Origin of the sequence: Agromyces sp. Soil535 (genome assembly GCF_001428255.1) — a bacterium.
Lineage (GTDB): Bacteria > Actinomycetota > Actinomycetes > Actinomycetales > Microbacteriaceae > Agromyces.
In genome coordinates this window covers 223,243-279,221 of record NZ_LMRW01000003.1, presented here as the reverse complement: position 1 = coordinate 279,221, position 55,979 = coordinate 223,243, and the positions used below count along the sequence as shown (strand labels likewise).

Genomic DNA, 55,979 nt, shown 5'->3' with positions numbered 1-55,979 from the left:
CCACACCCGCACGATCTTGAGCGCGTTCTCGCGATAGACGCGCTCGCCGGTGAAGAGGTACATGAGGGCCTGCGTGTAGGCGCCGAGCGAATCGGGGATGAACCGTGCGTTGATGCCCCTGCTGTCGAAGGCGTCCGAGGCGGGCACTCCGTCGCCGGACCCCTGGTTCCGGGAGGTGAGCGTCGTGGCGGCGTAGCTCGTCATCGCCATCGCGTCGAAGTAGCTCGCCCAGGGTTCGACACCGGCCGCGACCTGCTCCTGCGTGTGTCGCAGATTGTCGGCGGTCACCCCCACGCCCGGGTGTTGGAACCCCTCGGGCCCGGTGGTCGAGGTCACAGTCACGTCCGCGGACGGGCCGGATGCCGCGACGGCGCGTGGCGCGGGCGCGAACATCGACATGCTCATCACGAGCGCCACCGCCACGCCGATCGCCGCGAGCGTCGCGCTGCGTCCTGCTCGAGCTGCGTGCATTCGTCTCTCCTCCATTGCAGATCCGGGCGGAGCGGCGAGCTCGGGGTGAGCTTGATTCGGATAGCGCTATCCACTCCGGGAGGCAGTCTGGCATGCGTCACGGCGTTTCAACAAGGGCGAGTTCTGTCGGCGGCGTCGGGGTCGCCCGGCTCGCCTCGAGCGCGACCCACGCGGATCGGGCGCGGTGAGTGCGGCTACGGCGTCAGGATCTCGACGTCGTTCTGCTTGAGGGCCTCTTCGAGATCGGCCGGCGGCGCAGCATCCGTGATGAGGTAGTCGGCGCGACCGAGTTCGGCGACCTGGGCGAACAACCGACGCCCGAACTTCGACGAGTCGGCGAGCACCGCCACCTTCGTGGCACGCGACATCATCTCCGCCATCATCGCCGCATCGGCCAGGTTGCTGGTGGAGTAACCACCAGTGGGGGATACCGCTCCGACCGCGATGAGGGCGAGGTCGCACTGCAGGTCGATCTCGCCGCCGCTCGCGCTCACCTTGAAGCTGATCGGACCGGTCGTCGCCTGCGTGATCGAGCGCACGGAGCCGCCGAACACGTACAGGTCGCGGAACACCTTCGGCGAGATCTCCGCCGGGATGCGCAGGTTGTTCGTGGCGATCGTGAGCTCGCGATGGTTGCGCAGGTGTCGCGCCACCGCGAGCGTGGTGGTTCCCGCATTGAGCATGATGACCGCACCATCGGGGATGAGTGCGGCAGCGAGCTCGGCGATGCGCTCCTTCTCCTCGGCCTGCATGTGCAGTCGCACATCGAGGCCCCGGTCTGTGCGCGGCGTGGTGGTGGCGCTCACCGCACCTCCATGGGTGCGAACGAGGATGCCCTCGGCGTCGAGCTGGTCGAGGTCGCGGCGGATCGTGTCGATCGACACGCCGTAGCGCTCGGCCAGCGTGGCCACCGTCACCTGGCCGCTGGCGGAGACGAAGTCGGCGAGATCGGCGCGCCGGCCCGCGGGCAGATGTCGCAGTCGTTCCCCTGATGAATCGCGTGGTGACGCTCCCATACGCAACTTCTAGCACAGTTGCGGCCCCAGATGACCGTCTCAGGGCGAATAGACGCAGTACCGAGCATGAAACAGCAGCATGTTCCGCGGGCTGCGCATCGCCGGACCGTGAATTCCCTGCTATTCGGTGCAGCTGCACCGCGCTTGACCGGGCATTCGAAGTGGACTACCATCCGAGATGTCGCATCAACGCGCAAATAACAGCGCAATACTGCAAATTCCAGAATGAGGAGAATCATGAGCAAAGAGGCTCACGGCCGGCGGCGGACCCTTCGGGTCCTCGGAGCGTCGGCTGCAGCGGTGGCACTGTTCGCGACTGCGGGATGCAGCGCGAGCAGCGACAGCGGATCGGGCGATGGCGGAGACGTGACGCTCGAGTTCGCACAGTGGTGGGAGCCCGAGCTTCCCGACGGGGCGTTCCGCGAGCTGATGGACGAGTTCGAGGCTGAGAACCCGGGCATCAAGGTCGAACTCCTCAGCGGTCCCTACGCCTCGACGAAGGAACAGCTCTTCGCCGGCGCGGCCGCAGGCACGATGTCCGACGTCGTCGGCCTCGACGGCGCGTGGGTGAGCGACTTCGCCAACCAGGGCGCGATCGCCGACCTCACGGCGCTCATGGCCGAGAGCGACTACGACGACAGCGAGCTCGCGAGCCAGATCCAGGTCGATGGCGCCACCTACATGATCCCGGTCGTGAACTTCGTGTATCCGATGTTCACCAACGACGACCTGCTCGCCCAGGCCGGCGTTGCCGCTCCTCCCGCCGATCGCAGTGAGTTCGCGGCCGCCGCGAACGCGGTCGCCGGTCTCGGCGACAACACGAGCGGATGGATCCTGCCGCTGTCGCTCGAGGCGCCGAACGGCATCCAGAACGACGTGATGTCGTGGGTGTGGGCGACCGGGGGATCGATGCTCGACGGCGGCCAGCCCGACGTCACCAACGACGAGGTCACGAGCGCAGTCGAGTACATCAAGGGCCTGTGGGACGAGGGCGCGATCGCGCCGGGCGCCTTCACCATGAAGGAGCAGGACAAGGTCGAGGAGTTCACCAACGGTCGAGTCGGCATGATGATCGACTCGCTCGCGCACATCAACCTGATCCGCGAGACGAACCCCGACCTGAAGTTCAGCATCTCGGCGCTGCCCGCTGAAGACGGGTTCGACGGCGAGCGGGGCATCCCGTACGCCTCGTGGGGCATCGGCGTGGCCGAGAGCTCGGAGCATCCGGCCGAGGCGTGGAAGCTCGTCGACTTCCTCATGAGCGAGGAGACGAACGCGAAGCTGTCGTCGATCGCGAACGCGTTCCCCGGCAACACCGAGTCCGTTCCCGACTTCGTCGCCGAGGACGAGCTCTTCGCGACGGCGTTCGAGATCTACCAGAACGGATACCCCGCCAACGAGTTCACCGGGCTACCTGTGGCCGAGCAGCTCATGAGGCTCTTCGACGAGCAGTTCCAGGTGCTGCTGGACGGCGGCCAATCGGTCGACGAGATGCTCCAGAAGACCCAGGAAGCATGGCTCGCCGAATTCTGATCCGCGCTAGGCGCGAGGCCGCGTCACGGTCGTACACCCGTGACGCGGCCTCCCCGCAGGAGGCCGACCCGATGATCATCACACCCATCGACAGCACCGCTCCACCGGAGCCCACGCCCACGCCGACACGCACGCCGACGCCCCCTGCGTCGAGCGCGTCGGTCCGCCGCAGTCGCCTCGGGCGAACCCTCGAGCCCTTCGGGTTCATCGCCCCGACCGCGCTGCTCATGCTCGTCCTGATGATCGTGCCCATCGTGCTCGTCATCGGGTACTCGTTCACGGACAACGTCATCCTGAACAAGAACCCGGAATTCGTCGGCATCGAGAACTTCGTGACGGTGCTGACCGACGGGGTCTTCGCGACGGCGATCGGAAACACGCTCGTCTTCACCGTCGTGAGCGTGATCGCCCACCTGCTGATCGGGCTCGCCTTCGCGATGCTGCTCAACAGCCCGCTCGTCAGCAACGCCAGCAGGGCGGTGTTCCGGGTGATCTACATCCTGCCGTGGCTGTTCACCGCAGCCGTGATCGCCGTGCTCTGGCGGATGCTCCTGAGCCCCAACGGCGTCGTCAACTACCTGCTCTCCAGTGATCTCGAGTGGCTCTCGTCACCTGCGCTCGCGCTCGGCGCGGTGACGTTCATCAACATCTGGGCGGGCTATCCGTTCTTCATGGTCAGCCTGCTCGCGGGCCTGCAGGGCATCCCCGCCGACCTCTACGAAGCCGCCACGGTCGATGGCGCCAACGGCGTGCAGCGCTTCTTCAACGTCACGCTGCCGCAGCTGCGCCCGATCATCATCAGCATGACCCTGCTCGACCTCATCTGGACGTCGCAGCAGTTCGCACTCATCTGGCTGACGACCGGTGGCGGCCCCATCAACGTCACCGAGATGCTGAGCACCTTCACGTACAAGCTCGCGTTCAGCCGCTACGAGTTCGCCCTCGCCTCGACGAGCGCGGTGCTCATCCTGCTGTTCTCGATGGTGCTCGCCTTCTTCTACGTACGACACCAGCGAGCGAGGGACTGAGCCCATGACGACCACCATCATGCGCAGGCGACGGATGACGCTGAAGATCGCCGTGCTCGCCGGCCTGTTCGCCGGCGCGGCGTTCGCTGGCCTCCCGGTGCTCTGGATGCTCTCCAGCTCGTTCAAGTCGAACACCGAGATCTTCGAGTACCCGCCCCGCCTCGTCACCGAGAGCTTCTCGTTCGACGCCTACGTGACGATCCTGACCGACCCCGAGAAGGTGCGGTTCTTCGTCAACAGCTACGTGGTGTCCCTCTCGGTCACGGCGCTCACCCTCCTGGTGGCGATCCTCGCCGCCTATGCGTTCAGCCGCTTCGAGTTCCGCGGCAAGCGCCCGCTCAACATGATCATCGTGAGCGTGCAGGCGGTGCCGCCGATCACCCTGCTCATCCCGTACTTCGGGCTCATCGTGACGCTCGGGATGTACAACACCTATCCGGGCCTCATCTTCACGTACATGGTCTTCACGCTGCCCTACGCGATCATCATGATGACCGGGTACTTCAACACCCTGCCGCGCGAGCTCGACGAGGCCGTGCGGGTCGACGGGGCCGGCTCGATGACGGCGCTCTGGCGCATCCTCGTGCCCATCTCGGTGCCGGGCATCGTGTCGGTCGGGGTGTACACGTTCATGATCGCGTGGAACGAGTACCTCTTCGCGCTCACGCTCACGAAGACGCAGGACATGCGCACGGTGCCCATCGGCATCCAGCTCCTCATGGGCCAGCACTCGTACGAGTGGAACGAGATGATGGCGATGAGCATCCTCGGTTCCATTCCGGTGCTGGTCCTCTTCCTCTTCTTCCAGCGCTACTTCATCGCCGGGCTGACCTCCGGGTCGGTCAAGAGCTGACCCGCGCCCGACGACCACGACCATCGAAAACAAGGAGAACCCAGCAGTGCTCATCAACGGCAACGACCTTCTCAGCGTCGCGAACGCGAACCACTTCGCCGTACCCGCGTTCAACATCAGCGACTACGCGATGTTCAACGGCGTCATCGACATCAGCGAGGAGAAGAACTCACCGCTCATCGTCGCGATCCACCCCGACGAGGTGAGCCACGTCGGGGTGGACATGATCCAAGCGGTTCGCGCGCGGGCACACCGCTCGTCGGTGCCCGTCGTCATCCACTGGGACCACGGCGGAAGCTACGAGCAGATCCTCACCGCGATCCAGAGCGGGTTCACCTCGGTGATGATCGACAAGTCGATGCTGCCGTTCGACGAGAACGTCGCGATGACCAAGCGCGTCGTCGAGGCGGCGCACGTCGTGGGCCTCTCGGTCGAGGGCGAGCTCGGCACCATCGGCAAGACCGACAACGAGGCCGAAGACGGTGCGGCCGACATCATCTACACCGATCCGGATGACGCGGTGCGATTCGTCGAGCAGACGGGGGTCGACAGTCTCGCAATCGCGATCGGTACGTCGCACGGCATCTACCCGGCGAGCATGAAGCCCGCGCTGAAGCTCGACCTCCTTCGCGAGATCAAGGCCGCGGTGGGAATCCCCCTCGTGCTCCACGGCGGTTCGAACAACCCCGACGACGAGATCGGCCGTTCGGTGAAGCTCGGCATCAACAAGATCAACATCTCCAGCGACATCAAAGTGGCCTACCACGACAAGATGCGCGAGGTACTGGCCGACACGTCGCTGCGCGAGCCGAACTCCATCCAGCCGCCGTGCATCGCGGCGATGAAGGTCGTCGCGGCCCAGAAGATCGACCTGTTCGACGCGGCCGGCAAGGCTGCGCTCTACTAGACGGACGAGGACGGCACGACGAGACATCCGGAGCGGAGGGGAATGAGCGAGCGGGTACTCGGACTCGGCGGCACCGTCGACTACGAGATCGCGTGGGACAGCGCGGTGATCGAGGACCTCATCGACGACTACGCGATCCGCGCCGACGAGCTCGACGCCCGCATCCCGGTGGTCGATGAGCGCAGCCTGGTCGTGACGTTGCTCGCCTTCCTGCGCGACGGTGTCGGGGGAGAGCGCTTCGTCGCCTCCTCCGACATCGTCGAGACGTTCGCGGCTCGCTTCGACACCCGCATCACCCTCGGCGGCACCTGCGTGCGCGCCGCGATCGCCATGCGGAGCCTCGGCGTGACGAGCCTCGTGCACCTCGTGAGCATCGACGACCACGTTCGGGCCCTGCTGCCCGAGGGCATCGAGCACATCTGCAGTGCGAGCGGCGACTCCACCGATCCGCACCTCATCGTGCAGTTCGCTGCGGGCGCCGCCGTGCGCCGCGGTGGGCTCGAGCTCGTGGCGCCGCATCCGAATCGCATCATCTACACGAACGATCCGCCGAACCGCGACCTCGTGCTGAGCGACGATCTGGGCACGGTGCTCCGCGACGCCCAGGTGTTCCTGGTGTCGGGCTTCAACACGATCCAGGATGCCGCGGTGCTCGACGAGCGCGTCGAGCAGATCCGCCGCCACCTCGCCGCACTGTCCACCGGCACCGTGGCGATCTACGAGGACGCGGGCTTTCACGAGCCCGCATTCAGCCGTCGCGTGCGCGATGCTCTCGTCGACGCGGTCGACGTGTACAGCCTCAACGAGGACGAGCTCTTCGCGTACCTGGGTCGCACCGTCGACCTGCTGGATGCCGACGCGATCGCGGCCGCGCTCGCCGAAGCCGGCGACCTGATCCCCGCCGCGTGCCTCGTCATCCACACCAAGCACTGGTCGCTCGCGCTCGGCGAGCGAGCGGCCGACTACGCCGACGCGCTGCGGGGCGGCATCGTGATGGCGAGCACCCGCTACCTCATCGGCGACGGGCACACCGCTGCCGACTACGCCCGCACGGCCGCGCTGCCTGAGAAGCCCGAGGGCGCTGCCGTCGCCGGGGCGCTCGAGGCACGCTTCCCGGGCCGCCTCGTCTGCCGTGGCGCGCTCGTGCTCGAGACCGACCAGCCCGCCACCATCGGACTCGGCGACACCTTCATCGGAGGTTTCATCGCCGCACTCGTCCCCGTGGGAGTATCCGCGTGAACGTCGTCGTCCTGCCCTCGAACCGCCCGCCCAAGCGTTTCTACCGGGGCGGCCGGCGCATCACGGACTTCCGCGGCGAGACTCCCGCCGGGGAGCGCGAGCCGGAGGACTGGGTCGCCTCGGTCACGACCGTGGCCGGGGAGCCGAGTGTCGGACGCAGCACGCTGCCCGATGGGCGCCTGCTCGCCGAAGCCCTCGCCGCCGACCCGGTGGGATGGCTCGGGCAGGCGCACGTCGAGCGTTGGGGCGCCGATCCGCTCCTCCTCGTGAAACTGCTCGACGCCGGTCAGCGACTGCCCGTGCATGCGCACCCGGCCGGCGACTTCGCGCATCGGCACCTGGGGCGAGCGCACGGCAAGGCCGAGGCGTGGTACATCCTGCAGGGTGGCGAGGTGCAGCTGGGTCTCATCCGCAGCGTCGGCGTGATCGAACTGTTCGGGCTGGTGGAGCAGCGTGATGCCGACAGGATGCTGGGTCTCCTGCATCGTGTCACCGTGTCGCCGGGCGACGTCGTCTACGTGCCGCCCGGCGTACTGCACGCCATCGGCGAGGGAGTGCTGCTCGTCGAGGTGCAGGAGCCCGAGGACCTGTCGATCCTGGTGGAGTGGGCGGGCTTCGAACTCGACGGCCCGCGCGACGGCCACCTGGGCGTCGGCTACCCGCTCGCGCTGGAAGCCGTGGAGCGGCGCGCCCGCAGCCTCGAGGAGATCGCGCGGCTCGCGCGGCCGGCGGGCGCGGGCGCATCCGTGCTACCGGCCGAGGCCGACCGTTACTTCCGGCTGGAGCGAGCGGTGATCGACGGTGCGGTCGAGTTGGAACCCGGGTTCGCCGTGCTCGTGGTCACCGATGGCGCGCTAACGCTCGAGACCGCGGCGGGCGAGCTCGACCTGCCGCGCGGCACGACGGCCGTGGCTCCGCACTCGGCGGGCCCGCTGCGCGTCTCAGGGCACGGCGACCTGCTCGCATGCCGACCACCTCTGGCACGCGGCGCGTAGCCGGGCCTCAGAGCAGACCGGATGCCGCGGCATCCGGTGCCCGCCTACTGCAGTCGCAGTAGGCGCTTCGATCCCCGTGGACGACGTGCATCTTCGCGCCGCATCGCAGCATGGCAGTACGCCCTGAACGCGCAGCGACGAGGAGATGGTCACGATGACCCACGAGGCCCGCCGGCCCACTCTCGATCACGCCCGTCGAACGAATCGAGGTCACGAATCCGCGCTCGTGGCGTTGATCATCGTCGTGGCGCTCGCGGCTGCACCCAGCCTGATCAGCATCGCCGTCATCGGCTCGATCCTCCGGCTCCTGGGTTGAGCAGACTGGGAGCCGGGCCGTCGCAAACGCCTAGACGACGAGCAGACCCGTCACGAACATGAACCCGATTCCGGCGATGATTCCGCCCGCGGTGAGCGGGGTGAGGATCCGGCCGGTGCCGTCCTTCAGCAGCGGCAGCAGTTTCACGGCGACCTGGCCGACGGCTCCCGCACCGACGCCGAAGAGGAGCGCGGCGAGCGCGGGCTGGTTCACGGTCACCCCGATCATGGCGCCGAGGATCGCCGGAGCGCCGGCGATGAGGCCGAGGAGGGCGAGTCGGCTCAGCCGGGGGCGTTGCCCGGCGAGTGGCGTGACGATCGCGAGGCCCTCGGTGGTGTTGTGGATGGCGAAGCCGATGACGAGGAACGCGCCCAGGGCGAGCGACCCCACTGCGTACGCGGAGCCGATCGCGAGCCCCTCGCCGAGGTTGTGCAAGCCGATTCCGATGGCGATGAGGAGTGCGAGCATCTGCGGAGAGAGCTGCCTTCGGTCGCCCGCCGCTCGCTTGCGCATGACGGCCCCTTCGACGCCTTCGAGCGTGAGGTATGCGATGACCGCCCCGAGGAAGACGACGAGGCTCCCCCCGAACGCGCCGGTGTCCGCGACGAGTTCGAGACCCTCGAGGGTGGCCTCGATGGTGAGGTACACGAGCAAGCCGACAGTGAACGCGATGAGCCCCTGCATCCAGGCTCGCGAGGAGCGCCGCACGAACGGCATCCACAGCATTCCAAGGCCGATCGGGATGACGCCGACATACACGCCGAGGAGGATCATCAGGCCCATCAATGAGGCACCCTGCTCAGGGCTCGGCGCGGCGGCATCGATGTCGGCCGAGATCTTTCCCCCGGCAGAGGTGATCAGGGCGATCTCGTAGGGGTCACCGGCGACCCAGTTGTAGCTCACCGTGATCGTGTTCGCCTGGAGCGGCGCCATTTCCGCCGTGGTCTGAGTGAACTGTGCGAAGTAGTCCGACACATTCACCTGGGCGATCGTCACAGGGTCGACGCCTTCGTTCCGGACGAACAGGATGATCTCGCCGGGTTCGAGTCGGATGCTCTCGACCGCCACGGCTTCCTCGGGGACGCGGTCGCCGGTGCCGGTGACGCCTGGAGCGTTCAGCAGCGCGAAGAGCCCGATGAGCAGGGCGATGAGCGCGAGCGGTCCCGCTCCGAGCAGCCACCGAGGCATCCGCTGAGCACCCGATTCGACGCCGTGCTCGGGCGTCGTCGTATCCCGGGATGCGGTCATTCGCTCACCTCGAAGAAGCCCATCCAGCCGAGTTCGGCGAACTCGGTCTTGTGCGCGTGGAACATGTACTTGCCCGTGTAGGGGAAGCGGATGTCGACGATGCCGCGCTGGCCTTGCACCTGCGAGACGGTGTCGGTGTATTCGCTCGGGGTGAGCATGGTGCCGGTCGGGTAGTAGTGGAAGAAATTGCCGTGCACGTGGAAGGAGTTGACCGGGTCGTACTCGAGGACGTTGATCAGGTGGATCCGCACCAGCGCGTTCTTCTTCACCTGCACGGGATGGTCCATGAAGTGGAACGGCAGGCCGTTGACCGAATAGAACTCGTTGTCGTCACCGCCGTCGGTGTTGTACCCGTTCATGACCATCACCATCTCGTCATCGGCCGGCTCCCGGCCGCTCTTCGGCTCGATGATGAACCCGCCGTACAGGCCCTTGGCGATATGCGGCGCCAACGGCGACTGGTGGCAGTGATAGAGGTGCGTGCCGAACGGGACGGCGTCGAATTCGTAGGTGAACGTCGCGCCCGGAGCGATCGACCCGGCTCCGATTCCGGGCGTGCCATCCATCTCAGCGGTGTGGAGCCCGTGGAAATGCATCGTGTGCGGGTGCGAACCGGCGTTCGTGAAGTGGATCCGCAACGCGTCGCCCTCTCGGCACCACAGCGTCGGCCCGGGGACGCGCCCATTGTAGGTCCACGCGGGGAAGGTCACCCCGGGAGCGATCTCGAATTCCACGTCGATCGCCGTGATCTCCCACTCACGCAGCACCTGTCCGTTCGGCAGGGTGCTCACCGTGCCGGTGTCGAAATCGCGGAGGATCGCCGTCGGGTCGATCCCGGCACGTGCGGGAGGCACCGAGCCCGTCGGGAACCCCGCGTGCCCGACATGACTCGTCGCGCTCGTCTTCGTCGAGCCGGTCATGTCCATCGGCCCGTGACCGGAACCGTTACCGTCGTGGTCGCCACCGTCCTGCGCCCGTGCGCCGCCTGCCGCACCCAGTGCCGCCATCGGGATGGCCGCGGCCGCACCCAACAGCACGCTTCGACGGCTGGGAAGCTCCGCCGATCCTCTCGGCGTGCTGCCTTCGCTGAGCCTCACTCGGGTGGGCACTGAGTTGTCCATGACGTTCCACCATCCCTCGGGAACAGTATATTTCGGTATACCTAAATCTTCCACCGAGCGATGGACCGATTGCTCACTCGCCCGACGAACACCGATCAGCCGACTGGAACCAACGTCCTGATCGGAGGTGCTCACAGACCCTGCCACGCGGTGCGCGGCCGCAATACCGTGTGATCAGGGTTCCCCGGACGCGTGGCGAGGGTGCCCCCCGAAGAAGGAGGCACGGATGCTGGGACTCGAACTCGTGGTCGTCCTCGCTGTTGCGCTCATCGCCTGCTCGGTGCTCGCGCGGCGGCTGCGCATCGCACCGGCGGTGCTGCTGCTCGTGACCGGCATCCTGCTCGGACTGCTTCCGGCGCTGCACGAGGTGCGCCTGCCGCCCGAGGTGGTGCTGCTGCTGTTCCTTCCGGCGCTCCTGTTCTGGGAGAGCCTCACCACGTCGCTCCAGGGCATTCGCCGCGACCTTCGCGGCATCATCCTGACGAGCACCGTGCTCGTGGTGCTCACCGCCGCGGCGGTCGCCGCGGTCGCGCATGCCTTCGGCGTGCCATGGGGCGTCGCGTGGGTGCTCGGCGCTGCGCTCGCACCGACGGATGCCACGGCCGTCGCCGCGTTCGCCCGTTCCATGCCGCGCCGCAATGTCACCATCCTCAAGGCCGAGAGCCTCATCAACGACGGCACGGCGCTTGTGATCTACGGGATCGCGGTGGGCGTCACCGTCGGCGAGCAGGAGGTGACCGCGCTCGGCATCACGGGGGAGTTCCTGCTCTCCTACCTCGGCGGCGCTGCCGCCGGTGCGGTGATCGCCGCGGCCGGGTTGTTCGTGCTGCGCCGGCTCGACGACCCGATCCTCAAGAACGTGGCGCTCATCCTCATCCCGTTCGGCTCGTACCTGCTGGCGGAGCTCGTGCGCGCGTCGGGCGTGCTCGCGGTCGTCGTGGCGGGCCTCATCACGACCCAGGTCGGGCCCCGCGTGAGCTCGGCGACCTCGCGGCGCCAGAGCGAGTCGTTCTGGTCGCTCGCCACGTTCATCCTGAACGGATCGCTGTTCGTGCTCGTCGGCCTCGAGGTCAGCACCGCCGTGCGCAGCCTCCCGCCCGCGGAGATCGGGATCGCGCTCGTCATGGCCGTGGTGGTGTGGCTCGTGATCCTCGCCGTGGGGTACGCGTTCCTCTTCGGGGCCGTCGCCCTGATCCGGCTGCTCGACCGCCGGCCCTCCCAGCGAGCCCGCCGCATGGGCTATCGCACCCGGATCGTCGGCGGGATGGCCGGGTTCCGTGGCGCGGTGTCGCTCGCGGCTGCGCTCGCGGTGCCGCGACGCTGTCCTCGGGCGATGCCTTCCCCGACCGGAACCTCATCATCTTCGTGACGGCGGGGGTGATCGTGCTCACGCTCGTCGTGCAGGGAGTGCTGCTGCCGCCCCTCGTTCGCTGGGCGCGGTTCCCCGCCGACTCCGGTCCGGAAGACGAACGCCGGCTCGCCGAGACCGTGGCGTCCGAGGAGGCGCTCGCCGCGATCCCCGAGGTCGCCGAGGAGCTCGACGTGGATGCCGACATTCGCGAGCGCGTGACCCGCGAGGTCTCGGAGCATCTCGCGGTCCTGCGCGCCGAACCGGGCGACTCCGACGACGGGGTGACCCTCGCGCACAGCGACCAGTACCGGGCGATTCGACTGGCGCTGATCGCCCGGAAGCGGGTCGCCGTCCTCGCGCTGCGTGACGAGCAGCGCATCGACGACACCGTGCTGCGCCGGGTGCAAGCGCTCCTCGATGTGGAGGAGGTCAGGCTGCTGCGGCCAGCGCCCGAGGAGTGAACCCGCGAGCCGCGCCGGGTGCTCAACCCGATGACGGGTCGACCCAGCGCAGCACGCGGAGGGCGCGGAGGGTGTTCCACCGGCTGGGCTCGCCCTCGGGGGCGTCGACGGCGAAGTGCACCTCGCCGTGCCAGGGCACGCCGGCGGCCCAGCGGCCGTCGCCGGCGCGCTCGGCGAGCACCAGGTCGACCGCGTCGGCGATGCGAGGGTCGGGCCGATCGCCGGCCCCGCGGAAGTAGTCGAGCGCCCGGAGCACGTCGTACAGCCAGTACGGCGGGAACATGAGGTTCGCATACCGGGCGAGCACGATCTCGCCCGTCGAGCGACGGCGGAACAGACTGCGCTCGAGCAGGTACTCCTCACCGCGACGGCGGGCCTCCGTGACCTCCGGTGGCGCGTCGTCGGCCGCGCGCTCGTACTCGAGCAGCCCCTCGAGTACGCACAGCGTCGTGTCGAACGACGACCGCTGCGACTCGGGCGCATCGCAATTCCATCCGCCGTCGTCGAGCTGCTCGTGCAGCAGCCGCCCGATGATGCGGTCGCTGCCCGCGCCGAGCACGCCGAAGTAGGCGCCGAGCGCGAGCACGCCGCCGTTGATGCAGGGTTCGACCTCGCCATGGAAGTAGGGGAGCGAGTCCCAGAACCGCCAGGTCACGCCGTCGCGAACGCGGGCCACGGCCGCGCGCACCTGCGGGGCATCCGGTTCGATGCCGAGGCGGCGCAGCAGGTGAAGCGTCCAGGTGACGCTCGTGCGCTCGCCGTGCATGCCGTACTCATCGCCGCCCCAATAGCCGTCGTCGGCTTGCAGGGCGAGCAGCCGAGCGCCCCACCCCTCGGTCGCGACGCGGGAGCGCTCGGCCGCCACCATGTCGGCGGGCTGGTCGAGCAGGTCGCGCATGACCTGCCAGCGGATGGAGGGGTCGGAGTCGAGCAGCCACTCGGTGACGTCCATGCGGCCATGGTCTCGGATACCGCCGACAGCGGAGACTACGTGGCACACGTGGTTCGAACCGCGGGTGCGTCGCGCGACGCTGAACGTCGAGGTGTCGAAGCCGGGACAACCGTCGCCGTCGCGTCATCTCCGTCACCGATCGAACGAGGAGAGCGAACCATGTCCAGCGCAACTCATCAGCGGCGCATCAGGCGCCCCATCCGCCTCGCACTCGCGCTCATGGGCGCGGCTGCGCTCGCCGCGGCATCCGTCGCCCTGCCGGCGAGCGCGGAAGACGCAGCACAGCAGCCGGCCGACCCGAAGCCCACCGTCGTGCTCGTGCACGGCGCGTTCGCGGACTCCTCGGGCTGGAATGACGTGACGGAACGGCTGCAGAAGCAGGGCTACACCGTGATCGCGGCGTCGAACCCGCTCCGCGGACTCACATCCGACGCCGAGTACGTGAAGACGATCCTGTCGACGCTGACCGGTCTGATCGTGCTCGTCGGCCATTCGTACGGCGGCGCTGTCATCACCAACGCCGCGACGGGCAACCCGAACGTGACGTCGCTCGTGTACGTCGCCGCCTACGCACTCGACGCGGGCGAGCGGTTGATCGACGCGAACGAGCTCGGTGGCGGCCACAGCGACCTCGCCGATCACCTCGTGATCCGTCCGTACCCGGGCGCACCCGAGGGCGACGCCGACGGGTACATCGATCCGGCCTTCTTCCGTGACCTGTTCGCGGGCGACCTTCCCAAGAAGCAGACGGCCGTGATGGCCGCGTCGCAGCGCCCGGCCGCCCTGTCGGCCCTCTTCACGCCGTCGGGCGAGCCGGCGTGGAAGACCATTCCGAGCTGGTACGTCGTGGCCTCGCAGGACCACACGATCCCGCCGGAGGCCGAGCGCGTGATGGCCGAGCGCGCGGGTGCCACCACGGTCGAGATCGACAGCTCGCACGTCGTGATGATGAGTCATCCGGATGAGGTGACCGAGGTCATCCTCGACGCCGCCGAGTGATGGGCACGGGAGGGCGTTCGAGGTTCGGTCGGGCGCCCTCCCTCGATCTCGGGCGAGGACACCGTGCCCGTTCGGCGCGAATCCGGGGAGATGCGTCAGGCCCTGACCGACGCGTCGCGGGGGAGCAGCAGGTCGAAGCGGCATCCGCCCGGCACGTTGCGCACGGTCACCTCGCCGCGGTGCGCGCTCATGATGCCCTTGACGATCGCGAGCCCGAGGCCCGCTCCAGCGGAGCTCCCGTCGTGCATCGACGGGGTTCGGGCCTGGGACCCACGCCACGCGGGCTCGAAGACGCGGTCGAGGTCGGCTTCGTCGATCCCACCGCCGCCGTCGATCACCGACACCACCGCGCGGTCGTCCACGAGGTCGACCGCGACCGTGATCGGCGCGCCCTCGGGCGTGTGCTGGATCGCGTTCATGAGGAGGTTGCCGATCGCCCGCGACAGCTCACGAGGATCGGCCGTGACCACGAGATCGTGGCCGAGTGGCGCCTCGACGCGGATGTCGCGGCCCCGCGACGCGGGCCGCAGGTCGGCGACCGTGTCGCTCACGATGTCGGGCAGCGAGACCTCTTTCAGCGCTAGGCGGAGCGTGTCGGAGTCGATCTTCGACAGTTCGAAGAGGTCGTCGACCATGCTCGAGAGCTGGTCGACCTGGATGCGCATCTGCCGGTGGTACCGCGCCGGATCTGGCGCGATGTCGTCTTCGAGGGCTTCCGCCATCGCTCGAATGCCGGCGAGGGGAGTGCGCAGGTCGTGCGAGATCCAGGCGACGAGTTCGCGCCGGGACGCCTCGATGCGATGCTCCCGCTCGCGGGACTCGGCGAGCTTCGCACTCGTCGCCACCAGTTCGTCGGCAAGTGCGTTGAGCTCGCGGTTCGAATATCGACCAGGTGATTCGAGGCGCTCGCCCGCGCCGATACGTCGTGCGGCAGCCGAGAGGCGACGCGAGTTGCGTGCGACGAACCAGCCGAGGACCGCGACGAGCACGAGCGACACGACGCCCGAGATCAGCGAGACCGCGATGGCCACGGTCAGGTCGTGCTCGGAGAGGTACATCGCGTTGGCCACGGCGACCATGCTGGCCGCGACCGATGCGATCGCTGCGAGCACGAGCACGCACACCTGTACGACGAGCGACGCACGGCGGAGCAGCAGCAGCGCGATCACGCCCACGCCTCCGACCACGGCCGAGGTCGCGAGCGCGACCCCGGCGACGGCGATCAGGTCAGACCATGGCATCGGCGCCACCACCCATCGTGAATCGGTAGCCGACCCCCCAGACGGTCGTCAGCATCGTGGGGGATCGGGGATCGAGCTCGATCTTCTCCCGCAGTCGGCGTACATGCACCGTGACCGTCGAGAGGTCGCCGTGCGTCCAGCCCCAGACCGTGCGCAGCAGGTCCTCCCTGCTGAAGACCTGGTTCGGATGCTTCAACAGGAACTCGAACAGGTCGAACTCCCGTACAGTCAGGGCCAGCTCGGCACCCGATCTGGTGACGATCCTGGCGGACGGGTCGAGCCGGAAGTCGCCGTACTCGAGCACCGACTCGGGCGTGAACTCGTCGATCGAACGGCGGAGCACCGACTGCACGCGGAGCACGAGCTCCCGCGGCGAGAACGGCTTCGCGAGGTAGTCGTCGGCGCCGGCCTCGAGGCCCGCGATGCGATCGTCCTCCGAGCCGAGCGCGGTCAGCATGATGACCGGCGTCGACGTGCGGGCCCGCAGCCGCCGGAACACCTCGAGCCCGTCGATGCCCGGCAGCATCCGGTCGAGCACGATCAGGTCGGGGCTGTACTGCTCGGCGGCGTGCAGGGCCGCGAAGCCGTCGCTCGCCTCCTCGACGACGAAGCCCGTGGCGCGCAGGTAGCTCGACGCGACCTCGGCGACGGTGGGGTCGTCGTCGACGAGCAGCACCCGCCGGCCCACGAGGTCCTCGTTGCCGATCGACGACGGAGCAGGAGACACCTTCACAGCGTACGTCTGCCGCTCTGACGCAAGACCGGGGCGCGGACATCCGTTCCCGTTCCGTAAGACTTGCCCGGCGCGCGACCTCCGCCGTAGCCGTCCCTGCTGGTTGAGGAGCGGCCGAAGGCCGCGTCTCGAAACCCGGTGCGCGAGTGGGTTTCGAGACGCCCGCTGCGCGGCTCCTCAACCCGCAGCCTCGTGCGCGAGCCACGCACGGATGACCGCCGCGCTCGCCGCCCGCTTCGCCTCGAGCTCGTCGGGGGGCGGCAGCTCGAGGCTCGCGCGGATGTCCGAGTGCCACGTCAGGAGGCCTGCCGGATCATCCGTGAACGTCGGCACGGCGCCCTTGTCTTCGGGGCGTTCGGTGCCGAAGTGCAGGATGAGTCGCACCGGGCCCCGGCCGGCGGCGTTGATCGTGAGGCGGTCGACGCCGTCGAGCGTGTAGTCCGGCGAGTTCCACTTGACGATCTCGGCCAGCTCGGGAGCGGCGTCTCGCACGAGGTCGCGGAGCGCCTCGACCTGCTCGCGGCGTTCGGGCGACTGGGCTGCGAGGTACTCGTCGACGGTGCGGTAGCGATCGGTGGCCATACCGCGGATGCTACGCGGTGGGTACGACGAGCGGCGTGACAGACTGACCGCGATGGATCTCACCACCGAACGGCTCATCGTGCACCCGATCACTCCGGCCGAAGCCGCGCGGATCATTGCGCGCGAGCCGGATGAGGGTGACGACTGGCACCATGAGTATCCGCTCGTCGATGAGCTGGACGTGCTGCGCGGCCTGGTGACCGCCGATGCCGAAGCGCTCGACCCGGACTTCCGGCTCTACATGATCCGCCGTCGCGCCGACGGCCTGGCGGTCGGCGGCATCGGCTTCTTCGGGGCGCCCGATCCCGACGGGGTGGCCGAGGTCGGCTACGGGCTCGTGTCGGCCGCGCGGGGCAGCGGGTATGCGACCGAAGCGCTCGAGGCAGCCGTGCGACTGGCGTTCGCGCGAGGAGCCACCGCCGTCATCGCGGACACCTCCGACGACAACGTCGCGTCGCAGCGGGTGCTCGAGAAGGCGGGGTTCCGCATCGAGTGGAACCGAGACGGCTCGGTCGGCTACCGCCTCGCGGCCCCGCCCCGACGCTGAGGCGACGAGCTCAGCCTCGAAGGATGACCACGAAGTCCTCAACGAGTTCTTGCGGCGTGGTCACGTGGTCGTCGAGTTCAGGTATCACGCGGAAGCGGACGGCACACGAGTGACCTGGACGTACTCGCTGCTTCCGACGCTCGGCGCCCTCAGTCCCTTCGTCGAGGCGTTCGCCGATTCGACGCTTGCGCCGATGATGCGTGCCACCCTCACCGCGATGCACGACGGGATCGAGCGCGACGCGACAGTGTGAGACGACAGCGAAGGGCGAGCGGATGCCGCATCCGCTCGCCCTTCTCGTCGCGAAGCGACGCGACGCCTACGCGTGCAGGTCGACGCCCTTCGTCTCCTTGACCAGCGAGACCCCGGCGAGCGAGATGAGCGCGGCGACGGCGATGTAGACGCCGATCGTCCACGACTGGCCGGTGGAGCCCATGAGGGCCTCGGCGATCATCGGGGCGAACGCGCCGCCGAGGATCGCGCCGAGCGCGTAGCCGATCGAGACACCCGAGTACCGCACGTTCGCCGGGAACATCTCGGCGTAGAGCGACGCCTGCGGGCCGTATGACAGGCCGAGGCCGAACGTCATGACGAACAGGGCCACGAAGTACCAGACGATGTTCCCCGTGTCGATGAGGAACCACATCGGCACGGCCCACAGCGCGAGGAACGCGTAGCCGATCTGGAAGGTGCGCACGCGTCCGAGCCGGTCAGAGACGCGGCCGCCCCAGAGCGTGAAGACGAGCCAGCCGAACGACGCGAGCGTCGTGGCGAGCAGCACCGTCGGACGGTCCATGCCGAGCACCGTCACGGCGTACGTGGCGAAGAACGCGATGAGGAGGTATCCGGCCGCGTTGTTGCCGATAAAGATGACGGCGGTGAGGATGACCGACTTCGTGTTGTGACGGAAGAGCTGGCGGAGCGGCGCTGCCGACTCCTTCTTGCGGCGCTGCAGGTCCTGGAAGATCGGGCTCTCCTCGACCGCGCGGCGGATGACGTAGCCGACGCCGATCAGCACGATGGACAGCAGGAACGGGATGCGCCAGCCCCACGCCAGGAACTGGTCGGGCGTGAGCAGTGACGTGATCACGAACAGCGTCGACGTCGCGAGGATCATGCCGACGGGCACGCCGATCTGCGGGAAGGCGCCGAAGAAGCCACGGCGCGCGGTCGGCGCGTGCTCGACGGCCATGAGCGCCGCGCCACCCCACTCGCCACCGGCCGAGAACCCCTGCAGGATGCGGAGCAGGATCAGCAGGATCGGGGCGGCGATGCCGATCGCGGCATACGTCGGGAGCAGGCCGATGAGGGCGGTCGACAGGCCCATCAGGATCAGCGTGAAGACGAGCATCTTCTTGCGGCCCATCCGGTCGCCGAGGTAGCCGGCCACGATCGCGCCGAGCGGGCGGAAGAGGAACGAGATGCCGATCGTCGCGAAGGCGAGCACCTGCGCGAGCCCGGGGCTCGCCTCGGCGACGGGCGCGAGGAAGAGCGGTGCGAGCACGAGGCCCGCGGCCTGCGCGTAGATGAAGAAGTCGTACCACTCGATCGAGGTGCCGACGAGCGTGCCGGCGAGGACCTTGCGCTCCTCCGCGGGCATCCGCCCGGTGGCCTGCGTTTCGGGGATTGTTGACGTCATGCGAACTCCGTTGTTCTGGGCGTGGTTGTTCGGGCGTTTCGTGCGTGCACGGATGGTGCGGGGGGAGCGCGAGGGTGGTGCACTTGGGTTTCCCGACCGATCGTTCAGTCAGGTAATCGAACATAGCGCATGCGCAGGCGCCGGCGGAAGTCCCCTGCGACGAATGGCACCCGCGCTGCGACGAGCGGCGACGCCGCGCCATTGACGCGGGGGATGTGTTTGTTGCAAAATCATTCCACGAGCGAGGAGGCGGTGTGCAGATCGGTGCCGGAGTCGGCGGTCCCGCGACCGTGCCGAGCCTGGAGCGCGCCGGCCTCCCCGACGAGGTCGACGTCGCACGACTCAGCGGACTCGTCCCGCCGCTGCGCCGAGGCCTGCTGCGTGCCGCGCGCACCGCCGAGCACCTGCCCGACATCCCCGACACGCAGATCGAGGTGCTCCGGGCGCTCCCAGTCGGAACGACGCGGAGCCCGGCCGAGATCGCCGAGGAACTCTCCCTCAGCCGTACCACGGTCAGCAATCTGCTTCGGACGATGGAGGCCGCGGGGCTCATCACCCGCGACACGGATCGCGACGATCGGCGTCGCGTGGAGGTGCGGGCTTCGGCCCGGGCGGTGAGCATCCTGCAGCGCTTCGACCAGGCGAGCGCGAACATCCTCGCCGAGGCGATCGCAGCACTGCCCGACGACGATCGAGTCGCGCTCGCCGCAGCCCTGCCGGCACTGGAGCGGCTCCGTGACGAGGCGCAGGCGATCTCCCGGTCGGGCCGCGGCTCGAGGCCGCGGTCGTGAAGGGCAGCACACCACCCAGCGACACGTCAAGGAGCAATGGATGTCACGACGCACCCTTTCCGACCGGATCGGCGCCGTGCTGATGCGCCGCACCTTGAAGGGCTTCGAGCCCGGAGACCGGCACATCGAGATCACGCGCGTCGAGACGCCGATGAGGGACGGCACGATCCTCGTCGGGGACCTGCTCATGCCCGATCGGATCGAGCCAGGAACTCCGACGATCGTCATCCGCACTCCCTACGGCCGCAGCGCGATGTTCCGGGCGCGGATGCCGCTGCCTCTGGCCAGCCGAGGGTTCCCCGTGCTGCTGCAGAGCGTGCGCGGCACCTTCGGCTCGGGCGGGACGTTCGTTCCACAGGTCCACGAGGCATCCGACGGACTCGACACGATGCGCTGGGTTCGCGCCCAGCCGTGGTTCACCGGCCGGCTCGCCACCGTCGGCGGAAGCTATCTCGGCTACACGCAATGGGCGGCCGGCGCGGGCGCTCTCTCGGCGGGCGAACCCGAGAACGCCGCCGAGGCGATGTCGCTGGCGGTGACCACGCCCGACTTCGGCGCGATCACGTGGGACCACGGCGCGCTCTCACTGCGGAACTCCCTCACGTGGAGTCGCATGATGACCGTCATCGAGTCCCCCACGGGCATGCTCACGATGATCGGCCCCGACCGCAAGCTGCAGCGGGCGCTCGACACGGTGCCGCTGTCGGAAGGCGACCGCACCGCCGTGGGTGAACCGATCCCGTGGTACCAGGACTGGGTGTCGCGCGAGGACCTCCGCGATCCGTATTGGGTGCAGCAGTCGCACACCGCCGCCGTCGCGCAGATGACCGTGCCGATGATCATGACGACGGGCTGGTACGACATCTTCCTGCCGTGGCAGATCGGCATGTACGAAGCCCTCGCAGCGCAGGGGCGCGCGCCGCGGCTCACGATCGGCCCCTGGTCCCACGAGTCGACCGAGAGTACGGTCGCGAACCTCGAGGAGACCATCGATTTCTTCGACGAGCACTTCCGCGCATCCCGAGCACCAGGAAGGCGCCGGTGCGCTTCTTCCTCACCGGTGCGGAGGAATGGCACGACGCCGAGACCTGGCCGCCGGGGCCGGTCTCCGACGTCGACTGGTTCCTCCAGCCGGGAGGCGGCATCGCCGCCCAGGCACCGGATGCCTCGTCCGAGCCGACCCGATACGCATACGACCCGGGCGACCCGACGCCGGCCACGGGCGGGCCGACCGTTCGTGGCGCGAGCGGCCCGGTCGACGACCGGGAGCACGAGCTCCGGAGCGATGTCGTCACGTTCACCGGCGACCCGCTCGCCGCCGACCTCGACGTCACCGGAACGCCGGTCGCCACGATCTGGCTGCGCAGCGACCGGCCGAGCGTCGACGTGTTCGTGCGCCTCACCGAGGTGCATCCCGACGGGCGCTCGCTCAGCGTGACCGACGGCATCCGCCGCGTCGGGTCGCCCGCCACGGCTCACACCGATCCGGAGCGGACCACGGATGGCGCGTGGCCGATCGAGGTGCCCCTCTGGCCGACCGCGCATCGGTTCGCCTCCGGCAATCGAGTGCGTGTACAGGTGAGTTCCGGCGCGCACCCACGCTACGCACGGAACCCGGGCATGGGCGGACTCTCCGGCAGCGAGACCGAACTGGCGCTCGCGCACCAGGAGGTGCTGCACGAGCCGGTACGCGCCTCGTCGGTGCGGCTCCCCGTATGGGGTCCGAACTGACGCCGAAACCGTTCGCCGGCGCCGCGGTTCACGCAGCTCTCCGCCGCATGGCGATCGCGTCCTTCGTGCCCAACGCGGCGGCGACCACGGCAAGCACACCGAAGATCGCGACGATGAACCACTCGAGTGCGCCGCTGCCGCGGTCAGGGTCGACCTTGAAGATCGCCTCGATCCACTCGGGATTCACGAGGGTCAGGATCGCGAGGACCACGAACACCGCGCCCAGAATGTACTCAATGATCATCCGACCCATCTGTCCGATCCCTTCCGATCTTCGCGTGTTCGTGGCGAGACTGCGCCGCTCATGAGAGGTCGGGAGCCGCGCCGGCTGAGGCTGATGAGTCGCCCGATAGGTCGGTCACTCCCGGCGGCACTTGGGACCCGGCCGCGAAGACGTCCGGCGCCGGTCCTGCGTCGAGTGGCGCGCCCATGTCGGAGGCAGGCGGTGACGCCGCCGGTGCCGCCGGCGTGCCCGAGAGGGTGACGCGCGACCGCTCCTCGCCGTCGTCGATCTCGATCGTGATGTGCATGTCGGCTCCTCAGTTCAGGACGGCGTATCGGCCCTCGAAGTCGACCGTCGCGTTCGTCAGGTTCTTGACCGTGATCCAGTAGGTGCACTGGGTCGCGGAGGCGCGCTCCACCTCGGTGTCCCAGTCGAGTTCCGGGGCCCCGTTCTGGGGCGTCGTCGGCACGACGTACCAGACGATTTGCCGATCCGCGGGCCAGTTGAAGGTGAACCACTTCTTGGTCTGGTTGGGGCCGAGAGTCCCGGTCCATTGGGTTCCCGTGTACATGGCGACCATCTCCTCAACGATCAGCGGTAGCTGAGGATCGCGTAGCGACCCTCGAAGGCGACGGGCGTGGCCGTCAGGTTTCGTACGGTGATCCAGTAGGTCACGTACCGCGCGTCGGCACGCTCGATCTGCACGTCGAACCAGATCTCTGGTGCTCCGAGCGCGACCGTCGTCGGCATCACCGTCCACAGCACGTGCCACGTCGCGGGCCACCGGAAGGTGAACCACCGGCGCGTCTCGCCGGAATCCAGCCGACCGGTGAACTGCACACCGCAGATCGGATCCGTGATGCGCTCGACCTCGTACTCCCAGATTCCGCGGTTGCGCGTTCCGGCACGCAAGACGTGGGCGTCGGGATGATAGAGCAGGTCTGCGATGATGCAGTTCGGCAACCCCGACGACATGCTCGACCACGTCGCTCCGGCGTCGAACGACTGGAAGACGCCCTTGTCTGCGGCCACCCAGACCCGGTTCGCATCGGCCGGATGCACCGCCACCGCGTTGATCGGCAGCGCCGGCAGGCCCGCCGAGCGGTCGGTCCACGTCGCCGCCGAGTCCTGCGAGCTGAACACACGGCCGCCGCCGAGTTGAGAATACGTCAGCCAGATGCGGTTCGTTGCCGCTGGGTCCACCCAGATATCGCTGATCCATGCCGTCCGGGGTGAGGTGAGCGGAGTGGGCGCGGCCCACGCCGTGCCCGTCCACGAGAGGCGGAAGAGCCGCCCGTTCGTCGTGCCCACGTAGACGACATCGGGTGAGGGCATGTGCATGGCCGACGCCACCGGGCGCCCCGGCAGGCCCACCTCCGTGAAGGAGACTCCGCCGTCCCTGGAGAGGAAGACGCTCTCGCCGCCCTGCGCCACGGTGAGCCCGTTCGCCTCGAGCGGCGGGTAGAAGAGCTGCCCGTAGACCGAAGGATCGCGACTGGCGGTCGGCACCCAGGTCCACGTCGTGCCCTTGTCGGTCGAGCGCTCGAGGCCCATGCGGAAGAAGGAGTGGTAGACCCGGTTCGAGTCGGTCGTGCTCGCTCCGCAGTCCCCGCCGTCACCGTCGGCGACGTGATCCCACTCCGGGTCGCCGACGTAGCGGATGCTCCCGTTGTCCTGCGTGCCGCCGAGCAGCCAGCTCGCCGAGCCGACGTCCTGGGCGAGGTACTCGACCTCGGTGATCGCGAGGCCGTCGTTGAGATCCTCCCAGTTCACTCCCTGATCCGGCGAGCGGTAGACGCCGCCGTCGCATCCCGCGTAGACGATGTTCCCGTCGTTCGGGTCGAACGCGAGGCAGTGCTGGTCGGGATGGATGCTGTCGCCGTTGGTCTTGCTCGACAGGTTCGTCCAGACCGAGGTGTTCCCCTGGCGCTCCACGTGGAACAGGTTGATCTCGCCGACGTAGACCGCCCGGTCCGAGGTCGGATCGCCGTGGACGTGCCAGTCGTACCACGCCTGACCGGTGCGGACCGCCGGAATGGTCGTGACGGCGGCGAACGCGCCGTTCGCAGTGGCTCGGCGCCACAGGCGAGGCGTCAGCTGGGTCTGGGTCCCGATGGGCATGGGCGGGTCGGACGCGCCCCAGACCCACGCCACGGCGCCCTTCGACGGCGCATGGCTCACGGCGAGCCGCGCGTAGTTCGGCGGAGTCGGCACCCCGCTGAGATTCACTGCCGCCCAGGTGACGCCGCGGTTGGTCGATCGCGCGAGGCCGGCGGCCGTCGTCGCGAGGACTTCGGTGTCGCCGCCGGCGGGATGCACCGAGACGCTCCACGCCTTGCCCGACCGCCGCTGCGTCCACGTCGTCCCGTCATCGGACGTGACGTAGACCCCGGTCGTCGTCGCGGCGTACAGGGTGCTGTGATCCGATGGGTCGACGACGAGGCCGTAGAAGCCGACGCCGACGAACGGGGCACCGGCGGCAAGCGCCCAGTTCGTCCCGCCATCGGTCGAACGGAAGACGCCCTGGCCGAGTCCGGCGTAGAAGTCGCCCTCGCCGGTCCCGAGGTACACGGTGCCGGGTGCTGCGGCGTCGAAGGCGAGCGCGCCGACGGTGAGGGTCGCCAGGTGGTCGCCGCGCGGAGCCCACGATGCGCCGGCGTCGTGGCTCTCCCAGACGCCGCCGCCGGCCGCCCCGACGAGCAGGTGCGCCGAGTCGGCCGGATCGACCGCGATCGCCGACACGCGCCCCGAGACATCCACTCGGGAGCCGGTGCCGGAGCCATAGGTCTGGCCGTTCCGCATGACGGAGGGACCGAGCGGATGCCACGACGGCAGGCCCGGGGTCGGCGGCTCGCCTGCGGCCTCCGGCGGTGCCTGGAGCGCTTCGGCGAAGTCGACGGTACGGTCCGAGCGAACCTGCATCGGGTCGGTGTCGAGCGCTCGCACCGCCTCGAGGAGGCTCTCAGGACGTGCGATCTCATCGCCATCGTGGTCCACGAGCCCGCGCTCCTGCTCGAACAGGTGCAGGCGTTCCCAGACCTTGCCGGCCGGTGGGCCCGGCGGCGGAACGCGTTCGGCACCTTCGACGCCAGGTCCGCGGCCGACGTCCCCGCCGAGATCCGTTTCATCAATCGCTGAGCGCATCGGAAATCCCCCTGATTGCGCGAACTGTGAGTTCAGACCGGCGCGACCTCGCCCTCGTCGGGGCGGTCGTTCCGGTCGGGTGCCGGCTCGTCGCCGGCGGTCGGCTCCGTGGATTCCTCGGCGGAGTCGTCGGCGTCGCCGGTGGCGACGCCCGTGGATTCGTCTTCGATGGTGCCGTCACCCGGCACCTGCTCGCCGTCGGCGCGTTCGACGTCCGAAGCCTGCTCGTCGTCGGTCAGTCCGCGTGCGCGTTCGAACTCGCTCAGTCGATCGGCCGCACGGCCTCCGGGCCCCGGCTCGTCGGCGTCGGGCACGGGCGTGTTCTTCGGCAAGCGTGTCACGGCCACCACCCCCCGGCTGCGCCGATCCCCTTGCGTGCTGTGCCGGCCCTCTTCGAGCCGGACGGCGCTCAGGTTACTCCTGTCGGGGATGCGCCACCAGAGGCCTGGACCGCGCGGGACGGCCTGCGAGGCGTCGACGGCTCGGTCAGCGCAGGTCGAGCCGCATGAGCACGCGCGGGAAGCCGTTGAGCACCGAATCGGTGTCGGCCGCCTTCGTGAACCCGGCCTGCTCGAAGAGGCTGCGGGTGCCGGCGTAGGCCATCGTGAGGTCGATCTTCGCGCCCTTGTTGTCGAGCGGATAGCCCTCGATCGCCGGTGCGCCGTGGTCGCGGGCGAGCTCGACGGCCCCCGCCAGCAGGTGGTGCGAGATGCCCTCTCCGCGATGCCCCGGCCGCACCCGGATGCACCACACCGACCACACGTCGAGGTCGTCGACGTGCAGGATCCTGCGGTTGTGCGCGAAGCTCGTGTCGGCGCGCGGGTGCACCGCGGCCCAGCCCACGACCTCGTCGCCGTCGTACGCGAGCACTCCCGGCGGCGGATCCTCGCGGCACAGCTGCTGCACGCGTTCGCCGCGCGCAGGGCCCTTCAGGGCGATGTTCTCCTTCGAGGACATGAGTCGGTAGCTCAGGCAGAAGCACACGTTGGCGTCGGGCCGCTTGGGCCCGACCACCGCCTTCACGTCTTCATAGACGGATGCCGGTCGCACCTCGATCGCCATATCGCCACCATGCCATCGGCCTCCGACACCGGCAACGGCTTGCGGTCGTCGCTCGCAACGGGTGTGTGGGCGATCGTGGTGGACGCGATCCTCGCGTGAGCGAGCGCCCTGGCGGGCTCAGCGCAGCGCCTATGCAGTCGGAGTGTCGATCGCGGACGAAGTCGCGGGCTCACCGACCTTCGTGGGCTGCGCCCAGAGCACGATGAGCACGATGATGCCCGCGACCGGAAGGAGGATCCAGAACAGGTTGCCCCAATGGTTTCGCGCATCGCGCAGTCGTCGCACGGCCACGGCGAGGTTCGGCAGCAGCACCGCGAGGTACCAGATGCCCGCGAGGAGCGAGCCGAGGTAGGCGTTCTCCCCGATCCGGAACACGTTGAAGAGATTGAGCGCACTGAGGACGAGCGCGTTGAAGAGCGCCCACCACCAGAACTCGGCGCGTCCAGCGGTGCCGGTGAACTCGGCGTACTTGCGCAGGACGGTGCTGATGGACTCGCCGAACGACATGAGCTCGATCCTCCCGATCGGATACGCCTCAACCATAGGGGTTCGCCGCGCGATCGCGCGCGGCGCGAGGGCGGATGCCGTCGGTCGGATCGAGGCGGATCTGGTTACAGTCGACCTGTGCGCTTCCACCCCTGCGCCGATCGAGGTACCCGCGCCGCAGGGTTCTCGGGAACGCATGAGAGGGGACGACGGATGCAGACATCGGGCCGGCCGACCATCCTGTTCTGGCGTCGCACGGACGTGCCGGGACTCGAACGACTCGAACTGACCGTGGTGCCCGACGGTCTCTGGGCAGCGTCCACGGTGCTGTGCCTCGAGGGCGGCGGGTTCCGCCTCGACCACCGGTGGCGGCTTACGCCCGACTGGCGAGCGGAGTCGCTCGACGTCGAGCGATGGGATTCGGGCGGGCATCGCCGGCTCGTGCTTGAGCGGTCGGGCGACGGATGGCTCGTCAACGGCGAGCCCCGCCCCGACCTCGACGGCGCGGACGAACCCGACCTCTCGGTCACCCCGTTCTGCAACACGTTCCCGATTCGGCGGACGCCGACGACGGCGGGCGCCGGCCTCACGCTCGACACATGCTTCGTCGACGGCGTCGCAATGACGGTGGAGCGCTCGCGGCAGCGGTACGACCGGGTGGGGCCGAATCGCGTGCGCTATGTCGACCTCGGTGTCGCCGCCGGCTTCGAGGCCGACCTCGAGGTCGACGACGACGGGCTGGTGCTTCGCTACGAGCACCTGTTCGAGCGAGTCGCGCCCGACCGTGCCTGACGGCACTATCGGGTGATCGACCGGCCGCGTGCGCTCGAGTTCACCTGGCGGTCGGAGCACACGCACCAGCTCGACTCGGTGCACCTGCACGACGGTCGCGTCGCCGTCGGGCTCGAAGGTGACCGTGACCAGATGCTACGCGCGGTCGACGGCGAAGAGGTCGGTTCGCGCGATCACGCGGTCGCGCTCGTCAGCAAGCGCGATGCGTCGCGGGTCGGCGATGTAGGCGTCGAGTGCGGACTGGTCGGCGAACCGGTAGACCTGCACCTCGAGCGGATGCCCCATGCTGCCGTCTCCTCGCACGCGTTCGAGCACCTCGCCGCGATGCTCGGGAACGAACGCCAGCACCTGATCCTCATACGCGACGAGCGCGGACTCCTGGCCTGGATGCGCCCAGAGCAGGCAGCAGAGCGTGATCGCGTCATCGGGTTGCGGCGTGGTGGGCACGGCGGTCGGCATGACGAGGATCGTACTCTCGGCGCAGGCTTGACAGAGTTGGGTAACGCATTAGACTAAAGCGTGAAATAACCCCCCGACTCCGGAGTGTTCAATGCCGAACCCCTCACCGCGCCAGCAGACCCGCCTCCATGCGCAGCCGTCGATCAGCGCCGATCGCCTCGTCCTCCTCCCGAGCGACTTCCGGCTCGGCGTCTCAACGGCGGCGTACCAGATCGAGGGTGCAGCACGCGAGGAGGGCCGCGGTCCGAGCATCTGGGACTCATTCGCTCACACTCCCGGCTTGACCGCGAACGGCGACCATGGCGACGTGGCGTGCGACCACTATCACCGGTGGCGTGACGACCTCGACCTCATGGTGGACCTCGGCATCCGCGAGTATCGGCTCTCGGTGTCGTGGTCGCGGCTGCAGCCGAGCGGCCAAGGTGAGCTCAACCCCGAGGCCGTGGTGTTCTACCGGGCCCTGCTCGAGGGGATGCGCGAGCGCGGCATCCGGCCGCTCGTCACGCTCTACCACTGGGACCTGCCGCAGCCGCTCGAGGACGCCGGCGGTTGGCCGGTGCGGGTGACGGCCGAGCGGTTCGCGGACTACGCGGCCCGCACGGTCGGTGCCCTCGGCGACCTCGCCGAAGACTGGATCACGCTGAACGAGCCGTGGTGCTCGGCGTTCCTCGGGTACCACACCGGCGCCCACGCCCCGGGGCGTCGCGACTGGGGGGCGGCGATCGCGGCCGCGCACCACCTCAACCTCGCGCACGGCCTCGCGGTCGCAGTGATCCGCGCCGAACTGCCTGGCGCCCGCGTCGGCATCGCGAACATCGTGACCGACATCCGCCCGCGCACCGACTCGCTCGACGACCTCGCCGCCGCCGAGCGGCTGGATGCCGCCAGCAACCGGGTCTTCCTCGACCCCGTGTACCTCGGCGACTACTCCGAGCAGGTGCGTCGCCTGCTCGGCGCCGACGGGCTCGACGCCGTCATTCGTCCCGGCGATCTCGACGTGATCGCGGCCCCCACCGACTTCGCGGGCATCAACCACTACCAGCGCGTGATCGCCCGGCACGATGATGACGACGCCGGGCCGCTGCGGGTGCGCGAGGAGCCCGCCGAGCCCGCGACCACGTCGTTCGGGTGGTCGGTGATCCCGGCGTCGCTGACCGCAGTGCTCATGCGCGTCTCGCGCGAGTTCACCTCGTTGCCGCTCCTCATCACCGAGAACGGCGCGAGCTACCACGACTACCTCGACCCCGACGGCGACGTCGTGGACCTCGACCGGGTCTCGTACCTCCGCGGCTACCTCGACGCGGTGGTCACTGCCGTCGAACAGGGCGCCGACGTCCGCGGCTACTACGCCTGGTCGTTCCTCGACAACTTCGAGTGGGCCGAGGGCTACGGCAAGCGGTTCGGCATGGTCTTCGTCGACTATGCCACCCAGCGCCGCATCCCGAAGCTCAGCGCCCACTGGTACCGACGGCTCATCAGCGAGCGGATGTCGCAGCTCGAGCCGATCGGCGTGAAGCGCTGAACCCGGGTGAGCCCCCTGCTCGCCCTCGCACCACCCGCACATCACACTGGAGCAAAGGAAGAGGTACCTCAATGAAGAGCTACGCCAAGGCCGCACTCGCGGCCGCGACGGTCGCGGCCCTCGGGCTGGCCGTCAGCGGATGCGCGTCAGACGGCGGCCAGGCCGCCGACGACGGCCCGCTCACCGTCTGGATCATGGGCGACTCCGGCACGAACTTCGAACAACTCGTCGCGCCGTGGGTCGAGGAATCCGGCACCGAGGTCGAGGTCGTCGCCGTGCCGTGGGACGGCATCGACGAGCGACTGACGACCGCCGTGGCATCCGGATCGGGACCCGATGTGCTGCAGGTGGGGCTCTCGAAGCTCCGCACCTTCGCGGACGCCGGGGCACTGCTCGCCCTCGACGACCAGCTCGCCGAGCACCCGGGCCTCGCGGCCGAGAACTTCGCGGCCGGCATCGGCGGCGAGGCGTCGGCCGTCGCCGGCGAGATCGTGAGCATCCCGTGGGTGAGCGACACCCGCGTGCTGTTCACCCGCACCGACGTTCTCGCCGAGAACGGCATCGACGCGCCGCCCACGACCTGGGAGCAGTTGCGCGCCGACGCGAAGACCCTCGCCGCCCGCGGCGAGGGGCAGTACGGCTACTACATCCCGCAGTGGGACAGCCCGCTCCCGGTCGTCATGACCTGGTCGAACGGCGGCGACATCATCGACAGCGACGGCAACGTCGACTTCGACACCCCCGAGTTCAACGAGGCGGTGGACCTGTACACGGGGCTGTACGCCGATGGCAGCGTGCCGACGAACAGCGACTTCGACCAGGCGCAGGGCTTCATCTCGGGCGTCGCGCCGATGCTCATCAGCGGGCCGTACCTCGCGAAGACCATCGCCGACAGCGCTCCTGAGCTCGAGGGCGAGTGGCAGGTGACGACGGTGCCCGAGGGCTCGGCGTCGGCGACGTCGCTCTTCGCCGGGTCGAATCTCGCCGTGTGGCACAACTCGACGCAGGTCGACGCGTCGCTCGACCTCATCGAGTTCCTCTCCGAGCCCGAGACGCAGCTCGAGTGGTACGCCATCAACGGCGAGCTGCCCACCGCGGTCGAGGCGCTCGAGAACGAGGAGTTCCTGAGCGACCCGCTCGTCGCGGTCTACTCCGAGCAGCTCGCGGATGCCCGCATCCTGCCGCTCGTGCCGAACTGGGACGGCGGCGTCGGAGCAGAACTGCTGACCGCGCTCAACTCGATCGTGCTCAACGGTGAGGACCGCGACGCGGCACTCGACAGCCTCTACGCCAAGACCGAGGGCATCTCGATCAACTGACCGGAGCGGGCGCCGCCACCTCGATGCGGCGGCGCCCGCCCGGCCGGGTCATCCGACCACTACCGAACCGACCACCACCGAATCGATCCGAGAGGAGGCGCATGCGCACCCTGAAGCTCACCCCATACGTCTTCGTCACCCCCGCGATGCTGCTGCTCATCGCCTTCGGCGTGCTGCCGCTCGTCGTCGCCCTCGCCGTCAGCTTCACCGACATGGACATCTCGGGGCTCGCGAACTGGGGCAACGTCGGCTTCGCCGGCCTCGAGAACTACGAGCGACTGTTCACGGATCCCGACTTCTGGCAGGCGTTCGGCAACACGTTCTTCTTCGCCGTGATCGGCGTGCCGGCCATCGTCGGCGCCTCGCTCGCGGTGGCGCTGCTGCTTGCGCGCAGCGACAGCCGTTTCTACCGGGCCCTCCGTTCGTTCTACTTCATCCCGGCGATCACCGGCATCGTCGCCATCTCGCTCGTGTGGGCGTACCTCTACAACACCCAGTTCGGCCTCTTCAACTGGCTGCTCTCGCTCGTGGGCGTGCCGCCGGTGCAGTGGCTCTCCGACCCGCTGATCGCGAAGTTCTCGGTCGCGTTCGTCGCGATCTGGCGCGGCACCGGCCTCAACATCATCATCTTCCTCGCCGCCCTCCAGGGGGTGCCGAAGGAGTACACCGAGGCGGCCGCACTCGACGGCGCAAGCACCTGGCGCACCACCCGGTCGATCGTGATCCCGTTGTTGCGGTTCGCGATCTTCTTCGTGACGGTCACGACGATCATCTCGTGGCTGCAGTTCTTCGACGAGCCGTTCGTGCTCACCGACGGCGGACCGCTGGGCGCGACGACGTCGATGTCGATCTTCCTCTACAAGGAGGGCTTCCGCCTGAACCAGTTCGGTTACGCGAGCGCCGGTTCGGTGGTGCTCTTCGTCATCATCGCCCTCATCACGGCGTTGCAGCTTCGATTGAGGAGGCCGGATGTCGAGTACTGACGTGCGATCGGCCGTGTCGCCGCCGCCGCCCGAAGCCTCGCCGGCCCCGATGCGGCAGATCCCCCAACCGCCCCGGCTGCGTCCAACACGGGCCGGGCGCCATCCGGGACGCACCCTCACGATCGTGGTGGGGGCGGCCCTCGCGCTCGGCGCCCTGATCACCGCGTTCCCGCTCATCTGGATGCTGCTCTCCTCCGTGAAGCCGCAGAGCGAGTCGATCGACTACCCGCCGAGGTTGCTGGCCCAGGAGCCGACGTTCGAGTACTACGTGCAGCTCTTCACCGAACTCGACTTCGGCCGGTACCTCGTGAACACGCTCATCGTGGTCGCGATCGGCGCATTCGGGCTGTTCTTCATGGCGATGGCGGGCTACGCGTTCGCGAAGTACGACTTCCGCGGCAAGGGCGGGCTCTTCTTCCTGGTACTCGCCACGATGATGATCCCGGTGCAGGTCACGATGATCCCGACGTACCTCATCCTCAACGGGTTCAAGCTCACCAACACGCTCGTCGGCATCGCGCTGCCGACGCTCGTCAGCGGGTTCGGCATCTTCCTCTTCCGGCAGTTCATGGCGACCATCCCGACCGAGCTGCTCGAGGCGGCACGCCTCGACGGTGCGGGGGAGTTCCGCACGTTCATGACGATCGTGCTGCCGATGTCGAAGCCGATCCTCGCGGTGCAGGCGGTGCTCGCGTTCATCGCCGGGTGGAATAGCTTCCTCTGGCCGCTCATCATCGCGAGCGACCAGAACCTCTACACCCTGTCGGTCGGCCTGGCGCTGCTCAACCAGCAGCTCGCGGTGAACCCGTCGCTGCAGATGGCCGCGGCATCCGTGATGGTCGTGCCGATCCTCATCGTCTTCATCATCTTCCAGCGCTACGTCGTGCAGGGCTTCGCCCTCTCCGGCCTCAAGTGACCACAGAAGGAGCATCAGTGCCGAATTCCCAGACCCACCCGACCGCCCGGACGTTCGCCGCCCGCCCCGCGAGTTTCGACGGGTACGTGCGCCGGGAGGGCGCAGAGCTGGTCGACGGCACTGGCCGTCGGCTCCTGCTTCGCGGCGTGGGTCTCGGCAACTGGCTGCTGCCCGAGGGGTACATGTGGCGGTTCGGGCCCGGAGCCGAGTCGCCCCGCGAGATCGAAGCGCTCGTGGAGCGGCTCGTCGGGGCATCCGGTGCGGAGGCCTTCTGGCGGGAGTTCCGCGACCGGTACGTCACCGAGGGAGACATCGCTGCGATCGCAGCGTTCGGCTTCGATCACGTGCGCCTGCCGATCAATGCCCGGGTCGTGCAGGATGCCGACGGCCGGCCGATCGAGTCAGGCTACGAGCTCATCGACCGCCTCATCGACTGGTGCCGCGCGCACCGGCTCTGGGTCCTGCTCGACCTGCACGGGGCGCCGGGCGGCCAGACCGGCACGAACATCGACGACTCGCCGAACCACCTGCCCGAGCTCTTCATGCACGAGCGCCACCGACGCCACACGATCGAGCTCTGGCAAGAGCTCGCGCGACGGTACCGCGACGAACCCGTCGTGCTCGGCTACGACCTGCTCAACGAACCGCTGCCGAACGAGTGGCAGCACCGCTACGCGGCTGAACTCGCCGCGCTGTACCGCGACCTCACCGCCGCCATCCGCGAGATCGACCCGCATCACCTCGTGATGTACGAGGGATCGCACTGGGCGACCAACTGGAGCATCTTCACCGAGGTGTGGGACGAGAACTCGGCGCTGCAGTTCCACAAGTACTGGTCACCGGCGGATGCCGCGAGCATCGCGCCGTTCCTCGAGGCGCGCGAACGCCTCGGGCTGCCGATCTACATGGGCGAGGGCGGCGAGCACAACCTCGAGTGGCTCTACGCGGCGTTCCGGCTCTACGAAGCCCACGGCATCGGCTGGAACCTCTGGACGTGGAAGAAGGTCGACACGTTGACCTCGCCCGCGTCGATCATCGCGCCCGATCGATGGGACCACGTGGTCGCGAGCATCGCTGGAGACACTCGACTCACCCGCGACGAGGCACGGGTGGTGTTCGATGAGCTGCTCGACGCCATGGCGATCGATCGTTGCGTCCTCCGGCCCGATGTCGTCGCCGCGATCATCGGGGAGCGACCCGACGTCATGCCCGCCTGGGCATACGGGTTCGGCGGCGCCGGCGAGTCCTTCGCCTCGGCGGTCGATCCGTCGGTTCCGAACTTTCGCGAGGGCGACTCCGTCGGGCTGCGATTCGTCACCGACGGCCTCCACCCCGACAACCCGTTCGAGCACCGCCCGGGCACCCCGTTCCATGCCGACGAGCGCATCGTCGTCGATCTCGCGGCCGGGGACTGGCTCGTCTTCGATGTCGGCTCGGAGACGGATGCCGCCGCCTACAGGCCGCTCGGACCGGATCGGGAGCCCGTGCCGGCCACCGTCGAGCGGGTCGAGGGCGGCATCCGGGTGACCGCGGACGCGCCGACGACACTCGCCTGGCTGGTCGCCGATCGCGCCGAATACCCGTTGCTAGCCTTGGACGATCATGAGCATGCCCACTGACGGCGAGCGGCGACAGGGCCGGCAGTCGCTCACGGTCAAGTCGCTGCGGGCGCAGAACCGTTCGGCTGCGCTGGCGCACCTCATCACGGCCGGCAGCGCAACTCGCGCGGAGATCGCTGCGGTGAACGGCTTGTCGTCGGCGTCGGCGACGAACATCGTGGGCGACCTCATCGCCGAGGGCCTCGTCGCTGAGACCGGCCTGCTCGCCTCGCAGGGCGGACGCCCGACCTCGTTGCTCGAGCCGGTCCCCGACGGCGCGTACTTCATCGGCGCCGACGTGGGCGAGCGAGGCGTCGCCGTCGAGCTGTTCGACCTCACCATGAGCCGCGTCGACCGCGAGTTCCGCGGCGGCCGCAGCGAGGAGTCGCCCGATGCGATCGGGCACGACCTCACCGACGCCGTCGAAGCCCTTCGCCGGCGCAACCTCGGCCGTTGGCCGAGAGTGGTCGGCGTGGGCCTCGGACTTCCGGGCATCGTCGAGACCGATGCATCCGGCGCACAGACCCTCTACGCGGAGAGTCTCGGCTGGCCGCCGGTGCCGGTGCGCCCCCTGCTCGACCATGACCTCCCGATCATCGCCGAGAACGGCGCGAAGACGCAGGCCAAGGCCGAGCAGTGGTTCGGCGCCGCGCGCGGCGTCGATCACGCGGTCGTGGCGCTGCTCGGACGCGGGGTCGGCCTGGGCGTCATCGCCGACGGCGAGGTCTATCGCGGGCACGCGAGCAGCGCGTCGGAGTGGGGCCACGTCTCGCTCGATCGCAGCGGCCCGGTGTGCCGTTGCGGTCGGCGCGGATGCGTCGAGGCATTCCTCGGCGCACAGGCGATCCTCGATCGGTGGGCCGGGCTCGGCGGTGCATTCGAGGGCTCGGGTTGGGGTGCGCTCGGCGAGCTCCTCGACGCCGCCGAAGCCGGGGATGGCGTGGCTCGCCAGGTCGTCGATGAGGTGGTCGCGAACCTCGGCGTCGCCCTCGGCGGTCTCGTGAACCTCTACAACCCCGAGCGGGTGATCATCGGCGGATGGGTCGGGATGCGACTGATGGAGCGGCTCGCCGAGCGCATCGAGACCGCCGCGAGGGCCGCTGCCCTGCGTCGCCCCGCCGAGCAGTTCTCATTGCTGCCGTGCACGTTCGGCGGCGACACGGTCGCGATCGGCGCTGCCGTCATGCCGCTCGAGTCGCTGGTTTCGGCGCCGCTGGTGGAGCAGAGCCGCGCAGCGCGGTCGGCTGGGTGAACTGCAGGGGTGTTCCCCCGAGCGGGGTTCGCCCCCTAGGGTCGACGTGACGCGACTCGGGGGATGTCGGGGTAATCCGTCGCCGCGAGGGAGGAAGACAGATGACCGCAACCGCAAGCGCGTACGGCGTGCACTCCGAGGTGGGGGTGCTCCGGAAGGTGCTCGTGTGCGCACCGGGCCTCGCGCACCGACGCCTGACGCCGACGAACTCGGATTCGCTCCTGTTCGACGACGTCATGTGGGTGGAGAGCGCCCAGCGCGATCACGCCGCCTTCGTGGCCGACCTGCGTGAGAACGGCGTCGACGTCGTCGAGCTCCATGAGCTGCTCGCACAGACCGTCGCGATCCCCGAGGCGCGCGACTGGCTGCTCGACCGCAAGATCACGCCGAACGAGGTCGGTTTCGGCCTGGTCGAGGACACGCGCGCGTACCTCGAATCGCTCCAACCCCTCGAGCTCGCGGAATTCCTCATCGGTGGCCTCGCCACGAGCGACCTGCCTGACGACTTCGGGAGCGGCCACCTCTCGCTGGCGCACGAATCCACCGGCGTGCAGGAGTACCTGATGCCGCCGCTTCCGAACACGCTCTACACGCGGGACACCACCTGCTGGCTCTACGGAGGCGTGACGCTGAATCCGCTGTACTGGCCGGCCCGTCACGATGAGACGCTCCTGATGAAGGCCGTGTACGAGTTCCATCCCGACTTCGTGGGCAGCACCGTCTGGTGGGGCGACCCCGAAATGCAGTGGGGGCAGGCGACGTTCGAGGGCGGAGACATCATGCCGGTCGGCAACGGTGTGGTGCTCATGGGCATGAGCGAGCGCACCTCACGGCAGGCCATCACCCAGGTCGCGGCCGCATTGTTCGAGCGGGGAGCCGCCGAGCGGGTCATCATCGCCGGCATGCCGAAGCTTCGCGCCGCCATGCACCTCGACACCGTGTTCACGTTCGCCGACCGTGACATCGTCACGGTCTTCCCGAAGATCATGGACGACGTGCACACCTTCACGTTGCGGCCGTCCGGTGGCGCGGGCATCGAGCTCACGGACGAGGGCAGCCGGGCCTTCGTCGACGTCGTCGCGGAAAGCCTCGGCCTGCCGAAGCTCCACGTCGTGGCGACCGCCGGCGACGTCTACGCCTCGGAGCGCCAGCAGTGGGACTCGGGCAACAACGCCGTCGCGTTGCGTCCGGGCGTCGTGTACACCTACGACCGCAACACGCAGACCAACGACCTGCTGCGCAAGGCCGGCATCGAGGTCATTCCGATCGTGGGTGCGGAGCTCGGGCGCGGGCGCGGCGGTGGGCACTGCATGACGTGCCCGATCATCAGGGACCCCGTCGAGTACTAGCCCAGCGGATGCCGCTCGCGCGCCGATCAGCGCAGGTGATGCCGATCGGCCCAGCCGGCGATCGCGGCCGCGATCTCGTCGGGCCGGTCCTCCTGCGCGTGGTGGCCGGCGAGGCCGCCGTCCACGATCTCGAGCGATGCGATCGTGCGCGCGCACCACTCGGCGACCTGTGGGCTGATGAGCAGCGTCGGTGAGCCCTGGAAGGTCAGCAGGAGCTTGGGCACCGGGCCGCTCGTCGCGAGCCACCGATCGTACGCCTCGATGCGCTCCACGACCTCGCCGGGCTCGCCCCCGAGGGGCATCTGCCGTGCCCACGCGAGCACCGGAACACGGCTCTCGGGCGTCGGGAACGGTGCGAGGTAGGCCTCGAGTTCGGATGCCCCGACCGGCGTCAGCACGCCGCCGGTGAACGCCTGGCGGATGAACGCGTCGGACGTGAGCACGCGCTCCTCGCCGACGCCGGGCGTGCGTACCGACTCCGACCGTGCTCTGGCCTGCGGCGAGAGGTCGCTCCACTCCATGGGCTTCACGATGCTCTCGAAGAACGCGACGCCGAGCACGCGGTCGGGATGCCGAGCCGCCCAGTCGAAGGCGAGCGCTCCGCCCCAGTCGTGGCCCACGAGCACGGCGCGTTCGACGCCGACTGCGTCGAACCACGCGTCGAGGTAGCGCGCGTGGTCGGCGAAGCGGTAGTCGGTGTCGGGCTTGCCAGATCGGCCCATGCCGATGAGGTCGGGCGCGAGCACGTGCCCCTCGCCGACGCCTTGGATCACGTTGCGCCACTGGTGCGACGAGCCCGGGTTGCCGTGCAGGAACACGAATGTCGTGCCTTCGCCCGATTCCTCGAAGTGCATGGTCGAGTCGAGTACGTCGATGATCGGCATGGGTTCTCCTCAGTCGGAATCATTGGTGCTGCCAACGATATGCAATACCGTTGGCCGTGTCAACGATCTGCTAGATTCGGGGCCATGCAGGAGGAACTCGCCTCGCGCTTCGCCCACCGACCCAGCTGGCGGCTGTCGGCCGTCGCGCAGCGTTCGCACCAGCTGCTCGCGGTGGCATTGGCCGAGCGGGGTCGGCGCGGCTACGACTATCGCGTGCTCGCCGCGCTCGAGGAGTTCGGCGAGCTGCACCAGGCCGCGATCGGCCGCCACGCCGGCCTCGACCCGAGCGACGTGACGCAGGCCGTGCGTGACCTCGAGGCATCCGGGGATCTCACCAGGAGGCCGAGCAGCGACGATCGACGGCGGATGGTGATCGCGATCACGTCCGCCGGACGGCGCACACTCCGCGAACTGGATGCGGCGCTCGACGAGGCGCAGGCGGTGCTCCTCGCACCGCTCGGTACGGCGCAGCGCGAGGAGTTCCTGTGGTGCCTCGAGGTGTTGTCGAAGGCGCGAGTCACGTGATACCACCGTGATACCAGCTCGGGTAGGCTGGGTCTTGGTGCAAAGACCGATCGACCCTGATGGGAGGAGGCCCTCATGGCGATGACGCTTCGACTCGACGAGGAGCACGACCGACTGCTCGAGGCGCTCGCAGCCAGGTTCGGCCGTTCGAAGACCGAGGTCGTCGAGATCGCGCTCGACGAGCTCGCGGTGCGAGCCGACAAGTCCGCACGCACCCGCGCCGCCTTCGACCGCGTGCGTGCGCGCGACGCCGCGCTGCTCGAGCGACTAGCCCGTTGACGGAATATCTCGACCCCGAGGACGTGGAAGCCCTTCTCGATGAGGAGGGCTTCCACTACAAGGACGGCACCCGTGGCCGGAACCTGTTGCTGTCGGCGCTCGCTGCGCCGATGCCGGTGTTCGGTGAGGAGGTGCATCCGACGCTCGAGGACAAGGCGGCAGCACTCATGCGCGTGGAGAACCGCGACCACGCCCTCGCCGACGGGAACAAGCGTCTGTCGTGGTTCGTCACGGTGGCCTTCCTCGAACTCAACGGCGCCGACCTCGTTGCCGATGACATCGAGGCGACGGCCGCGTTCATTGAGTCGGTCGCCGCCGGCGACGTCGGCCACACCGCCCTCGCCGAGTGGATTCGCGAGCGGATGCGGCCACTTCAGGAGCATCCGCCACGACATCCGGGGTGACGTCGAGGGCGCGGGTACCTGCCTCTCAGATCGTGCGGCAGCTGTGCCGGCGACGGCCTCACGATGAAGCTCGCGGTGAACCTCTACCTGAACTCCATGCTCGCCGCGCTCGCCGAGGCCGTGCACTTCGCCGACGGGGGCGGCCTCGACCTCGAGGCGTTCCGACACGCCATCGACTCGGGCCAGCTCGCATCCGACCTCACGCGAGTGAAGATCCCGAAGCTCATCGGGCGCGACTTCGCGGTGCAGGCGGCGACCTCCGACGCATACACGAGCACACGCCTCATCGCCGACGAGGCCCGCGCGGTCGGCGTCGCGACGCCGATGCTCGACCTCTCGAGCGAGCTCTACCGCGAGAGCCTCGCCCTCGCCAACGACCGCGAGGACATGGTCGCGGTCATCGAGGCGATCGAGGCGCGGACGCGCTCGGCGAGCGAGGTCACTGCAGTTCGGTGACAGGTGCCGCCGGTTCGGCCATCCGGCGTGCTAGGAGGCGCGGCGCATCGAGGGGCGACCGAACTCCGCGCCGGCCCGCCGTGCGGCGTCATGCGCCGCGACCCGCCCGGGCTCGGCGTCGGCAACCGCGAGGTTCGGCCGGAAGGTGATCGACGAGACATCCGTGATGCCCGCCCAGTTGAGCCAGTCCTCAAAGTACGGCCGCTGGAAGTCGCTCCCGAACGCCGGCGGCCGGCCCTCGCCGAAGACCGCGCTCGTGTACACGACCGCGGCGCGGCGGCTCCCGAGCAGCCCGGTGTATCCGATCTCGGGATCGAAGTCGAACACCATGCCGGGCTGGCTGACCACGTCGATGAACTGCTTGGCGATGAAGGGGATGCCGGCGTTCCACATGGGCAGGCTGAACAGGTAGAGGTCGGCGGCGGCGAACCGCTCGAACGCGAGGCGGGCACGGTGCCACGCCGTATCCTCTGGACCAACGGGCTCCTCGCCGGCGAAGACGCGCATCTTGGCGCCTGCGCCGTCTGGGCCGAATGTGGGCAGGGTGCCGTCCCAGAGATCCCACTCGTCGACGGATGCCGCGGGATTCGCCGCCCGGAAGGCGTCGATGAAGGTGCGCGCGATCGCGAGCGATTCGGATGCCTCGCCACGAGGTGAGGCGGAGAGGTGCAGCAGTGTCGTGGTCATGGTGCTCCCTTTCTTGCGTGCAGACGCACATACATTGATGAGGCGATGACCATAGCATGTACGTGCGCACGCACACAATTCGTGAGAGACTCCCGGCATGCCGAATGACGCCGCACGCACCAGTGACGCCGAACGCACCTGGGAGGCAGTGTTGCGCCTGCACGCCGCGTTGCTGCCCCGACTCGACCGCGTCGTCGCCCGAGACAGCGGCATGCCGCTCACGTGGTACGACGTGCTGCTCGAGTTGCGCGATGGGGGCGGGCGACTGACGATGGGGGAGCTCGGCGAGCGGGTCGTGCTCAGCCGCACCCGCGTCAGCCGGCTCGTCGACGAGCTCGCGGCCGCGGGCCTCGTGGCCCGGGAGCCGAACCCCCACGACGGGCGGTCGGCGTTCGCCGTGCTCACCGGTGATGGACGGCGACGGTTCCTCGCCGCTGCCCGCGTATACGTGCCGGCGATCGAACGCGAGTTCGCGGCGGTGGATCCCGGTCGGCTCGAAGAACTGGCTGACGGGCTCGAGATGGTGCTCGGTGCGGTGGCGCCTGATGCGGTCATTCACGATCGGCGTGGAGGGGGTTCGCCGCGAGGGCGGTGACTCCGGCGCGGCCCGTGTGTGACGTCATACGCCGAAGCCGCCTTCCCTCGAGAGCGCGACGGGTGCTATCGTCCGTGTTGACGTCAACATGTTGACGTCAACATTCGGAGCTCGGCTCGCAACGACGCGGAGGCATGCATGTTCGGCAGCGGTGACGGACGCACTCGGTTCCTGGTGGGGGCTGGGGTGATCGCACTGCTCTCTGCAGTGCTCGTGCCCGCGGGGGCGGCGAACGCCGACGTTCCCAGCACCGATACCCCACCGGTCTACGATGCGTACCCGGCCGTCACCGACCCGGGGCTCACCGCGTCCGGCTACTTCCAGCCGTACTGGTACGACACCGACGGCCGGCACATCCAGGCGCACGGCGGCCAGGTCGTCTCCGCCGCCGAACTCGGCGTCGACGAGGCGGCCATGATCACCGCCACGGAAGGGGGCGCACCGATCTACTACTGGTACGGCGAGGACCGCTCCAACGGGTACTACAACAGCCCCGGCGTCTCGGTCTACCGGTCGACCGACACGCTCAACTGGACCAACGAAGGCGTCGCCATGCGCTCCGTCACCAGCAAGGAGGAGCTCCAGGGCGAGTACTTCGATGCGCTCTACGACACGGTCGACGACGCCGGCGCGCCGATCACGGCCACCATCGACAAGCTCTTCTATTACCTCAACGTCAGCCAGTTCGAGGCCGACGGCACGACGCCCCGCATCCAGGCGATCTTCGAACGGCCGAAGGTGCTCTACAACGCCCAGACCCAGAAGTGGGTCATGTGGTGGCACGCCGACGGCAGCACGTCGCCCGGCGGCAGCAACTACGCACGATCGCTCGCGGCGGTCGCGACATCCGACAGCCCGAACGGGCCCTTCGCACTGCAGGGCGCCTTCCGCCTCTACAACGAGACCACGTACAGGACCGCCTGCAGCCAGAACAGCGCGGTGCCTGGCGGCGCTCGTGACATGACGGTGTTCCAGGACACGGACGGGAGCGCGTACATCGTCTACTCCTCCGAGGAGAACCGGTCGCTCTACATCTCGAAGCTCGACAGCGAGTACACCAACGTCGAGAAGACCACGACCGTCGACCCCACCGGCATCCAGTACTCCGTCGACGGCCGATACCCGCAGATCTTCGCCGACGGCGCGGCGGGCTCGCCGCAGAACCACCTCGACTACGCGATCGTGAAGCGATGCGGCCTGCTCGAGGCACCTGCGCTGTTCGTGCACGACGGGCGCTACTACCTCGTCGCCTCCGGAGCGACCGGCTGGCGACCAAACCCGCAGACGTACTACACCGCCGACAGCGTGCTCGGCACGTGGATCCGAGGCGTGGAGGCCGGCGACCCGTACGAGAACGTCGCCTACGACACGATTCCCCAGGGCGGCGACGGCCTGCTCTCGGTCGGCGACGCGCGCAAGACCACCTTCGGATCGCAGAGCACCAACGTGCTCACGCTCGACGCGGCGAAGGGCCAGTACATCTACATGGGTGACCGGTGGAACTCCGGCGCGGCCGACTCCACCTACGTCTGGCTTCCCATGACGATCGGCGAGAACGGCCGGCTCGAGATGCGCAACCCGACCGCAGAGTCGTCGAAGTGGGCCGAAGGTTGGGATGCCTCCTACTGGGACGACAAAGGCGCCGGCCGGTACCTCTGGAGCGTCACCGACGCCGGCCTGCCCGCGACCGTGCAAACCAACCAGGACCTCACCGACGTGCTGCCGTCGACCGTGCAGGTGAGCGCGAACGACACCGTGACGGATGTCGCGGTGCAGTGGAACCGCACCGTGTTCACGACGCCCGGTGCGCAGCAGATCGTCGGCACGCTCGCCGCGAGCGACGGCTTCACCGCCGGTCGCACCTTCACGCGCACCCTCCAGGTCGAGGGGCATGGGCTGTTCAACGTCGCCACCGGAGCGACCGCCGGGGCATCGAGCCGCCCGACCCTCGCAGCGACCACGAACGACGGCGTCGTCGCGAAGGGCTGGGACGACTGGGTCGCGGGCGGCAAGTACCCGCTCGCGAGCTGGCTGAGCTACACCTGGGCCGAGCCGCGCACGCTCGATCACGTCGTCGTGCACACCTACAAGGACGGCTCGACCGCGACCTGGCCGTCGAAGATCGCGGTGCAGTACCGCGACGCGGCGGGCGCGTGGGTGAGTGCCGGGGTCGAGGCATCCGTCGCGCAGGATGCCTCGGGCGCCGCGCCGGTCGTCGAGCTCGACGTCTCGTCGCTGCCGCCGACCACCGCGATGCGACTCGACCTCACGACAACGACCTCGACGTGGCAGTCGATCGCGGAGGTCGAGATCTTCGGCTACGGGGCCAGCGCGGCGACGAAGCTCAGCGACCTGCAGATCGACGGCGTGACCGTCGGCGGGTTCTCGCCCGAAACCTGGAGCTACTCCGTCGTCGCGAGTCAGTCTGCCGGCCGCACGGTCACCGCCACCGCGGTCGACGCGGCGGCGCGCGTGACCGTCTCGCCGGCTACCGCATCGACGCCGTTCGCGCACGTCACGGTGGAAGCGCTCGAAGGAAACGACGTGGTGGCCGCGCAGACCTACCGCGTCGCGTTCGTGGCCCCCAGCACGGATGCCACGCTGGCATCCATCACGGTCGACGGTGTGCCGCTCGCCGGCTTCGACCCCACCGTCGCGCAGTACGACGACCTGCAGCTGCTGCCCGGCGCGACGCCGACGGTCACGGCGACGGCGGCCGACTCCAAGGCGAGCGTGCAGGTCGGGGCCTACGATGCCGATGCGAAGTCCGTCTCGATCACGGTGACCGCCGAGGACACCGCCGTGACCAAGCAGTACGTGCTGGCGTTCGTCGTCGACCCGCGATCGTGGGATGCCTCGCTCAGCGGCCTCACCGTGAACGGCGCCGCCGTGCCGGGCTTCAGCCCCGACGTGCTCGCCTACACCGTCGACACCGGAGCGTGGGGGAGCGCCCCGAGCGTCGCCGCGACCGCCACGAACGCTGCCGCGACCGTGGCGACGAGCACCGACCTGGCCCATGCCACGGTGACCGTGACCGCCGAGAACCCCGGTGTCACGCGCACGTACACGGTGACGTTCACCGCAACATCGTGCGCGAACCAGACCGTGCAGGCGCCGTGGTCGTCGGCCGCGTGGGGCACCGAGACCAACGCGTCGTTCTGCGACGGCGACGGGGCATCCTTCAGGATCTCCGACGCCAACGACGGCGCCTGGACGACGAAGGACAACCTGAGCGTCATCTTCCAACCCGAAGTGCTCGCGGTCGGCGACACCATCGAGACCTACGTGCCGTCGGTCGAGAAGGGGAACAACTCGGATCCGAGGACGGGCCTCATCGTGCGGAACGACCTCTCGCGTGCAGGGAAGGCCAGCGCCAAGGCCTACGCGCTCGTCGTGCTCAGCCCCGCAGGCGGCTACCTGCAGTACGACTCCAACAACAACGGATACATCGACACCCAGACCACCGGCGTGCCGGCCGCGACCTGGCCCGCGTACGTCAAGCTCGAATACACGAGCAGCACCAGCATGACGGGCTACTTCCGCAAGGCGCCCACCGACCCCTGGACGAAGCTCGCCTCCGTCCCGCTCGCCAGCGCGACCGCGAAGCTCGACGCGGGCATCTTCGCCGCCGGGAACAACAACCGCGGTGCATCCGTCGCCACACTGCTCGACACGCGCTTCTCCTTCGACGTGGCCTCGGTGGAGCCGGTGGCGGTGGAGACCGAAGCGGGGACCGCCCCGCAGCTGCCGGCCGAGGTGGATGTCACGCTCGTGAGCGGTGCGGGCGAGGCCCGCGCCGTCGAGTGGGAGCCCATCGATCCGTCGGCGTTCGCCGAGGCGGGCACCTTCACGGTGGGCGGGTCGATCGCCGGCACCGAGGCGCAGGCGACGGCGACGGTGACCGTCGTGCCGAAGCCGATCACGGTGATCTCGGTCGAGCCTGTCGCGGTGGGAACCGAAGCGGGTCAGGCGCCTGCGCTGCCGGCCTCGGTGACCGTCGCGCTGAGCGACGGAACGACCGAGACCCGCGGGGTGACCTGGCCGTTCGTCGATCCGTCGGCGTACGCCGAGCCCGGCACGTTCACCGTGGACGGCGTCGTCGAGGGAACCGAGCTCACCGCCACCGCGACGGTCACCGTGAGCCCCCCGGCCGACGGGGCCGCCGCACCGCCCGCGAAGGCCGTGCTCTCGTCGGACAATGGCTGGGACACCGGGCTGCTCGACGGCGACTTCCGAATCACGATGAACCTGTGGTGGGGGCAGAACGCCACGTCGTTCCGGCTGTACGAGAACGGCGAGCTCGTCTCGACGACCGCACTCACGTCGGCCACGCCCGAGGCGCAGACCGCCTCCGTCCACATCTCCGGACTGCCGAACGGCATCTACCAGTACGTCGGAGTGCTCGCGAACTCGAAGGGCGAGACGCGGACGGAATCCCTCACCGTCGTCGTGAAGGACGCCAATCCCGGAATGCCCAGGCTCTCGCATGACAACCGGGACAGGAACGGCGACTATGTCGTCACGGCGAACATGTGGTGGGGCACGAATGCGACGTCATACCGCTTCCTGGAAGACGGAGTCGTGGTGGCCGAGGGTGGACTCGTGGCTGCGAGTCCCGAGGCGCAGCGCGCGGAACTCGCGGTGACGGGTGCGTCGAAGGGCTCGCATGGGTATGTCGTCGAGTTCCGGAACGCGGCGGGGGTCACCGTCAGCGAGCCGATCACCGTGACGGTGAAGTAGACGGCGTTGCCGCGGCATCCGCTCGCTCGCTCTCAGCTTCATCGCCCGCGGAGGGCGAGCGTAGTTCGAGGTCGAGGTCGCGGTGGCGACGGCGCAGCTCGCCCAGGTTTCGGTACGAGGCCATCTCGGCCATCCAGGACATGCGAGGCTCCTTCGTTCGCGGTTGACGGCCGGGTCAGACGACGACGACGCCCTTGCCGCCGACCGCGTTCTGCTCGAGGTCGTGGTGCGCCTGGACGATCTCGTCGAGCCGGTAGGTGCGGCCCACGGGGACGACGGCATGGCCCGCGGCGACGGCGTCGAGGAAGCCCTGGAGCGTTTCGGGAGCGAGGTCGGCGGCCCCACCGGAGTAGGCGGTGAGGCGCACGCCGTTCGGGAGCCAGTCCATCGGGTAGAACTCGTGGATCGTCCACTCGTCGGAGAGCATGCCGGTGAAGCAGACGGTGCCGCCTGCGCGCGTCGCCCGAAGGGTGTCGCGCATCACGTTCACGCCGACCAGCTCGACGGCGCCGTCGACGCCGCCGGGCACGAGCTCGCGCACTCGCGCTGCGATCTTGCCGTCGTCGATGACCACGTGGTCGACGCCGAGTCGCTCGAGTGCTGCGGCCTTCTCTGGTCGACGCGTGGTGGAGATCACGGTCATGCCGCGGAGCTTGGCGAGCACCGCCAGCGCCATGCCGACCGACGACGTGCCGCCGCGGATGAGGAGCGTCTGGCCGGCGGTCGCCTGCAGCCCCACGTCGAGCGAGCCGGATGCGGTCTGCAGCATCTCGGGCACCGCGCCGAGGGTCGCCCAGGGGAGGTCGCTGTGGAACGGGATGACCTGGCGAACAGGAACGGTCACGAACTCCGCGTAGCCGCCGTCGAACTCGCGGCCCATGCCGCCCATCATCGTCGCGACCTGGGTGCCGACGGGGAACTCGCCGCCCGGTGCCGCCTCGACGATCCCGGTGGCTTCGATCCCCGGAATCCGGGGGAAGCTGCCCGAGTACGCGAGGCCCTGCCGGAAGTGCAGCTCCGATCGGTTGAGGCCGAACGCCTTCACGCGGATCAGGACCTGACCCGGGGCCGGCTCGGGGATCGGCACCGTGCGGAGCTGGAGCACCTCGGGCGCGCCGGGCGCGTCGACGACCACGGCGCGCATCGTCCCGGTCATGCAGTCACCCCCGCGCCGGCTGCGATCTCGAGATGACTGCGGAGTTGCTGCAGCTTCGCCGTCAGGCGGGCGAGCCCGCCGTCGCCGTGGCGGGCAGGCAGGCTGGCGTGCAGCGCCGCCTCGAACGTCGTCGACGCGGCGTCGTGCACACGGCGTCCCTCGGCAGTCAACGCGATCAGCGAGGAACGACGGTCGTTCGGGTTCGGCTGGCGCCGTGCGGTGCCGTCGTGCTCGAGCCGGTCGACGAGCTTGCTCGCCGCGCCGATCGTGATGTGCAGGTCGCCTGCGACATCCTGCACGCGACCATCGCCGCCGCGCTCGTACAGCACCCGAAGGGCTTGGAAGCGGCCCAGCGCAAGTCCATGGGTCTCCTGCAGGGCCGTGTCGACGGCATTCCAGAGGTCGATCTCGTACCGCACCACGGCGTCGAAGAAGTCGGTTGCATCGCTCATGCTCTGATGCAACTGGATTCCGCGGAATTATATTCCGTGGAATCTAGATGTGCTCGAGTCCACCTCGAGGTGCGCGTCATTACTCGGGCTGGTTGCCCGCGGCGCCGTTGATCGTGAAGGGCGTCGTGACGCCCTCGTACATGACATGGGTGACGAGGCCGTCGACCGCGTGGGAGAGGGTGTGGCAGTGGTCGCTCCAGATGCCCGGGTTGTCGGCGACGAAGGCGATCTCGTAGGACTCGCCCGGTCGCACATCGAGCGAGTCGACCCACCACGGGCTTCCGGATGCCGCGACGCCGTCGCGTGAGAGCACCACGACGTGGTGGCCGTGCAGGTGCATCGGATGCACGTCGCCCGTGTCGTTGACGATGCGCATCCGCACCACATCGCCCTCGGCCACGTGGAACATCGGCACGTCGGGGAACATGCGCCCGTTGATCGTCCAGAAGTTGCCCGGGCGGCCGTCGATGATGCCGAATCGGCGACCGATCACGTAGTCGTACGTGCGGTCGGCCGACGCGGGGTCGAAGCCCAGCGGTGCCGGCGCGCCGTAGGCGAGCAGGTCGAGCGTCTCCGACGGCTGCGGTGACGGCGGAGCGGTCGCGTCCGGGTCGCCGATGAGGATGCTGCGGGCGCCGCCGACGTGCAGGCGCACGGTGCCGTGCTCCGGCGCGCGCACCGCGACATCCGCGCGGCCCCCAGCGGGCATGAGCACCCGCTGCCCCTCGACCTCGGACGGCTGGTTCACGTCATGGCCGTCGGTCGCGACCACGCGGAAGGGTCCGTCCGACCACACGGCCGCCGTGCCCTGGTCGGTGTTGACGACGCGCACCCGCACGGTCGAGCCGGGCTCGGCCGCCACGTGCTCGTCCTTCGCCCGCCCGTTCAGCGTGTGCTGGCCGCCGTAGAGGTGCAGCATCGCGACGACGTCGACGTCGGAGGTGCCATCGGCCGGCGACGCCGGCTGCCCGGCCGGCTCGATGACGACCGCTCCGAGCAGTCCGCGCTCGACCTGCTCGTGCGACACCTGGTGCGAGTGGTACCAGTACGTCCCGGCATCCGTGGCCTCGAACCGGTAGGTGAAGCGGCCGCCGACGGGCACCGCGTCCTGCGTGATGCCGGCGACGCCGTCGGCCGCGTTCGGCACGTCGATGCCGTGCCAGTGCAGCGTCGCGCCATCCGTCACCGACTCGTTCACGAACTCGACCTCGACGAGGTCGCCCTGCCGCGCGCGGATCTCTGGCCCGGGCGACGTGCCGTTCACGGTGTAGCCCTCGATCGGTCGGCCGCCGGGCACGTCGATGGTCTCCTGTCGGGCCACGAGCTCGACGTGCACGTCGGCCGGCCGGTCGGCCTCCGCCGTCAGCGCCGTGACACTGACCTCGCCGGACCCGCCGACGGTGCCGGACGCCACGGATGTCTCGGATGCCCCGGCCTCGTGCCCGCCGTGGTCGGCGTGGCCGTCGCCCATGTCCATGACCGAGTACTCGCCGAGCAGCGTGGAGCTCCACGCGAGCGTGCCGGCCCCGACCGCGGTGATCACCGCGGTGCCGATCACGGCCCGCCTGAAGAGCTCACGCCGCGACGGCATCCGAGGTCGCCTCCTCGACGCGGGTTCGCGCCATCCGCCCGACGCGCAGGGCGGCGATCACCGAAGCGGCGAGCACGGCCAGCGCGTTGGCACCGTGGATGAGGCCGATGTACGGCACGTCGGTGATCGCGTACCCGAGCGTGGCCTGGAGCGCGACGAGTCCGAGCACGATCGCCGCCCACAACCGGGCGCCGCGCGCCCGCACGAAGAACGAGACGACGAGCAGCGCGACCGCGGCGAGCGGGATGACGACCCCGCCGCCGATCTCGTGGATCCAGAAGCCGAGCTGGCCGGTGAACCCCGACTGGTCGCTCTCGATGAGGGCCTTGTCGACCACGCCGCCCTCCTGCACGTGGTTCAGCACGCCCCCGAAGGCGAACCCGATCGACGCGGCCTGTACGACGACGCCGCCGGCGATCACCCAGGCGATCACCGAGTAGATCCTGCGCATGATGTCACTCCCTGTTCGTGCGGCGGCCGTCCGCGGCATCCGCTCGCACCTCACCCTCGTCGGAGACATCCATCGCCGGAAGGCGGTGAACCCGACTCCGGGTGGGGGCGGGCCGTACACTGCATGGGGGTCAGCCGCCAAGGGACATCGAGGAAGGCCCTCTCCCGTGAACGGCCCGGCAGGAGGACGATGGGACTGTGGTGGTCCGCAGGTGGGGTTGGCTCGCAACGCTGGGCGTGATCGGCACGGCCTCGCTGGTCTACATCGTCGTGGTGCTCGGGTTCATCGAGGCGGGCGCGGATCATGGGCTCGGCTGGCCGCTGCTCGGCGTGCTGCCGCTGTTCGTGTTCGGCATGTGGCTCCTCACGGTGTCGTCGTCGCGAATCGCCCTGCTCATCGCCCTGGCCGCCACCGCGATGCTCGTCGGTTCGGCGTATGAGACGTTCGTGCAGCGGAACCCGGAGATGCTGCAACAACCGTGGTTCCCGCTCGTCAACCTGGTCGGGCTGACGGCTGACGCTTCGGCGACCTCGGCGCTGCTGATCGTCTTCGCGACCTTCCCGACCGGTTCGGTCGAGCGGCGATGGCAGCGGGTCGCCGTCGCGTTCCTCTGGACTCCGGCGCTCGTGGGACCGCTGACCCTGCTCACGACAGCGCACGTCGTCATGCCGCCCTACACCGGCACCACCGGCGACGCGATCCCGAATCCGTTCGTGGTGCCCTGGCTGGAGTGGGCGGCCCCCGCGGTGTACTACCTCGTGTATCAGCCGTGGCCGGCCATGGTCCTCGGGGTCGGAGTGCTCGGCTTCCGCGCCCTCTTCGGGGAGGCCGAGGTCCGTGCCCGAACCCGGGTCATGGCGATCACGGTCGGCGCGGCCATTACGGCGTTCGCGCTGTGGACGTTCCTGCCGGGCAACCGGCTCGCGGAGGTCGGTGTCTACGCGACACTCATCGCGTTGCCGGCTGCCGCGATTCACGGGATCCTCCGCTACGGCGCGTTCGACATCGCACCGGGCGACAGGAGCCGCCTCGTCGCACGCTCGTCGAGCCTGCTCATCACGGTCGTCTACGCGATCGGCGTCGCCACGCCCGCGGTGCTGCTCTCCGATCGGCTCGCGGTCCTCCCGGCGGTGCTCATCACCACCCTGCTCGCCGTCTGCCTGCTGCCGGTCCGGGCGTGGATGCAGCGATGGATCCACCGCGCCCTCTTCGGCGACCGCGACCGCCAGCTCACCATGCTCAGCGAGCTCGGCGCGCGGCTGGAGCAGGCCGTCGAGCCGCGCGACCTGCTCATGCGGCTGGCCGAGGCGGTGCAGGACGGCCTCGACGCGTCGTGGGTGCGGATCCGGCTGGCCACGACGGACGGCACGCTCGCCGAGTCACCAGCGGGGGTCTCAGGGGAGCCGGCCGGCGAGGCGGTCGAATCCATCGACCTCGTGCGCGGCGAGGAGACGCTCGGGCGGATCGACGTCGGTCCGCGGCACCGCGGCGAGTACAGCGACGCCGAGCGCACGCTGCTTCGCACGTTCGCGGGCCAGGCAGGGGCATCCGTCGCCAACGTGCGACTGACCGCGCAACTCGCCGAGCAGCTCGACGAGCTGACCGCGTCGCGGGAGCGGCTGGTCGCCGCGCAGGACGATGAGCGCAAGCGGCTCGAGCGCGACCTGCACGACGGGATCCAGCAGAACGTGGTGGCGCAGATCGCTGGGCTGCGACTCGCCCGCAACCGGCTGCAGCGGGGTCAGCTCACGGCCGAGGAGCTGGTCGAGCTGCAGGACCAGGCCCGCGAGACGCTCACCGACCTGCGGGAGCTGGCCCGCGGCATCCACCCACCCGTGCTGAGCGACAACGGGCTCGTCGCCGCCGTCGAGTCGGGGGTGGCGCGCTTCCCGATTCCGCTGACCGTCGAGGCGGATGCCGCCGTGCGGGCCGAGCGGTTCCCCGACGACGTCGAGACGACGGCGTACTACGTGGTACGCGAGGCGCTCGCGAACACCGCGAAGCACGCACACGCGACACATGCGTCGGTGGGGCTCGCACGCAACGACGGGCGCCTTCGCATCGCGATCAGCGACGACGGATGCGGCATCGGCACGCTCGCGCCGGCGTCGGCGACGCGCGGGGGTCTCGCAAACATCCGCGACCGGGTCGCCGCCTTGCGGGGCACGGTGAACGTGACGGCCAACGAGCCCACCGGCACGATCGTGCGTGTCGAGCTGCCCGTCGATCGCCCGGTCGATCGCCCCGCCGATCGTGAGGGGGAGCCCGTTGGCTGAGCCGGACGTCCTCCGCGTCGTGATCGCCGAGGACAACTACCTCGTGCGCGAGGGGGTGCGTCGCCTGCTGGAGGACTCCGGCGAGGTCGACGTCGTCGCGGGCACGGGCAACGCGACCGAGCTGCTCGACGCCGTGCGGCGGCTCTCCCCGCACGCGGTGCTGACCGACATCCGGATGCCGCCCGGCCATCACATGGAGGGCATCGAGGCGGCCCGCGCGATACGCACGACGCACCCCGACACGGGCGTGGTGGTGCTGTCGCAGCACGCGGACGAGAGTTACGCGCTCGCACTCTTCGCCGAAGGCTCGGCGGGCCTCGGCTACCTGTTGAAGGACCGCGTCGGCGACCTCGAGGACCTCGTCCACGCGCTCCGCGAGGTGCGGGCCGGCGGCTCGGTCATCGACCCGCAGATCGTCGACAAGCTCGTGCGCCGCCGCAGCGCAGGTGCGGCGAGCCCGCTCGCGGCGTTGTCGCCGCGGGAGCTCGATGTGCTCCGCGAGATGGCGCAGGGCAAGACGAACGCCGGCATCGAGCAGTCGCTCTTCCTGTCGTCGTCCACGGTCGAGAAACACGTGAACGCGATCTTCACCAAGCTCCGGCTGCCTGAGACCGGCGTGCACCGTCGCGTCGCGGCGGTGCTCGCGTTCCTGCAGAACGACGCTGGGTCGTAATCGGTCGGACTCCGTCGAGCCCGTCACAGCCCGCTCGGCGAACCCGGAGTTCGAGGCAGCTCAGGGGTGTGCAGCCGGCTGAGGATCCGATCGGTGTTCAGCGGAGTCCGGCGATCGAGCAGCGAGACGGCGATGCTGGTCAGCGCCGCGGCCGGGATCGTCCACGCCCCGGGCTGCGCGAGGAGGGCGGCCGCGGGGCCGGCGTCCGGCCCGAAGACGGACGACCCGATGAGTGCGGCCCCGCAGAGCACCGAGCCGACGAGCATTCCGGCGATGGCCCCGCGGGCGGTGAGGCGTCGCCACCAGATGCCGAGCACGATCACCGGTGAGAGCGCGGAGGCGGCGAAGACGAACACGGTGCCGACCGAGGTGACGAGCCCCTGCGGCACGGTGGCGAGCGCGACGGCGAGCGGAACCGCGGTGCAGAACACGGCGGCCCACCGGAAGGAGCGGACCGTGCCGTGGAAGAGGTCCTGGCTGACCACGCTCGACAGCGATACCACGAGCCCCGAGGACGTTCCGAGGAACGCGGCGAGTGCGCCGGCGATGACCAGCGCGGTGAGCAGGTCGCCCACGACGCCGGGGATCAGGCGGGACGGCAGGAGGAGCGCCACGGTGTCGGCCACACCCGGCTGGGCGAGATCGGGTGCCGTCGCCCGGGCGATGAGGCCGATCGTGCTGGAGACCATGTAGAAGGCGCTGATCATGGCGATGACGATCACGGTCGTCCAGCGGGCCGAACTGCCGGTCGGGCTCGTGTAGAACCGCACGAGCACGTGGGGCAGTGCGATCGTGCCGCAGAGAAGCGCGATCAGCAACGACGCCGTGGTGTAGGTGTCGAGCCCGCTCGGACCGCTCTCGGGCGGGAACACGAGGGCGGGGTCGATGCTCGGCTCGTTCCCGCTGAGCGTGATCGCGAAGAAGATGACGGGAACCGCGAGGGCGCCGAGCTTCAGCCAGAACTGGAACGCCTGCACGAACGTGATCGACCGCATCCCGCCGGCTGCGACCGAGCCGCTGACCACGACGGCCACGATGACCGCGCCGACCCAGGGCGGGATGTCGGCGACGACGTTGAGGGCGAGCGCGGCCCCGTGCAGCTGGGGAACGATGTAGAGCCAGCCGATCACCATCACGAGCACGCTCGTGATGCGGCGTGCCGTGAGGGAATCGAGGCGAGCGTGTATGAAATCGGGGATCGTGTACGCGCCGCTTCGGCGTAGGGGAGCGGCGACGAACATGAGCACGAGCAGGTATCCGGCCGCATAGCCGATGGGGAACCAGAATGCGTCGGAGCCCGACAGGAGCACGAGCCCCGACAGCCCGAGGAAGGTCCCGGCCGAGAGGTACTCGCCGCTGATCGCCGACGCGTTCCAGATGGGGCGCACGGTGCGCGACGCGACGAAGAAGTCGCTGGTGGTACGCGAGATGCGCAGTCCGTAGACGCCGATGACGGAGGTGACGACCAGCACGAGCGCGATCGCGCCGAGGGCGAGCAGCGGAGTCACTCGTGCTCCACGAGGGCTTCGAACCGGCGCTCGGTGCGCATCGCGGCGAGCGTGTAGGCCACCGCGAAGACGATGATGATCGGGTAGAAGCCGTACGCCTGGATGATCCAGGGCACCGGGACGCCGCCGATCGAGAGGTCGTGCAGCGCCGGTATCCCGCTGATCACGAACGTGACGAGGGCCACGATTACCACGAAGGCGACGACGAAGGCCAGGGCGAGGCGTCCTTGGGCGCGCATGAGGCTGCGCGTGAACAGCGTCTCCGCCTCGCTGACGCGCGACCTGCCGACGCGTACGAGCGGTTCGGGCCGGTTCGACAGGCGGTCGGCGGATGTCACGCGCTCGCGGATCGGCCTGCCCTGCCCCCGTCGACGCTCAGCGGATGCCGCGTCGGGGCGTGCGTCCAGCTCGGTCACCGTCGCTCCTCCCGGGGTTGCAGGATCGCCTCTCGCACCACGGAGATCGACCGTCGGCTCACGGGGATCTCCTCACCGGCGACGGTGAGGGTCGGGTGCGACCCGATCAGCTTCACGGTCGTGATGGCGTTGCGATCGACGAGGTACGAGCGGTGCACGCGGACGAATCCCGCCTCCGCCCACCGCAGCTCGAGGTCGGAGATCGACTCGCGGATCAGGTGGCTGTCGGTCTCGGTGACGAGTCGCGAGTAGTCGCCCTGCGCCTGCACCCAGCGCACGTCGTTGCGGTGGACGACGCGCGTGACGTGCCCGACCCGAACGGGGATGGTCTCGTCGGGGATGGTGTCGACTGGCTCCGGTGTCTCGCGCCCGGCGAGGATGCGTCCGACGGCCCGGTGCAGCCGCTCCCGGCGGATGGGCTTCAGGATGTAGTCCACAGCCTGGAAGTCGAACGCCTCGACGGCGCCCGCCTCGTCTGCGGTGACGAACACGATCGCCGGCGGATCGGTGAATCGCGACAGGGCGCGCGCCAGGTCGAATCCCGACAGGCCGGGCATGTGGATGTCGAGGAACGCGGCGTCCACCGCGTGCTCCGCCAGCAGCCGCACCGCCTCGGAGCCCGAGGATGCGCGCCGGATCTCACCGACGCGCACGTCGCGCCGTAGCAATTGCTCCAGTTCGTCGAGCACGGGGCGCTCATCGTCGGCGATGAGCACGTCGATCGTGCCGGTACCCGCGTCGGGGCCCGCGTGAGCGGCAGTCATCCGTCCATCGGCCTTTCCGTCTCGTTGAAGGGCTGGGACTTCGGGATGCGCATGCGCACCATCGTTCCCGCCCCGGGGTTCGTCTCGACCACGAGCGCGTGGTCGTCGCCGTAGATGCCGCGGACCCGGGAGTCGACGTTGCGCAGGCCCACATGGTCGGTGCGTTCACCGGCGGTGAGCAGGGCACGCAGTTCGGCGGGCTGCATGCCGACCCCGTCGTCGTCGACCGTGATCTCGGTATGCGTGCCGTCATCGCGCGCGCCGATGACGATGGTGCCGCCGCGCTCCCGCGGCTCGAGCCCGTGCCGGATGGCGTTCTCGACGAGCGGCTGCACGCTGAGGAACGGGATGACGGTCGCGAGCGTCTCGGGCGCGATGCGCAACGTGACGCTCAGGCGCTCCTCGAACCGTGCCCGCTCCAGTTCGACGTACGAATGGACGCTCTTCAGCTCCTCGGCCAGCGTGGTGAACTCGCCCTGGCGGCGGAACGTGTACCGGATGAAGTCGGCGAAGTCGAGCAGCAGGTCGCGGGCGCGCTCGGGGTCGGTGCTGATGTACGAGGCGATGGCGCTGAGCGCGTTGTAGACGAAGTGCGGACTGATCTGCGCACGCAGGGCGCGCAGCTCCGCCTCGGCGAGAGCGGCACGCGAGGTCTCGAGCTCGCCGAGCTCGATCTGCGCGGCGCACCACTTCGCCACTTCGGTGGTCGCGCGTACGAGCGGGGGTCGCACCCTGGCGGCGAACGCGACGATCACGCCCACGACGCGGCCGTTGGCGAAGACCGGCGCTCCGACCGCGGCGGCGCCAGAGTCGGCGTTCGCGGTCAAGAGCTGCCGTTGCCCGGTCTCGATGACGCTCGAGGCCACCTGCCACGCTGCAGCCGAGAGGTCGGGTCGGCCGTCGATCGAGACGACTCCCCGCCGATCCGCGATCGCGATCGCGTCACTGCCGAGGAGGGCCCGCAGCGATCGCGCCGCTCGATGTACGTCGCTCGTGTCGAGCCCGCCACGCAGGTGCACCGCGGCGCGCGATGCGAGCGAGAGGGTGCGGAACGTCGCGCGTTCCGCGTCGCTGCCGAGGTCCCGCGAGCCGCGGGCGAGTCGCCACGCCGTCTGCACGAGCAGCGTCAGCGCGACGCCGATGCCCAGCCCGGTGGCGACGAGCAACACGGCGTCGGTCATGTGCGCTCCTCGTCACGTCGTCGTCAGCAGCAGCGGGCCCCTGGGTTGCGGTTCTGGTCGTCCATTCTCTGTCGCCAGAACT

The 55,979-nt window shown here is 69.3% G+C and carries 58 protein-coding genes and 1 pseudogene (2 of these 59 only partly in view); 31 read left to right on the top strand and 28 right to left on the bottom strand.

Annotated elements, in window-relative coordinates:
* Together ASG80_RS05595 and ASG80_RS05590 are read right to left on the bottom strand one after the other, a co-directional pair.
* A protein-coding gene (locus tag ASG80_RS05595; protein WP_056729166.1) for a hypothetical protein crosses the window boundary here: on the bottom strand, positions 1–471 show its 5' portion. It extends 3,798 nt beyond the left edge of the window; only the first 471 of its 4,269 coding nucleotides appear in the window; the start codon lies at positions 469–471; its stop codon lies off the left edge, out of view.
* 194 nt (positions 472–665) lie between these two features.
* On the bottom strand, positions 666–1,487 hold the full coding sequence (locus ASG80_RS05590) for a DeoR/GlpR family DNA-binding transcription regulator (RefSeq protein WP_056729165.1): 822 nt from the start codon (positions 1,485–1,487) through the stop codon (positions 666–668).
* A 300-nt stretch (positions 1,488–1,787) separates the two neighbouring features.
* Here ASG80_RS05590 and ASG80_RS05585 point away from each other — a divergent pair, with 300 nt between their 5' ends.
* The 7 genes from ASG80_RS05585 (at position 1,788) to ASG80_RS23415 (ending at position 8,358) form a co-directional block, all read left to right on the top strand.
* Positions 1,788–3,020, top strand: a complete 1,233-nt coding sequence (locus ASG80_RS05585) for a sugar ABC transporter substrate-binding protein (RefSeq protein WP_235508185.1) — start codon at positions 1,788–1,790, stop codon at positions 3,018–3,020.
* A gap of 71 nt (positions 3,021–3,091) precedes the next feature.
* On the top strand, positions 3,092–4,048 hold the full coding sequence (locus ASG80_RS05580) for a carbohydrate ABC transporter permease (RefSeq protein ID WP_082589786.1): 957 nt from the start codon (positions 3,092–3,094) through the stop codon (positions 4,046–4,048).
* A 4-nt stretch (positions 4,049–4,052) separates the two neighbouring features.
* Positions 4,053–4,901: a carbohydrate ABC transporter permease gene (locus ASG80_RS05575; RefSeq protein ID WP_082589785.1), complete on the top strand. Its 849-nt coding sequence runs from the start codon at positions 4,053–4,055 to the stop codon at positions 4,899–4,901.
* Between the two features lie 46 nt (positions 4,902–4,947).
* The gene (locus ASG80_RS05570) at positions 4,948–5,808 is read left to right on the top strand and encodes a ketose-bisphosphate aldolase (protein ID WP_056729163.1); all 861 of its coding nucleotides are present in this window, start codon (positions 4,948–4,950) and stop codon (positions 5,806–5,808) included.
* 42 nt (positions 5,809–5,850) lie between these two features.
* Positions 5,851–7,047, top strand: a complete 1,197-nt coding sequence (locus tag ASG80_RS05565; RefSeq protein WP_056729162.1) for an ADP-dependent glucokinase/phosphofructokinase — start codon at positions 5,851–5,853, stop codon at positions 7,045–7,047.
* Positions 7,044–8,042, top strand: coding sequence for a class I mannose-6-phosphate isomerase (locus ASG80_RS05560; RefSeq protein ID WP_082589784.1), 999 nt, complete (start codon positions 7,044–7,046; stop codon positions 8,040–8,042). Before ASG80_RS05565 ends, ASG80_RS05560 begins: the two co-directional genes overlap by 4 nt.
* A 154-nt stretch (positions 8,043–8,196) precedes the next feature.
* Positions 8,197–8,358, top strand: a complete 162-nt coding sequence (locus ASG80_RS23415) for a hypothetical protein (protein ID WP_156401670.1) — start codon at positions 8,197–8,199, stop codon at positions 8,356–8,358.
* Between the two features lie 30 nt (positions 8,359–8,388).
* Here ASG80_RS23415 and ASG80_RS05555 read toward each other — a convergent pair whose 3' ends face one another.
* Positions 8,389–9,606, bottom strand: coding sequence for a ZIP family metal transporter (locus ASG80_RS05555; RefSeq protein WP_056729160.1), 1,218 nt, complete (start codon positions 9,604–9,606; stop codon positions 8,389–8,391).
* Positions 9,603–10,862, bottom strand: coding sequence for a multicopper oxidase domain-containing protein (locus ASG80_RS05550; protein ID WP_235508184.1), 1,260 nt, complete (start codon positions 10,860–10,862; stop codon positions 9,603–9,605). The genes ASG80_RS05555 and ASG80_RS05550 overlap by 4 nt, the downstream gene beginning before the upstream one ends.
* Before the next feature lie 91 nt (positions 10,863–10,953).
* Between ASG80_RS05550 and ASG80_RS05545 the strand changes: the two genes are divergently transcribed.
* On the top strand, positions 10,954–12,096 hold the full coding sequence (locus ASG80_RS05545; protein ID WP_235508183.1) for a Na+/H+ antiporter: 1,143 nt from the start codon (positions 10,954–10,956) through the stop codon (positions 12,094–12,096).
* Positions 12,093–12,539, top strand: coding sequence for a hypothetical protein (locus tag ASG80_RS24385; protein ID WP_235508182.1), 447 nt, complete (start codon positions 12,093–12,095; stop codon positions 12,537–12,539). Before ASG80_RS05545 ends, ASG80_RS24385 begins: the two co-directional genes overlap by 4 nt.
* A 22-nt stretch (positions 12,540–12,561) precedes the next feature.
* Here the strand turns inward: ASG80_RS24385 and ASG80_RS05540 are convergent, their stop codons facing one another.
* Positions 12,562–13,491, bottom strand: a complete 930-nt coding sequence (locus ASG80_RS05540; protein ID WP_056729158.1) for a hypothetical protein — start codon at positions 13,489–13,491, stop codon at positions 12,562–12,564.
* Positions 13,492–13,650: 159 nt separating this feature from the next.
* Between ASG80_RS05540 and ASG80_RS05535 the strand changes: the two genes are divergently transcribed.
* Entirely contained in the window at positions 13,651–14,490 is an 840-nt protein-coding gene (locus ASG80_RS05535; protein ID WP_056729157.1) for an alpha/beta fold hydrolase, read from the top strand.
* Positions 14,491–14,585: 95 nt separating this feature from the next.
* On the opposite strand, the gene ASG80_RS05530 is transcribed toward ASG80_RS05535, so the two are convergent.
* From ASG80_RS05530 to ASG80_RS05520, 3 genes are all read right to left on the bottom strand, one after another.
* Entirely contained in the window at positions 14,586–15,731 is a 1,146-nt protein-coding gene (locus ASG80_RS05530; RefSeq protein WP_056729205.1) for a cell wall metabolism sensor histidine kinase WalK, read from the bottom strand.
* Positions 15,718–16,464, bottom strand: a complete 747-nt coding sequence (locus tag ASG80_RS05525; RefSeq protein ID WP_369816220.1) for a response regulator transcription factor — start codon at positions 16,462–16,464, stop codon at positions 15,718–15,720. The genes ASG80_RS05530 and ASG80_RS05525 overlap by 14 nt, the downstream gene beginning before the upstream one ends.
* Before the next feature lie 177 nt (positions 16,465–16,641).
* Positions 16,642–17,046, bottom strand: coding sequence for a DUF1801 domain-containing protein (locus ASG80_RS05520; protein ID WP_056729156.1), 405 nt, complete (start codon positions 17,044–17,046; stop codon positions 16,642–16,644).
* Positions 17,047–17,098: 52 nt separating this feature from the next.
* On the opposite strand from ASG80_RS05520, the gene ASG80_RS05515 reads away from it, so the two are divergent.
* Positions 17,099–17,593: a GNAT family N-acetyltransferase gene (locus ASG80_RS05515; RefSeq protein WP_056729155.1), complete on the top strand. Its 495-nt coding sequence runs from the start codon at positions 17,099–17,101 to the stop codon at positions 17,591–17,593.
* A 64-nt stretch (positions 17,594–17,657) separates the two neighbouring features.
* The gene (locus tag ASG80_RS05510; protein ID WP_056729154.1) at positions 17,658–17,846 is read left to right on the top strand and encodes a hypothetical protein; all 189 of its coding nucleotides are present in this window, start codon (positions 17,658–17,660) and stop codon (positions 17,844–17,846) included.
* Between the two features lie 66 nt (positions 17,847–17,912).
* Here the strand turns inward: ASG80_RS05510 and ASG80_RS05505 are convergent, their stop codons facing one another.
* Positions 17,913–19,232: an MFS transporter gene (locus tag ASG80_RS05505; protein WP_056729153.1), complete on the bottom strand. Its 1,320-nt coding sequence runs from the start codon at positions 19,230–19,232 to the stop codon at positions 17,913–17,915.
* Between the two features lie 254 nt (positions 19,233–19,486).
* Here ASG80_RS05505 and ASG80_RS05500 point away from each other — a divergent pair, with 254 nt between their 5' ends.
* The 3 genes and pseudogenes from ASG80_RS05500 to ASG80_RS05490 all read left to right on the top strand — a co-directional run bounded on the left by ASG80_RS05500 (position 19,487) and on the right by ASG80_RS05490 (position 21,754).
* Positions 19,487–20,023, top strand: coding sequence for a MarR family winged helix-turn-helix transcriptional regulator (locus ASG80_RS05500; RefSeq protein ID WP_200952503.1), 537 nt, complete (start codon positions 19,487–19,489; stop codon positions 20,021–20,023).
* A 40-nt stretch (positions 20,024–20,063) separates the two neighbouring features.
* Positions 20,064–21,053: pseudogene (locus ASG80_RS24870) on the top strand (CocE/NonD family hydrolase); the annotation flags it as partial.
* 11 nt (positions 21,054–21,064) lie between these two features.
* A complete protein-coding gene (locus ASG80_RS05490) occupies positions 21,065–21,754 on the top strand; it encodes a CocE/NonD family hydrolase (protein WP_056729151.1) in 690 nt (229 codons plus the stop codon).
* A 28-nt stretch (positions 21,755–21,782) separates the two neighbouring features.
* On the opposite strand, the gene ASG80_RS05485 is transcribed toward ASG80_RS05490, so the two are convergent.
* The 7 genes from ASG80_RS05485 to ASG80_RS05455 all read right to left on the bottom strand — a co-directional run bounded on the left by ASG80_RS05485 (position 21,783) and on the right by ASG80_RS05455 (position 26,690).
* Positions 21,783–21,998, bottom strand: coding sequence for a hypothetical protein (locus ASG80_RS05485; protein WP_200952502.1), 216 nt, complete (start codon positions 21,996–21,998; stop codon positions 21,783–21,785).
* A 58-nt stretch (positions 21,999–22,056) separates the two neighbouring features.
* A complete protein-coding gene (locus ASG80_RS05480) occupies positions 22,057–22,284 on the bottom strand; it encodes a hypothetical protein (RefSeq protein WP_056729149.1) in 228 nt (75 codons plus the stop codon).
* A 9-nt stretch (positions 22,285–22,293) separates the two neighbouring features.
* On the bottom strand, positions 22,294–22,548 hold the full coding sequence (locus ASG80_RS05475) for a hypothetical protein (protein ID WP_056729202.1): 255 nt from the start codon (positions 22,546–22,548) through the stop codon (positions 22,294–22,296).
* Positions 22,549–22,568: 20 nt separating this feature from the next.
* A complete protein-coding gene (locus ASG80_RS05470; protein ID WP_156401668.1) occupies positions 22,569–25,121 on the bottom strand; it encodes a hypothetical protein in 2,553 nt (850 codons plus the stop codon).
* 32 nt (positions 25,122–25,153) lie between these two features.
* Complete coding sequence (locus ASG80_RS05465; RefSeq protein ID WP_156401667.1) at positions 25,154–25,462, bottom strand: hypothetical protein; 309 nt, start codon at positions 25,460–25,462, stop codon at positions 25,154–25,156.
* Between the two features lie 145 nt (positions 25,463–25,607).
* A complete protein-coding gene (locus tag ASG80_RS05460) occupies positions 25,608–26,183 on the bottom strand; it encodes a GNAT family N-acetyltransferase (protein WP_056729146.1) in 576 nt (191 codons plus the stop codon).
* A 129-nt stretch (positions 26,184–26,312) separates the two neighbouring features.
* Positions 26,313–26,690, bottom strand: a complete 378-nt coding sequence (locus ASG80_RS05455; protein WP_056729201.1) for a DUF805 domain-containing protein — start codon at positions 26,688–26,690, stop codon at positions 26,313–26,315.
* Positions 26,691–26,882: 192 nt separating this feature from the next.
* Here ASG80_RS05455 and ASG80_RS05450 point away from each other — a divergent pair, with 192 nt between their 5' ends.
* Positions 26,883–27,461, top strand: a complete 579-nt coding sequence (locus ASG80_RS05450; protein ID WP_056729145.1) for a putative glycolipid-binding domain-containing protein — start codon at positions 26,883–26,885, stop codon at positions 27,459–27,461.
* Between the two features lie 135 nt (positions 27,462–27,596).
* Here ASG80_RS05450 and ASG80_RS05445 read toward each other — a convergent pair whose 3' ends face one another.
* Positions 27,597–27,920, bottom strand: coding sequence for a hypothetical protein (locus tag ASG80_RS05445; RefSeq protein ID WP_056729144.1), 324 nt, complete (start codon positions 27,918–27,920; stop codon positions 27,597–27,599).
* A gap of 91 nt (positions 27,921–28,011) precedes the next feature.
* On the opposite strand from ASG80_RS05445, the gene ASG80_RS05440 reads away from it, so the two are divergent.
* The 7 genes from ASG80_RS05440 (at position 28,012) to ASG80_RS05410 (ending at position 36,859) form a co-directional block, all read left to right on the top strand.
* Complete coding sequence (locus tag ASG80_RS05440; protein WP_082589780.1) at positions 28,012–29,442, top strand: GH1 family beta-glucosidase; 1,431 nt, start codon at positions 28,012–28,014, stop codon at positions 29,440–29,442.
* Positions 29,443–29,513: 71 nt separating this feature from the next.
* Positions 29,514–30,761 (top strand): extracellular solute-binding protein, encoded by a 1,248-nt coding sequence (locus ASG80_RS05435; RefSeq protein ID WP_056729143.1) that lies wholly within the window; start codon positions 29,514–29,516, stop codon positions 30,759–30,761.
* Positions 30,762–30,862: 101 nt separating this feature from the next.
* Entirely contained in the window at positions 30,863–31,744 is an 882-nt protein-coding gene (locus ASG80_RS05430) for a carbohydrate ABC transporter permease (RefSeq protein WP_056729142.1), read from the top strand.
* Positions 31,731–32,660: a carbohydrate ABC transporter permease gene (locus ASG80_RS05425; RefSeq protein ID WP_056729141.1), complete on the top strand. Its 930-nt coding sequence runs from the start codon at positions 31,731–31,733 to the stop codon at positions 32,658–32,660. The genes ASG80_RS05430 and ASG80_RS05425 overlap by 14 nt, the downstream gene beginning before the upstream one ends.
* Positions 32,661–32,677: 17 nt before the next feature.
* Positions 32,678–34,279 (top strand): glycoside hydrolase family 5 protein, encoded by a 1,602-nt coding sequence (locus ASG80_RS05420; RefSeq protein WP_056729140.1) that lies wholly within the window; start codon positions 32,678–32,680, stop codon positions 34,277–34,279.
* Entirely contained in the window at positions 34,263–35,510 is a 1,248-nt protein-coding gene (locus ASG80_RS05415) for an ROK family transcriptional regulator (protein ID WP_056729139.1), read from the top strand. The genes ASG80_RS05420 and ASG80_RS05415 overlap by 17 nt, the downstream gene beginning before the upstream one ends.
* 101 nt (positions 35,511–35,611) lie before the next feature.
* Complete coding sequence (locus ASG80_RS05410; RefSeq protein WP_056729138.1) at positions 35,612–36,859, top strand: arginine deiminase; 1,248 nt, start codon at positions 35,612–35,614, stop codon at positions 36,857–36,859.
* A 26-nt stretch (positions 36,860–36,885) separates the two neighbouring features.
* Here ASG80_RS05410 and ASG80_RS05405 read toward each other — a convergent pair whose 3' ends face one another.
* Positions 36,886–37,743, bottom strand: coding sequence for a haloalkane dehalogenase (locus ASG80_RS05405; RefSeq protein ID WP_056729137.1), 858 nt, complete (start codon positions 37,741–37,743; stop codon positions 36,886–36,888).
* Between the two features lie 84 nt (positions 37,744–37,827).
* Here ASG80_RS05405 and ASG80_RS05400 point away from each other — a divergent pair, with 84 nt between their 5' ends.
* The 4 genes from ASG80_RS05400 (at position 37,828) to ASG80_RS05385 (ending at position 39,407) form a co-directional block, all read left to right on the top strand.
* Entirely contained in the window at positions 37,828–38,268 is a 441-nt protein-coding gene (locus ASG80_RS05400) for a MarR family winged helix-turn-helix transcriptional regulator (protein WP_056729136.1), read from the top strand.
* Between the two features lie 75 nt (positions 38,269–38,343).
* A complete protein-coding gene (locus ASG80_RS05395; RefSeq protein ID WP_056729135.1) occupies positions 38,344–38,547 on the top strand; it encodes a ribbon-helix-helix protein, CopG family in 204 nt (67 codons plus the stop codon).
* Entirely contained in the window at positions 38,544–38,951 is a 408-nt protein-coding gene (locus ASG80_RS05390; protein ID WP_056729134.1) for a type II toxin-antitoxin system death-on-curing family toxin, read from the top strand. The genes ASG80_RS05395 and ASG80_RS05390 overlap by 4 nt, the downstream gene beginning before the upstream one ends.
* A gap of 18 nt (positions 38,952–38,969) precedes the next feature.
* Positions 38,970–39,407: an NAD-binding protein gene (locus ASG80_RS05385; protein WP_255355577.1), complete on the top strand. Its 438-nt coding sequence runs from the start codon at positions 38,970–38,972 to the stop codon at positions 39,405–39,407.
* 30 nt (positions 39,408–39,437) lie between these two features.
* Here ASG80_RS05385 and ASG80_RS05380 read toward each other — a convergent pair whose 3' ends face one another.
* Complete coding sequence (locus ASG80_RS05380) at positions 39,438–40,094, bottom strand: FMN-dependent NADH-azoreductase (RefSeq protein ID WP_056729132.1); 657 nt, start codon at positions 40,092–40,094, stop codon at positions 39,438–39,440.
* A 97-nt stretch (positions 40,095–40,191) separates the two neighbouring features.
* Here ASG80_RS05380 and ASG80_RS05375 point away from each other — a divergent pair, with 97 nt between their 5' ends.
* The gene (locus ASG80_RS05375; protein WP_056729131.1) at positions 40,192–40,689 is read left to right on the top strand and encodes a MarR family winged helix-turn-helix transcriptional regulator; all 498 of its coding nucleotides are present in this window, start codon (positions 40,192–40,194) and stop codon (positions 40,687–40,689) included.
* A gap of 138 nt (positions 40,690–40,827) precedes the next feature.
* The gene (locus ASG80_RS05370) at positions 40,828–45,429 is read left to right on the top strand and encodes an Ig-like domain-containing protein (protein WP_056729130.1); all 4,602 of its coding nucleotides are present in this window, start codon (positions 40,828–40,830) and stop codon (positions 45,427–45,429) included.
* A gap of 175 nt (positions 45,430–45,604) precedes the next feature.
* Here the strand turns inward: ASG80_RS05370 and ASG80_RS05365 are convergent, their stop codons facing one another.
* From ASG80_RS05365 to ASG80_RS05350, 4 genes are all read right to left on the bottom strand, one after another.
* The gene (locus ASG80_RS05365) at positions 45,605–46,585 is read right to left on the bottom strand and encodes a zinc-binding alcohol dehydrogenase family protein (RefSeq protein ID WP_056729129.1); all 981 of its coding nucleotides are present in this window, start codon (positions 46,583–46,585) and stop codon (positions 45,605–45,607) included.
* Positions 46,582–47,037 (bottom strand): MarR family winged helix-turn-helix transcriptional regulator, encoded by a 456-nt coding sequence (locus ASG80_RS05360; protein WP_056729128.1) that lies wholly within the window; start codon positions 47,035–47,037, stop codon positions 46,582–46,584. Before ASG80_RS05360 ends, ASG80_RS05365 begins: the two co-directional genes overlap by 4 nt.
* A gap of 79 nt (positions 47,038–47,116) precedes the next feature.
* Entirely contained in the window at positions 47,117–48,628 is a 1,512-nt protein-coding gene (locus ASG80_RS05355) for a multicopper oxidase family protein (protein ID WP_082589779.1), read from the bottom strand.
* Positions 48,612–49,079 (bottom strand): hypothetical protein, encoded by a 468-nt coding sequence (locus tag ASG80_RS05350; RefSeq protein ID WP_056729127.1) that lies wholly within the window; start codon positions 49,077–49,079, stop codon positions 48,612–48,614. Before ASG80_RS05350 ends, ASG80_RS05355 begins: the two co-directional genes overlap by 17 nt.
* A 197-nt stretch (positions 49,080–49,276) precedes the next feature.
* Here ASG80_RS05350 and ASG80_RS05345 point away from each other — a divergent pair, with 197 nt between their 5' ends.
* A complete protein-coding gene (locus ASG80_RS05345; protein ID WP_056729126.1) occupies positions 49,277–51,355 on the top strand; it encodes a sensor histidine kinase in 2,079 nt (692 codons plus the stop codon).
* Positions 51,348–52,028 carry a response regulator transcription factor gene (locus ASG80_RS05340; protein WP_056729198.1) on the top strand — a complete coding sequence of 227 codons (681 nt, stop codon included), beginning with the start codon at positions 51,348–51,350 and terminating at the stop codon, positions 52,026–52,028. Before ASG80_RS05345 ends, ASG80_RS05340 begins: the two co-directional genes overlap by 8 nt.
* A gap of 23 nt (positions 52,029–52,051) precedes the next feature.
* Here the strand turns inward: ASG80_RS05340 and ASG80_RS05335 are convergent, their stop codons facing one another.
* The 5 genes in view from ASG80_RS05335 to ASG80_RS24380 are tightly spaced (at most 23 nt apart) and all read right to left on the bottom strand, a layout consistent with a single transcriptional unit that may run on beyond the window.
* Positions 52,052–53,536, bottom strand: coding sequence for a cation acetate symporter (locus tag ASG80_RS05335; RefSeq protein WP_056729125.1), 1,485 nt, complete (start codon positions 53,534–53,536; stop codon positions 52,052–52,054).
* A complete protein-coding gene (locus ASG80_RS05330) occupies positions 53,533–53,952 on the bottom strand; it encodes a hypothetical protein (protein ID WP_056729124.1) in 420 nt (139 codons plus the stop codon). The genes ASG80_RS05335 and ASG80_RS05330 overlap by 4 nt, the downstream gene beginning before the upstream one ends.
* A complete protein-coding gene (locus ASG80_RS05325) occupies positions 53,949–54,716 on the bottom strand; it encodes a LytTR family DNA-binding domain-containing protein (protein WP_056729123.1) in 768 nt (255 codons plus the stop codon). Before ASG80_RS05325 ends, ASG80_RS05330 begins: the two co-directional genes overlap by 4 nt.
* A complete protein-coding gene (locus tag ASG80_RS05320) occupies positions 54,713–55,897 on the bottom strand; it encodes a sensor histidine kinase (RefSeq protein ID WP_056729122.1) in 1,185 nt (394 codons plus the stop codon). Before ASG80_RS05320 ends, ASG80_RS05325 begins: the two co-directional genes overlap by 4 nt.
* Before the next feature lie 23 nt (positions 55,898–55,920).
* Positions 55,921–55,979, bottom strand: partial view of a YbdD/YjiX family protein gene (locus tag ASG80_RS24380; protein WP_056729121.1) — the end only. It continues 202 nt past the right edge of the window; the window shows 59 of its 261 coding nt (coding positions 203–261); the start codon falls outside the window, past its right edge — the gene reads right to left on this strand; the stop codon is at positions 55,921–55,923.

Coding starts and splice junctions, on each gene's coding strand:
- ASG80_RS23415 (WP_156401670.1), top strand. CDS start 8,197: ATGACCCACGAGGCCCGCCGGCCCACTCTCGATCACGCCCGTCGAACG.
- ASG80_RS05485 (WP_200952502.1), bottom strand. CDS start 21,998: ATGATCATTGAGTACATTCTGGGCGCGGTGTTCGTGGTCCTCGCGATC.
- ASG80_RS05380 (WP_056729132.1), bottom strand. CDS start 40,094: ATGACCACGACACTGCTGCACCTCTCCGCCTCACCTCGTGGCGAGGCA.
- ASG80_RS05400 (WP_056729136.1), top strand. CDS start 37,828: ATGCAGGAGGAACTCGCCTCGCGCTTCGCCCACCGACCCAGCTGGCGG.
- ASG80_RS05430 (WP_056729142.1), top strand. CDS start 30,863: ATGCGCACCCTGAAGCTCACCCCATACGTCTTCGTCACCCCCGCGATG.
- ASG80_RS05455 (WP_056729201.1), bottom strand. CDS start 26,690: ATGTCGTTCGGCGAGTCCATCAGCACCGTCCTGCGCAAGTACGCCGAG.
- ASG80_RS05415 (WP_056729139.1), top strand. CDS start 34,263: ATGAGCATGCCCACTGACGGCGAGCGGCGACAGGGCCGGCAGTCGCTC.
- ASG80_RS05545 (WP_235508183.1), top strand. CDS start 10,954: ATGCTGGGACTCGAACTCGTGGTCGTCCTCGCTGTTGCGCTCATCGCC.
- ASG80_RS05575 (WP_082589785.1), top strand. CDS start 4,053: ATGACGACCACCATCATGCGCAGGCGACGGATGACGCTGAAGATCGCC.
- ASG80_RS05470 (WP_156401668.1), bottom strand. CDS start 25,121: ATGCGCTCAGCGATTGATGAAACGGATCTCGGCGGGGACGTCGGCCGC.
- ASG80_RS05460 (WP_056729146.1), bottom strand. CDS start 26,183: ATGGCGATCGAGGTGCGACCGGCATCCGTCTATGAAGACGTGAAGGCG.
- ASG80_RS05325 (WP_056729123.1), bottom strand. CDS start 54,716: ATGACTGCCGCTCACGCGGGCCCCGACGCGGGTACCGGCACGATCGAC.
- ASG80_RS05360 (WP_056729128.1), bottom strand. CDS start 47,037: ATGAGCGATGCAACCGACTTCTTCGACGCCGTGGTGCGGTACGAGATC.
- ASG80_RS05505 (WP_056729153.1), bottom strand. CDS start 19,232: ATGACGTCAACAATCCCCGAAACGCAGGCCACCGGGCGGATGCCCGCG.
- ASG80_RS05530 (WP_056729205.1), bottom strand. CDS start 15,731: ATGCCATGGTCTGACCTGATCGCCGTCGCCGGGGTCGCGCTCGCGACC.
- ASG80_RS05535 (WP_056729157.1), top strand. CDS start 13,651: ATGTCCAGCGCAACTCATCAGCGGCGCATCAGGCGCCCCATCCGCCTC.
- ASG80_RS05440 (WP_082589780.1), top strand. CDS start 28,012: ATGCCGAACCCCTCACCGCGCCAGCAGACCCGCCTCCATGCGCAGCCG.
- ASG80_RS05410 (WP_056729138.1), top strand. CDS start 35,612: ATGACCGCAACCGCAAGCGCGTACGGCGTGCACTCCGAGGTGGGGGTG.
- ASG80_RS05590 (WP_056729165.1), bottom strand. CDS start 1,487: ATGGGAGCGTCACCACGCGATTCATCAGGGGAACGACTGCGACATCTG.
- ASG80_RS05405 (WP_056729137.1), bottom strand. CDS start 37,743: ATGCCGATCATCGACGTACTCGACTCGACCATGCACTTCGAGGAATCG.
- ASG80_RS05555 (WP_056729160.1), bottom strand. CDS start 9,606: ATGACCGCATCCCGGGATACGACGACGCCCGAGCACGGCGTCGAATCG.
- ASG80_RS05355 (WP_082589779.1), bottom strand. CDS start 48,628: ATGCCGTCGCGGCGTGAGCTCTTCAGGCGGGCCGTGATCGGCACCGCG.
- ASG80_RS05515 (WP_056729155.1), top strand. CDS start 17,099: ATGGATCTCACCACCGAACGGCTCATCGTGCACCCGATCACTCCGGCC.
- ASG80_RS05370 (WP_056729130.1), top strand. CDS start 40,828: ATGTTCGGCAGCGGTGACGGACGCACTCGGTTCCTGGTGGGGGCTGGG.
- ASG80_RS05395 (WP_056729135.1), top strand. CDS start 38,344: ATGGCGATGACGCTTCGACTCGACGAGGAGCACGACCGACTGCTCGAG.
- ASG80_RS05540 (WP_056729158.1), bottom strand. CDS start 13,491: ATGGACGTCACCGAGTGGCTGCTCGACTCCGACCCCTCCATCCGCTGG.
- ASG80_RS05425 (WP_056729141.1), top strand. CDS start 31,731: ATGTCGAGTACTGACGTGCGATCGGCCGTGTCGCCGCCGCCGCCCGAA.
- ASG80_RS05435 (WP_056729143.1), top strand. CDS start 29,514: ATGAAGAGCTACGCCAAGGCCGCACTCGCGGCCGCGACGGTCGCGGCC.
- ASG80_RS05375 (WP_056729131.1), top strand. CDS start 40,192: ATGCCGAATGACGCCGCACGCACCAGTGACGCCGAACGCACCTGGGAG.
- ASG80_RS05580 (WP_082589786.1), top strand. CDS start 3,092: ATGATCATCACACCCATCGACAGCACCGCTCCACCGGAGCCCACGCCC.
- ASG80_RS05450 (WP_056729145.1), top strand. CDS start 26,883: ATGCAGACATCGGGCCGGCCGACCATCCTGTTCTGGCGTCGCACGGAC.
- ASG80_RS05475 (WP_056729202.1), bottom strand. CDS start 22,548: ATGTACACGGGAACCCAATGGACCGGGACTCTCGGCCCCAACCAGACC.
- ASG80_RS05320 (WP_056729122.1), bottom strand. CDS start 55,897: ATGACCGACGCCGTGTTGCTCGTCGCCACCGGGCTGGGCATCGGCGTC.
- ASG80_RS05565 (WP_056729162.1), top strand. CDS start 5,851: ATGAGCGAGCGGGTACTCGGACTCGGCGGCACCGTCGACTACGAGATC.
- ASG80_RS05445 (WP_056729144.1), bottom strand. CDS start 27,920: ATGCCGACCGCCGTGCCCACCACGCCGCAACCCGATGACGCGATCACG.
- ASG80_RS05350 (WP_056729127.1), bottom strand. CDS start 49,079: ATGCGCAGGATCTACTCGGTGATCGCCTGGGTGATCGCCGGCGGCGTC.
- ASG80_RS05520 (WP_056729156.1), bottom strand. CDS start 17,046: ATGGCCACCGATCGCTACCGCACCGTCGACGAGTACCTCGCAGCCCAG.
- ASG80_RS05480 (WP_056729149.1), bottom strand. CDS start 22,284: ATGCACATCACGATCGAGATCGACGACGGCGAGGAGCGGTCGCGCGTC.
- ASG80_RS05365 (WP_056729129.1), bottom strand. CDS start 46,585: ATGACCGGGACGATGCGCGCCGTGGTCGTCGACGCGCCCGGCGCGCCC.